The sequence below is a fragment of the Acinetobacter sp. YH12058 genome, assembly GCF_013419805.1.
Taxonomy (GTDB): domain Bacteria; phylum Pseudomonadota; class Gammaproteobacteria; order Pseudomonadales; family Moraxellaceae; genus Acinetobacter; species Acinetobacter towneri.
This window is the reverse complement of sequence record NZ_VOZL01000019.1, coordinates 1-54,178: the sequence shown is the minus strand read 5'-3', so window position 1 is coordinate 54,178 and position 54,178 is coordinate 1. Positions and strand designations below refer to the sequence as shown.

Annotated in this window: 51 protein-coding genes, 1 rRNA gene and 3 pseudogenes; 26 read left to right on the top strand and 29 right to left on the bottom strand. The window is 39.2% G+C overall.

Features of this window, described 5'->3' with window-relative positions; translation table 11 throughout:
* Positions 1-143 precede the first annotated feature (143 nt).
* A complete protein-coding gene (locus FTU09_RS11035) occupies positions 144-539 on the bottom strand; it encodes a hypothetical protein (RefSeq protein WP_178319058.1) in 396 nt (131 codons plus the stop codon).
* A gap of 578 nt (positions 540-1,117) precedes the next feature.
* Between FTU09_RS11035 and FTU09_RS11030 the strand changes: the two genes are divergently transcribed.
* The 6 genes from FTU09_RS11030 (at position 1,118) to FTU09_RS11005 (ending at position 4,279) form a co-directional block, all read left to right on the top strand.
* On the top strand, positions 1,118-1,468 hold the full coding sequence (locus tag FTU09_RS11030) for a helix-turn-helix domain-containing protein (RefSeq protein ID WP_180061123.1): 351 nt from the start codon (positions 1,118-1,120) through the stop codon (positions 1,466-1,468).
* A gap of 3 nt (positions 1,469-1,471) precedes the next feature.
* On the top strand, positions 1,472-2,011 hold the full coding sequence (locus FTU09_RS11025; protein WP_180061124.1) for an ImmA/IrrE family metallo-endopeptidase: 540 nt from the start codon (positions 1,472-1,474) through the stop codon (positions 2,009-2,011).
* Between the two features lie 156 nt (positions 2,012-2,167).
* Entirely contained in the window at positions 2,168-2,320 is a 153-nt protein-coding gene (locus FTU09_RS11020; protein WP_180061125.1) for a hypothetical protein, read from the top strand.
* A 60-nt stretch (positions 2,321-2,380) separates the two neighbouring features.
* Positions 2,381-2,893, top strand: a complete 513-nt coding sequence (locus tag FTU09_RS11015) for a hypothetical protein (protein WP_180061126.1) — start codon at positions 2,381-2,383, stop codon at positions 2,891-2,893.
* A 243-nt stretch (positions 2,894-3,136) separates the two neighbouring features.
* On the top strand, positions 3,137-3,388 hold the full coding sequence (locus FTU09_RS11010; protein ID WP_180061127.1) for a hypothetical protein: 252 nt from the start codon (positions 3,137-3,139) through the stop codon (positions 3,386-3,388).
* A gap of 306 nt (positions 3,389-3,694) precedes the next feature.
* A complete protein-coding gene (locus FTU09_RS11005) occupies positions 3,695-4,279 on the top strand; it encodes a uracil-DNA glycosylase family protein (protein ID WP_180080317.1) in 585 nt (194 codons plus the stop codon).
* Positions 4,280-4,356: 77 nt separating this feature from the next.
* Here FTU09_RS11005 and FTU09_RS11000 read toward each other — a convergent pair whose 3' ends face one another.
* On the bottom strand, positions 4,357-5,880 hold the full coding sequence (locus FTU09_RS11000) for a phospholipase D family protein (protein WP_180080320.1): 1,524 nt from the start codon (positions 5,878-5,880) through the stop codon (positions 4,357-4,359).
* A 237-nt stretch (positions 5,881-6,117) separates the two neighbouring features.
* Between FTU09_RS11000 and FTU09_RS10995 the strand changes: the two genes are divergently transcribed.
* Both FTU09_RS10995 and FTU09_RS10990 read left to right on the top strand, forming a co-directional pair.
* Entirely contained in the window at positions 6,118-7,233 is a 1,116-nt protein-coding gene (locus FTU09_RS10995; RefSeq protein ID WP_004973720.1) for an S-(hydroxymethyl)glutathione dehydrogenase/class III alcohol dehydrogenase, read from the top strand.
* 517 nt (positions 7,234-7,750) lie between these two features.
* Positions 7,751-8,809, top strand: a complete 1,059-nt coding sequence (locus FTU09_RS10990; protein ID WP_104851962.1) for a 3-deoxy-7-phosphoheptulonate synthase — start codon at positions 7,751-7,753, stop codon at positions 8,807-8,809.
* A gap of 123 nt (positions 8,810-8,932) precedes the next feature.
* Here FTU09_RS10990 and FTU09_RS10985 read toward each other — a convergent pair whose 3' ends face one another.
* The 4 genes from FTU09_RS10985 to FTU09_RS10970 all read right to left on the bottom strand — a co-directional run bounded on the left by FTU09_RS10985 (position 8,933) and on the right by FTU09_RS10970 (position 13,979).
* On the bottom strand, positions 8,933-10,123 hold the full coding sequence (locus FTU09_RS10985; protein ID WP_131261381.1) for an MFS transporter: 1,191 nt from the start codon (positions 10,121-10,123) through the stop codon (positions 8,933-8,935).
* 294 nt (positions 10,124-10,417) lie between these two features.
* The gene (gene gcvH / locus FTU09_RS10980) at positions 10,418-10,792 is read right to left on the bottom strand and encodes a glycine cleavage system protein GcvH (RefSeq protein ID WP_096902550.1); all 375 of its coding nucleotides are present in this window, start codon (positions 10,790-10,792) and stop codon (positions 10,418-10,420) included.
* Between the two features lie 71 nt (positions 10,793-10,863).
* Positions 10,864-11,892 carry an AraC family transcriptional regulator gene (locus FTU09_RS10975; protein WP_004973729.1) on the bottom strand — a complete coding sequence of 343 codons (1,029 nt, stop codon included), beginning with the start codon at positions 11,890-11,892 and terminating at the stop codon, positions 10,864-10,866.
* Between the two features lie 227 nt (positions 11,893-12,119).
* Complete coding sequence (locus tag FTU09_RS10970; protein WP_154320748.1) at positions 12,120-13,979, bottom strand: ABC transporter ATP-binding protein; 1,860 nt, start codon at positions 13,977-13,979, stop codon at positions 12,120-12,122.
* A gap of 421 nt (positions 13,980-14,400) precedes the next feature.
* Between FTU09_RS10970 and FTU09_RS10965 the strand changes: the two genes are divergently transcribed.
* Positions 14,401-14,859 (top strand): DUF2147 domain-containing protein, encoded by a 459-nt coding sequence (locus FTU09_RS10965; RefSeq protein ID WP_180080314.1) that lies wholly within the window; start codon positions 14,401-14,403, stop codon positions 14,857-14,859.
* Between the two features lie 190 nt (positions 14,860-15,049).
* On the opposite strand, the gene FTU09_RS10960 is transcribed toward FTU09_RS10965, so the two are convergent.
* On the bottom strand, positions 15,050-16,384 hold the full coding sequence (locus tag FTU09_RS10960; RefSeq protein WP_180080311.1) for an ISNCY family transposase: 1,335 nt from the start codon (positions 16,382-16,384) through the stop codon (positions 15,050-15,052).
* Positions 16,385-16,524: 140 nt separating this feature from the next.
* Between FTU09_RS10960 and FTU09_RS10955 the strand changes: the two are divergent.
* A pseudogene (locus FTU09_RS10955) lies at positions 16,525-16,685 on the top strand (VF530 family DNA-binding protein); the annotation flags it as partial.
* Between the two features lie 323 nt (positions 16,686-17,008).
* Here FTU09_RS10955 and FTU09_RS10950 read toward each other — a convergent pair.
* The 6 genes from FTU09_RS10950 to FTU09_RS10925 are packed head-to-tail and all read right to left on the bottom strand — an operon-like array spanning position 17,009 to position 23,832.
* Positions 17,009-18,067, bottom strand: a complete 1,059-nt coding sequence (locus FTU09_RS10950; RefSeq protein ID WP_004281883.1) for a 2,3-butanediol dehydrogenase — start codon at positions 18,065-18,067, stop codon at positions 17,009-17,011.
* A gap of 21 nt (positions 18,068-18,088) precedes the next feature.
* The gene (locus FTU09_RS10945; protein ID WP_180080308.1) at positions 18,089-18,874 is read right to left on the bottom strand and encodes an acetoin reductase; all 786 of its coding nucleotides are present in this window, start codon (positions 18,872-18,874) and stop codon (positions 18,089-18,091) included.
* An 11-nt stretch (positions 18,875-18,885) separates the two neighbouring features.
* Positions 18,886-20,286 carry a dihydrolipoyl dehydrogenase gene (gene lpdA / locus FTU09_RS10940; RefSeq protein ID WP_104851956.1) on the bottom strand — a complete coding sequence of 467 codons (1,401 nt, stop codon included), beginning with the start codon at positions 20,284-20,286 and terminating at the stop codon, positions 18,886-18,888.
* Between the two features lie 11 nt (positions 20,287-20,297).
* The gene (locus FTU09_RS10935) at positions 20,298-21,833 is read right to left on the bottom strand and encodes a 2-oxo acid dehydrogenase subunit E2 (RefSeq protein ID WP_180040954.1); all 1,536 of its coding nucleotides are present in this window, start codon (positions 21,831-21,833) and stop codon (positions 20,298-20,300) included.
* Between the two features lies 1 nt (position 21,834).
* Positions 21,835-22,854: an alpha-ketoacid dehydrogenase subunit beta gene (locus tag FTU09_RS10930; RefSeq protein WP_136143937.1), complete on the bottom strand. Its 1,020-nt coding sequence runs from the start codon at positions 22,852-22,854 to the stop codon at positions 21,835-21,837.
* A gap of 15 nt (positions 22,855-22,869) precedes the next feature.
* Positions 22,870-23,832 (bottom strand): thiamine pyrophosphate-dependent dehydrogenase E1 component subunit alpha, encoded by a 963-nt coding sequence (locus FTU09_RS10925; protein ID WP_104851953.1) that lies wholly within the window; start codon positions 23,830-23,832, stop codon positions 22,870-22,872.
* A gap of 342 nt (positions 23,833-24,174) precedes the next feature.
* Between FTU09_RS10925 and lipA the strand changes: the two genes are divergently transcribed.
* Both lipA and FTU09_RS10915 read left to right on the top strand, forming a co-directional pair.
* Positions 24,175-25,149: a lipoyl synthase gene (gene lipA / locus FTU09_RS10920; protein ID WP_180062500.1), complete on the top strand. Its 975-nt coding sequence runs from the start codon at positions 24,175-24,177 to the stop codon at positions 25,147-25,149.
* A gap of 259 nt (positions 25,150-25,408) precedes the next feature.
* Entirely contained in the window at positions 25,409-26,500 is a 1,092-nt protein-coding gene (locus FTU09_RS10915; protein ID WP_180062499.1) for a transcriptional regulator, read from the top strand.
* 150 nt (positions 26,501-26,650) lie between these two features.
* On the opposite strand, the gene FTU09_RS10910 is transcribed toward FTU09_RS10915, so the two are convergent.
* The gene (locus tag FTU09_RS10910; protein ID WP_104851951.1) at positions 26,651-27,826 is read right to left on the bottom strand and encodes a Fic family protein; all 1,176 of its coding nucleotides are present in this window, start codon (positions 27,824-27,826) and stop codon (positions 26,651-26,653) included.
* A gap of 203 nt (positions 27,827-28,029) precedes the next feature.
* Between FTU09_RS10910 and FTU09_RS10905 the strand changes: the two are divergent.
* Both FTU09_RS10905 and FTU09_RS10900 read left to right on the top strand, forming a co-directional pair.
* Positions 28,030-28,218, top strand: a pseudogene (locus FTU09_RS10905) (IS110 family transposase); the annotation flags it as partial.
* 73 nt (positions 28,219-28,291) lie between these two features.
* Positions 28,292-28,986, top strand: a pseudogene (locus FTU09_RS10900) (ABC transporter substrate-binding protein); the annotation flags it as partial.
* A 311-nt stretch (positions 28,987-29,297) separates the two neighbouring features.
* Here FTU09_RS10900 and FTU09_RS10895 read toward each other — a convergent pair.
* From FTU09_RS10895 to FTU09_RS10885, 3 genes are all read right to left on the bottom strand, one after another.
* Entirely contained in the window at positions 29,298-29,579 is a 282-nt protein-coding gene (locus FTU09_RS10895; RefSeq protein WP_180080305.1) for a hypothetical protein, read from the bottom strand.
* Positions 29,580-29,633: 54 nt separating this feature from the next.
* Positions 29,634-30,821 (bottom strand): phosphotransferase enzyme family protein, encoded by a 1,188-nt coding sequence (locus FTU09_RS10890; protein ID WP_180080302.1) that lies wholly within the window; start codon positions 30,819-30,821, stop codon positions 29,634-29,636.
* Between the two features lie 92 nt (positions 30,822-30,913).
* On the bottom strand, positions 30,914-31,495 hold the full coding sequence (locus FTU09_RS10885; RefSeq protein WP_004973810.1) for a hypothetical protein: 582 nt from the start codon (positions 31,493-31,495) through the stop codon (positions 30,914-30,916).
* 198 nt (positions 31,496-31,693) lie between these two features.
* Between FTU09_RS10885 and FTU09_RS10880 the strand changes: the two genes are divergently transcribed.
* The 4 genes from FTU09_RS10880 to FTU09_RS10865 all read left to right on the top strand — a co-directional run bounded on the left by FTU09_RS10880 (position 31,694) and on the right by FTU09_RS10865 (position 34,377).
* The gene (locus FTU09_RS10880; RefSeq protein ID WP_096902350.1) at positions 31,694-32,308 is read left to right on the top strand and encodes a LexA family transcriptional regulator; all 615 of its coding nucleotides are present in this window, start codon (positions 31,694-31,696) and stop codon (positions 32,306-32,308) included.
* Between the two features lie 42 nt (positions 32,309-32,350).
* Positions 32,351-33,646, top strand: a complete 1,296-nt coding sequence (locus tag FTU09_RS10875; protein ID WP_180080300.1) for a Y-family DNA polymerase — start codon at positions 32,351-32,353, stop codon at positions 33,644-33,646.
* Positions 33,647-33,757: 111 nt separating this feature from the next.
* Positions 33,758-34,066 (top strand): transcriptional regulator, encoded by a 309-nt coding sequence (locus FTU09_RS10870; protein WP_096902348.1) that lies wholly within the window; start codon positions 33,758-33,760, stop codon positions 34,064-34,066.
* On the top strand, positions 34,063-34,377 hold the full coding sequence (locus tag FTU09_RS10865) for a DNA-binding transcriptional regulator (RefSeq protein ID WP_004973819.1): 315 nt from the start codon (positions 34,063-34,065) through the stop codon (positions 34,375-34,377). Before FTU09_RS10870 ends, FTU09_RS10865 begins: the two co-directional genes overlap by 4 nt.
* 180 nt (positions 34,378-34,557) lie before the next feature.
* Here FTU09_RS10865 and FTU09_RS10860 read toward each other — a convergent pair whose 3' ends face one another.
* On the bottom strand, positions 34,558-36,765 hold the full coding sequence (locus FTU09_RS10860) for an OsmC domain/YcaO domain-containing protein (protein ID WP_179997505.1): 2,208 nt from the start codon (positions 36,763-36,765) through the stop codon (positions 34,558-34,560).
* Positions 36,766-37,059: 294 nt separating this feature from the next.
* Here FTU09_RS10860 and FTU09_RS10855 point away from each other — a divergent pair, with 294 nt between their 5' ends.
* Positions 37,060-37,407 (top strand): carboxymuconolactone decarboxylase family protein, encoded by a 348-nt coding sequence (locus tag FTU09_RS10855; protein WP_004973824.1) that lies wholly within the window; start codon positions 37,060-37,062, stop codon positions 37,405-37,407.
* A 30-nt stretch (positions 37,408-37,437) separates the two neighbouring features.
* On the top strand, positions 37,438-38,067 hold the full coding sequence (locus FTU09_RS10850) for a class I SAM-dependent methyltransferase (RefSeq protein WP_180080297.1): 630 nt from the start codon (positions 37,438-37,440) through the stop codon (positions 38,065-38,067).
* A 109-nt stretch (positions 38,068-38,176) separates the two neighbouring features.
* On the opposite strand, the gene dsbG is transcribed toward FTU09_RS10850, so the two are convergent.
* Genes dsbG through dsbD form a run of 3 tightly spaced genes read right to left on the bottom strand, consistent with a single transcriptional unit; the run spans position 38,177 to position 41,886 of the window.
* Entirely contained in the window at positions 38,177-38,935 is a 759-nt protein-coding gene (gene dsbG / locus FTU09_RS10845) for a thiol:disulfide interchange protein DsbG (protein WP_004973828.1), read from the bottom strand.
* 60 nt (positions 38,936-38,995) lie between these two features.
* Positions 38,996-39,826, bottom strand: coding sequence for a TlpA disulfide reductase family protein (locus tag FTU09_RS10840; protein WP_180080294.1), 831 nt, complete (start codon positions 39,824-39,826; stop codon positions 38,996-38,998).
* Complete coding sequence (gene dsbD, locus FTU09_RS10835; RefSeq protein ID WP_180080291.1) at positions 39,823-41,886, bottom strand: protein-disulfide reductase DsbD; 2,064 nt, start codon at positions 41,884-41,886, stop codon at positions 39,823-39,825. The genes FTU09_RS10840 and dsbD overlap by 4 nt, the downstream gene beginning before the upstream one ends.
* A 170-nt stretch (positions 41,887-42,056) precedes the next feature.
* On the opposite strand from dsbD, the gene FTU09_RS10830 reads away from it, so the two are divergent.
* The 5 genes from FTU09_RS10830 (at position 42,057) to accC (ending at position 47,375) form a co-directional block, all read left to right on the top strand.
* Positions 42,057-42,725 (top strand): response regulator transcription factor, encoded by a 669-nt coding sequence (locus FTU09_RS10830; protein WP_096902342.1) that lies wholly within the window; start codon positions 42,057-42,059, stop codon positions 42,723-42,725.
* Positions 42,722-44,128, top strand: coding sequence for an ATP-binding protein (locus FTU09_RS10825; protein WP_104851943.1), 1,407 nt, complete (start codon positions 42,722-42,724; stop codon positions 44,126-44,128). The genes FTU09_RS10830 and FTU09_RS10825 overlap by 4 nt, the downstream gene beginning before the upstream one ends.
* 967 nt (positions 44,129-45,095) lie before the next feature.
* Positions 45,096-45,551, top strand: coding sequence for a type II 3-dehydroquinate dehydratase (aroQ, locus tag FTU09_RS10820; RefSeq protein ID WP_179994446.1), 456 nt, complete (start codon positions 45,096-45,098; stop codon positions 45,549-45,551).
* A gap of 16 nt (positions 45,552-45,567) precedes the next feature.
* Positions 45,568-45,990, top strand: coding sequence for an acetyl-CoA carboxylase biotin carboxyl carrier protein (accB, locus tag FTU09_RS10815; RefSeq protein ID WP_004973838.1), 423 nt, complete (start codon positions 45,568-45,570; stop codon positions 45,988-45,990).
* Positions 45,991-46,007: 17 nt separating this feature from the next.
* Entirely contained in the window at positions 46,008-47,375 is a 1,368-nt protein-coding gene (gene accC / locus FTU09_RS10810; protein ID WP_004973841.1) for an acetyl-CoA carboxylase biotin carboxylase subunit, read from the top strand.
* Positions 47,376-47,581: 206 nt separating this feature from the next.
* On the opposite strand, the gene FTU09_RS10805 is transcribed toward accC, so the two are convergent.
* The 7 genes from FTU09_RS10805 to FTU09_RS10775 form a co-directional block, all read right to left on the bottom strand.
* A complete protein-coding gene (locus FTU09_RS10805; protein WP_180080288.1) occupies positions 47,582-48,343 on the bottom strand; it encodes an alpha/beta fold hydrolase in 762 nt (253 codons plus the stop codon).
* 163 nt (positions 48,344-48,506) lie between these two features.
* On the bottom strand, positions 48,507-49,373 hold the full coding sequence (locus FTU09_RS10800; RefSeq protein ID WP_004973849.1) for an MBL fold metallo-hydrolase: 867 nt from the start codon (positions 49,371-49,373) through the stop codon (positions 48,507-48,509).
* Between the two features lies 1 nt (position 49,374).
* Positions 49,375-49,791 (bottom strand): DUF6691 family protein, encoded by a 417-nt coding sequence (locus FTU09_RS10795; protein ID WP_004973852.1) that lies wholly within the window; start codon positions 49,789-49,791, stop codon positions 49,375-49,377.
* Complete coding sequence (locus FTU09_RS10790) at positions 49,792-50,208, bottom strand: YeeE/YedE family protein (RefSeq protein WP_004973854.1); 417 nt, start codon at positions 50,206-50,208, stop codon at positions 49,792-49,794.
* 248 nt (positions 50,209-50,456) lie between these two features.
* Positions 50,457-50,630 carry a hypothetical protein gene (locus tag FTU09_RS10785; protein ID WP_004973856.1) on the bottom strand — a complete coding sequence of 58 codons (174 nt, stop codon included), beginning with the start codon at positions 50,628-50,630 and terminating at the stop codon, positions 50,457-50,459.
* Between the two features lie 239 nt (positions 50,631-50,869).
* Complete coding sequence (gene ybaK, locus FTU09_RS10780) at positions 50,870-51,337, bottom strand: Cys-tRNA(Pro) deacylase (RefSeq protein ID WP_004973860.1); 468 nt, start codon at positions 51,335-51,337, stop codon at positions 50,870-50,872.
* Between the two features lie 117 nt (positions 51,338-51,454).
* A complete protein-coding gene (locus FTU09_RS10775) occupies positions 51,455-53,047 on the bottom strand; it encodes a Na/Pi cotransporter family protein (RefSeq protein WP_180009033.1) in 1,593 nt (530 codons plus the stop codon).
* Positions 53,048-53,372: 325 nt separating this feature from the next.
* On the opposite strand from FTU09_RS10775, the gene FTU09_RS10770 reads away from it, so the two are divergent.
* Positions 53,373-53,924 carry a lytic transglycosylase domain-containing protein gene (locus FTU09_RS10770; RefSeq protein WP_180009043.1) on the top strand — a complete coding sequence of 184 codons (552 nt, stop codon included), beginning with the start codon at positions 53,373-53,375 and terminating at the stop codon, positions 53,922-53,924.
* 157 nt (positions 53,925-54,081) lie between these two features.
* Here FTU09_RS10770 and rrf read toward each other — a convergent pair.
* A 5S ribosomal RNA gene (rrf, locus tag FTU09_RS10765) occupies positions 54,082-54,178 on the bottom strand; the annotation flags it as partial.

Below are 54,178 nucleotides of genomic sequence, written 5' to 3'. Positions count from 1 at the left end.
GCAACAGTTTACACCTGCAACTACACACTGAAACCAGGTAACACTGCCTCATATACTACCAACAGAGATGTGCGTGGTTGGTGGGATGGTATTATTTATTAATTTCTTTCTATTAAAAAAGCCCGCTGATTGCGGGCTTCTTTTTAACATTTTACAAGTTTTGTGCTAGCTAATGGCAATATGTACAATCCATTGCGCTCTTTGAAAAGCGTTACATTCATCAATACTGGTTTTTGTTGCTGATCACCATCTTCATCGTAATATGGCGCATACCATCCTGCAGTTGGTAGAGCTTTGTTGTGCATCCAGTCAGCTTCTATAAAAATAGGTTTAAATGTAAAGCTTGATTCCGCATAACTCCCCTCAATAAGCTTTGGAGTAACATTTACAAGGAGCATAAAGTCCCCGTTAGGCTCTTTAGTTTTGCATGTGCGGACGCTATCACCCCAGAGTCCAATATACTCATTTGGAATTGAATTAATTTCTTTTGCCGATGCCCAAGTAGAAAAGAAAAATAAAGCCAAGATAATGAATTTCATAATGTCTATTTATGTGATTAATGATCGCGTGAGAGTATACACCTTGTGGCTTGAATTATTGGAAATCTATAGTAATTCTAGAAGGAATGAACCGTACCGGGTTTGTCGGAGAGTCAATATTCTGAGAGACTATCCCGATGATAAGACCAAGTATCTCTTGGATCATGGCTACAAACCTGCAGATATTGATCGAATGAACCGCATGAAACATAACTCAAATCTACCCAAATAGATAAGAATTAACTTGCGGAAAATGATGTTTAAATTATTGTTGTCTATATTTGGGCTAAACGGTGCTGTAGAAATAGGTTTTGAGATAGGTGAGGAGCAGATCGAAGCAAAACAAAATAAAGAATAAAAAATGCCCGCTGATGCGGGCTTTTATTTTTCAGTACTAATGCCCAAATGTCACCATAGTTGACAAATTTATGATTTAGTCGCGAATGACACAAAATCATTAATCATAAAAATAATTAACCTTTAGGTTGATTTATTTTAAAAATTAGATAATATATTAAAAATACCGTAATGGTATTGCTCATCCAATAAAGGATGGGTTTAGTGATAGGGTTATGAAAATGTCTAAACTAACAGAATTTGGAAAAGCAATTAGGAAGCTTCGGATTGATTATGATAGCAACCTGAATGAACTTGCGACTTCTATTGGTGTTAGTTCAGCTTTCTTATCAGCTGTTGAAACAGGTAAAAAGCCAATAAGTGCTGAATTAATTACAAAAATTACAAATGCTCTAGGACTTACTAAAGATGAAGAAAAGCTGTTAACTCATGCTGCAAGCCAAAGTGTTGAAAACGTAACAATCAAAACGCATGATGCTGAAGAAGCAGAACTTGCCTTAATGTTTGCACGACGTATTCAGGCACAATCGGTCGATCTAGCTGAACTGAGAAAAATTTTAGAGGAGAATTAATATATGACATCTGGTTGTTCAGTGCCTCGAGGGTATAAAGTTCAGCCCTTGAGTGCACAAAGCATCAAGGATAAAGCTCGTACAGTACGGGATAAATTTTTCAATTTAGCACCTACTGATGCCATTGATTTGGTGAAAGTTCTTGAACATACGTTGCATCAATATAAGGTGACATTTGAAGTAAGAGAAATTCACGAGATGCCTGATGTTGAAGGGTGGACAAACCCAGATGCAGCATTAATTATTCTGCGTGAAGATGTCTATGACGCTTTATGTGATTCAACTAATCCAAGGCACAATCGATCACGTTTTACTGCCGCACATGAATTGGGACATTTGTTCCTTCATGAGGGAGTGACTTTTGCTCGAGGCTCATTGCCGACTCATAAGCATTTTGAAGATTCAGAATGGCAAGCTGATACGTTTGCAGCTGAGCTTTTAATGCCCACAGAACAATGTATTGGATTATCAATTGAACAGATTCAAGCTCAGTTTCAAGTTGGTTACTTGGCAGCTAAAAATAAATTTAATTCTTTAAAATGAAAAAACTGATATGTAAGTAATCTTTCATATCAGTTTCGGATAGTACACCCAAGGGCTATTCGGCTAACTCAGATGACTACTGTAAAGCGTAAGGAACTTCATTGTAGATCATTTAAGTTAGCTTTTCAAATCTCCTTGGGAGAGGAGGTGAGCTATGTGCTTAAGAAGTTAGGTACTCAAGAACCGCCGAAAGGCATGAAATGGGTGTTCTGTCGCTATCGTCGTGTACGAGGCAACTCTGGTCGAGTTTTAGATGCCCATAAGTACGGTTATCACGCATGGGCTTTCTTAGTTCGATGCGCAGCATAAATGATCTGGTGCACAAGCATTCGTGCTTGTGTGCTTTCTAATATTAGCAATGGAGTTTTAATGAAATATAGTAATGATGATGAAAAGTACAAAGCAGGAAAAAAGAGAATTAAAAGCAATCTTTTTCTGTTTACACCTGATGGCAATAAAGCTGTTTTAGAGTATATGCGTAATCTAACCCCCCAAGTTTTAGTTGGTGGCGTTTGGATATTATTTGTAGTACGCAGTAACACATTGAATAATTATATTCTGTGGTCTGTTACTTTAGCTATGGCATTTATTTTTTTCTATATTGTTATAGCAAATATTATGAATTTCATTCAACAGATTACTGATCATATGGACAGACAGGTTGAGAATTTATCTGAATATAGAGTTTGTGATAACCCATATAATCTTAAAGTATGGAGTAAGCATTTTTTAAGAACATTAAAATTGGTTGCCCAGAAGAGAAAAATTCTGTTAGTAGAGTTTGTTTTAGCACTCATTTTTTTACTGATACCGACTTTAATTGTTTTGTTCGCATCAGGTAATGCAGCTATTCAACTGCATAAAAGTATGATTGGAGGATAAATATGAACCATTTTATAATCAATCATAAAAAATGCCCTGAATGTGGTGGTCGTATCAAAGGCTATTATTACTACTGCGGACAATGCGGTAACCAAGATGTTGTAAATTGGAAGTTTTCTGGTGCACTCCTAATGATTGCTGGTGCAATATTTTTCTTAGTAATTTATTTTACGACAAAAAACTTTTGCGCGAATCTTCTGTTCTCACAAGTCCCATTTTGCAAATACTTTTAATGAGGCAAAAATGAAAGTTAAAGATTTAATAAAGAAATTAGAAACATATGATCCTGAATTAGAAGTTCTTATATCGAATGAAGAAGAGGAAATTATTGGCTTGAATAACCATGTTCGATTCTTTGATGTGACTCATATTTCTTCTCATCATGCTGAGACACAAAGAAATGATAAGAAGGGGAATGTAGAGTTCACATTTGTAGGCATGCCAACGAAGTATTCAAGAGAGTTTGTTTTTATTGATGTAGTATCGCAATTTTAAGCACATCAGAACGAAGAAAGTGCCTAATTAATGGCGCCTTTTTCATTTTTTTTATGAAAATTCATCCATTTTAGTACCAAATTTTTATAATTTTATTTTGTCATAATGGTCAATGCGTTCTATATTTTCCATAATAGTTTTGCAAAAGTTTTGCAGGAATTTTGCAGGCATTAATTATAAATGCATTAAATGGAATGGATTGTATCGTTGAAAAACCTGTAATTATGCTAAAATTTAAGAAACAGTCTTTTGATATTTAGTCAAAATTATTTTTTAAATCGCATTATAACTTATTGATTTTAAATAATGTCTGAAATAGAAACCCATCCACTCGAACCCTTTTTACCCGCCAATGCTAAGCTGTTAATGTTGGGAAGTTTTCCTCCGCCAAAAAACCGCTGGAAAATGGATTTTTACTATCCGAATTATCAAAATGATATGTGGCGAATTTTGGGCTTATGCTTTTTTCAAGATAAAAACTACTTTTTAGATTTAGAAGCTAAAAATTTTCATCTTCATAAAATTATTGATTTTTTAAACACCACTGGCATTGCTATTTCAGATACGGCGCAGCAGGTGATTCGCTTAAAAGGCAATGCATCAGACAAATTTTTACAGATTGAAAAACCAATGGATATTGCAGCACTTTTAAGCAAGATACCTTTATGTCAAAGCATTATGACCACAGGCGATAAAGCGACTGATACACTCATGTTATCTATGCCTGAATCTGCCGAAAAACCTCAAATTGGGCAGGCGACACATTGCTATTTTGCCAAGCGTGAGCTGCATTTATATCGGATGCCTTCATCTTCACGAGCCTATCCTTTAGCTTTAGAGAAAAAGGCAGAAGCGTATTTTAACTTATTTAAAGAAATAGGCTTACTATAAGTAACTTTAAATAATTGTAGACAGTGATGGCAGAGAAAGAAAAATACGCTTCCATAATTAATGTCTACCTATTGTCATTACATCATCCATTCAATAGGGAATAATGAAACTGTTTTCATCATAAAACGCTGAAACTGTGTGGTTTCAGGATCATGATGATACGTTTGAATACTGCCATCTGCCTGATGATCTAACCAAATAATTTGACCGTTTTCGTCTAATTGCAGTTCATACGCAATTTGTGGCAAATAGCGGTCTAAAGATTGAGAAACATCGTTTTGCAATTGTTCAAACTCTAACACCAAGCCAACTTCGGTATTTAATTTTGCAGAACGAGGATCAAGGTTAAAAGAACCTACAAAGACCATGCCATCTATATCAAAGAATTTGGCATGTAAACTCGAGGCGTTTTTGCCTTTGGCAGGAATTACGTTACCCGTTGCAACTTCATACCAAGTACGCTTTTTTCGTTCAATATAAGGCTTAAATTCATATAAACGAATACCTGATTTAAGTAAATCTACGCGATACTGCTGATAAAATGCATGTACCAAAGGCACATCATTGGCTAAAAATGAATTGGTCAATACACGTATCTGTATTCCTTTTTCAGCCAGTTGAGTGAGTGTTTTAAGACCATCTTCTGTTGGGACAAAATAGGCAGAAACCAGTTCTAAATGTTGTTTGGGCTCACCCATTAACTTTAACATTTGTTTGTAAATCAGTTGCTCGCCTTGAGCTGTACCCCGAATTTTATTCGGAGAATCTGCCACAAAATGCGCACGTACCCACTGTACAGGATGTTGTTCTAATTTGATGCTGACTTCTTCTTGCGCGTTAGCCACACGTTCACGAATTTTATCTTTATATTTGGCATTTAATTCATAGCGATTACGCAATTCTCTCAATTGCAACGCGTTGCCTGTGCCTAATAATTGCTTTACTGAATAGCTTAGTTCGTCATTCCAAAACTCTAAAAACACGGCATTGGCTTGGGGGACAGCACTGCCATAGAATAGAATATCCATATCAGTAAATTGAAAAATTTCACTGGCATCAAAATATTCACGGCTAATATTACGCCCACCTGTCACGGCAATCGCCCCATCGGCAATAATTAGTTTATTGTGCATACGGCGATTGATTTGTTTAAAACGAAACAAATAATCCATCACACGAAAATGCCGATATTTGTACGGATTGAAAATTTTTATTTCAAAATTAGGATGCTGAGCAAGCCGTTTTAAGGTTGGATCAAGTTGCGTACCATTTTGATCATCAATTAATAAACGAACTTTTACACCACGATCTGCTGCTTTGAGCAGTTCAGCCAACATCAACTGACCAATTAAATCATCTTCCCAAATGTAATATTGTAAATCTAAATGGTGCTGTGCTTTTTGAATCAAATATAAACGCGAGGCGATGCTACTAAAGGCATCATTTAGAGAAAGATACGCTGTTAAATTTTGGGATAAATGTGCATCAATTTCCTGACCATTCAGCCAATGATCTACATAATGCTCAACAGGGCTATCTTTGCTCGCTTGATTCATCGGTAAACTGCATCCTGTCAGTAAAATAGCGAAAAAAGCCAACATTCCAAGCCAGTAACAAGGTCTTTGGATCTTCATGATTATTCTTAAGTCATTCTGTATTTATACATGGAGATTATCCTCATGTTAATGCTTGAAACTCTGAATAGAAAGAGGGTATTGTGAGAGTCTGTTGATATTTTATAAATAGCTTGCGAGATATCTCTCTCACATCGCAAACATAGACGAATTGTCAGCAGCCCCTTATCATCTGTTAATGTATTTTTTAGGGATAATTTGCTCATGAAATCACGTGCAGCCGTCGCATTCGGCCCAGGTCAGCCGCTTGAAATTGTTGAAATTGATGTTGCACCGCCGCAGGCTGGAGAAGTCTTGGTCAAAATTACCCACACAGGGGTATGCCATACCGATGCATTTACCTTATCGGGTGAAGATCCTGAAGGTGTTTTCCCTGCAGTTCTTGGCCATGAAGGTGCAGGTATTGTGGTTGAAGTTGGTGAGGGTGTGACCAGTGTTCAACCAGGCGATCATGTGATTCCGCTTTACACAGCAGAATGTGGCGAATGTTTATTCTGTAAATCTGGTAAAACCAACCTATGCGTTTCCGTACGTGCGACACAAGGTAAAGGTTTAATGCCTGATGGCACGACACGTTTTTCTTATAATGGACAACCGATTTATCACTACATGGGCTGTTCAACCTTTAGTGAATATACGGTAGTTGCTGAAGTATCTTTAGCAAAAATTAATCCTGAAGCCAATCATGAGCAAGTTTGCTTATTAGGTTGCGGTGTTACAACTGGTTTAGGTGCAGTTAAAAATACTGCAAAAGTCCAAGAAGGCGATACCGTTGCGGTATTTGGCTTAGGTGGTATTGGTTTAGCAGTTGTGCAAGGTGCGCATAAAGCCAAAGCCAGCCGTATTATCGCCATTGATACCAACCCAGAGAAATTCAAATTGGCAGAACAATTTGGTGCAACCGAATTCTTAAATCCAAAAGATTATGACCGCCCAATTCAGGAAGTCATTGTGGAAAAAACAGGTTGGGGCGTAGATCATTCTTTTGAATGTATTGGAAATACCAATGTGATGCGTTCCGCTTTGGAATGTGCGCATCGTGGTTGGGGACAATCCATTATTATTGGTGTTGCAGGTGCAGGTCAGGAAATTTCAACTCGTCCATTCCAATTGGTGACAGGTCGTACTTGGAAAGGAACTGCGTTTGGTGGTGTAAAAGGTCGTTCGCAATTGCCAGGCATGGTTGAAGAAGCCATGAAGGGTGATATTCAACTCGAACCATTTGTAACGCACACCATGGGGCTAGACCAAATTAATGAAGCCTTTGATTTAATGCATGAGGGTAAATCTATTCGTAGTGTGATTCATTTTGATCAATGATGAGTAACGCGCTTAAATAAAGACCCAACAAAAACCAAGCTTCGGCTTGGTTTTTTTAACCCCTGGATTCGCTAAAACAGCAGCTTAATTTTAATAAATACATCCAATAAAAATTATTTTACAAAAAGGATTGCCAAACGGAACAATACAGCGTATTTTAATTTTAACAGCTCATTTTTTGATGAAAACAAGATGTTAAAGCAACCTTTAATCGCAAACGCTTACTATTACTTTTGGCAGTTTCAATGATTGCCTGAGTCGCGTTCGGGCAAAAGGTTGCCCACCAGTTGATACCTGATCGGCAACCCTGATCAGGTTTTTTTATGTCTGGTGTTTTGAATTTTATAGGTTTTTCGGAGATTTAATCATGTACAACGTTAATTATTCATACTTTAGCAACTTTTATTGGTTTTACTTTAGTCAATCTATGACTCAAACCTTGCAATCCATTAGACCCATAACGCTGAAATAAATGATCGGACTGTAAAAAAGAGAAACAGTCCAAAGGAACAGACCAATGAATGCTTTAAATACTGCTTTACAACAACAGACCAACAATACTGAAATTAGTTTAAGTTTACCGCATCAACTCAAAGCGCAACTCCCACTTTCATCTGCGCTAAAACAACAAATCGCACAACATCGACAGATTATTCAGAACATTTTAGCGGGCACAGACCCTCGCTTATTGGTCATTACAGGACCTTGTTCAATTCATGATCCGCAAGCAGCACTCGAATACGCAGAAAAATTAAAACAATTACAAAGCCAAGTTTCAGATCAAATTTTCTTGGTGATGCGCGCCTATATCGAAAAGCCACGTACTACGGTAGGCTGGAAAGGCTTTTTGTATGACCCAGACTTAGATGGCTCTGCAAACATGCAATTAGGCTTAGAAAAATCACGTGAACTGTATCTACAAATTATAGAAATGGGTTTACCAATTGCTTCTGAAATTTTAAGCCCAATGGCAACAGGATATTTTGATGATGTACTGGCTTGGGGTGCAATTGGCGCACGTACCAGTGAATCACAAATTCACCGTGAAATTTCTAGCGCCATGCCGTATAGCATTGGTTTCAAAAACGGAACTGATGGCTCAATTCAAATTGCATTAGATGCAATTCAATCGGCAAGTCATCCACATCAATTCATGGGAATGAGCCAGTCGGGTTTACCTGCTATTTTGTCATCACAAGGTAATCCACACGCGCATTTAATTTTACGTGGCGCAAATTCAGGGCCAAATTATCAATTGGCAGAAATTGAGAAAATTCAGCACAAAGCCAAAGGGCAGTTGCCTGCATTGATTATTGACTGTAGTCACGGTAACAGCCATAAAGACCCACAACAACAACCGCAAGTCTTGCGTACCATTGTGGCAGAACGTGAACAGACGCAAGTCCGTGGCATCATGTTAGAAAGTCATTTGGTGGATGGAAATCAAAAGATTTCTTGCGAGATGACTTATGGTCAATCTGTTACCGATGGCTGCTTGGGTTGGGATAAGACTGAACAACTGCTTATTGAGGTCGCTGAAAGCTTAAATCGTCAGGTTTTGGCTAAAACTGCATAAAAAATAAAACTCCAGAAACCCAAAAAACCTGAAATTTCAGGTTTTTTGGGTGGGAGAGTATTTAAAAATCAACTCTTCTTAGATTAGTTTTTAAAATAACAATTCTTTTGCTGCTATTAAAAACTAAGCCTGAATATCTGCATTAGGTTGTTTAGCCACAACAAATTTATAGAAAATTAAACTGATTAAGGTCACAACAGCACAGAGCAAATACGCTGCGGTATAGTCATAACCCGCAATAATCCAACCTAGAATTAACGCGCCTAAGGCGATACCAATATCGTAACAACAAAAATACGTAGATGTGGCATGACCAATACGATCTTTAGGGGAGCGTTGAATTGAAATGGTTTGCAGGCAAGGTTGGGCAGACCCGAACCCTACACCAATTAATGCAGCAGCCAACATAAAACCGAATACACTGTGTACCTGACTCAAGACAATTAATCCTAAAGCAAATAATATAATTGCAGGATAAATCACATAACTCGCCCCTTTACGATCATAAATTTTGCCTGTAATTGGGCGCAAAATCATCATCGAAACTGCAAATATCACGAAGAATAAACTCGCATAAGACAGCATATTGCGTGATTCTGCAAAGGTGGAAATAAATGACATAATACTGGCATACGCGAAAGAAACCATCATCGCCATGAGTGATACAGGAATTGCTTTTTTCTCTACAAAATCTTGAAGCCCTAATTTACGTTTAGGTGTTGTTTCAGTTTTTACTTTTTGGGTCGCAATTGGAATCATTAAACAGAAGGCGAAACCTACCCAAACACTGACGGATAGTAAGGTAGAAATACTGGCATAAGAAACACTTTGAATCAGACTTAAACCAATTAAAGGTCCCAATACAATCCCTAAATTTACTGACACCAAAAAATAGCCCATACCTTCACCTTTGCGACTGTCTGGAATAAAGTTATTGGCAATAGGGACGGTAACTGTGGTGACAATGCTGAACCAAATCCCATGTAAAAAACGCAGTACGAGTAGAAACAGTAAACTATCTACAAAAATGTATGCCACGCTACACAGACAAAACATGATTTCAGAAACATATAAGGTTTTCTTTACACCAAATTTTTCAATAATCAAACCGCTAAATGGGCGAATCGCGATTGCAGATAACATAAACAAAGTCATGGCTAAACCTGCCTGTGACAAGCTACCACCCAACTCATTCACAATATAAATAGGCAAAATTGTCGTTTGCGCAAAATAAAATATGAATAAGAACAAGTTATTGAATAAGCAGAGAATAAACGACTTATTCCATAAATGTTCGACATTTATAGCTGACATAACTTAAACCTATATATGGTGAGTGGAGTAGCGTGCAATGTGTACTTTGTTATACAGATGCTTTGTTATTGGAAGTCATCACACAGTAAGATCATGCAAAAAATAATAAACCCATTTATGTGAAAAGTATAGTTATTTAATAAAATTAAAACTAAAATTAGATTTTAATTCTATTTTTTTAATTGTTTTATCAAATAAAGATAATTTTATTTATTTCGCAAATTGCAATGCAAAAAAAATCAGCCGAAGCTGATTTCTTTGAATTTGAGCGATTAAACACTACAAATTTAAGGCTTATAAGCCAGATTCATAGTCCGCACTTGATAAAAGCTGTTCCACATCTGCCATATTGTCTGGCTTGATTTTATAAATCCAGCCTTTGCCATACGGTTCATCATTTACAAAGTCAGGGTCATCGTCTAAATTGCTATTTACTTCAACTACTTCGCCTGAAACAGGGGCGTGAATATCTGAAGCTGTTTTAACAGACTCAACCACACCTGCTTGTTCACCCGCAATTACTTTTTGACCAACTTCAGGTGCTTCTACATAGACCAAATCGCCTAAAGCATCTTGTGCGTGGTCTGAAATGCCTGTGACGACCAAATCACCTTCAATACGCACCCATTCATGTGTTCTTGCATATTTTAATTCCGCTGGGTGATTCATTTGATAACTCCTTAAATTGTATCGAATCTTTTTGCCATGTTTTATACATGCTTTTTGCTAAAAACAAAAGTTTATAAATACGGATCTTTACGCCAATTGCTCGGACTGCGTCCACTCCAGCGTTTAAAAGCACGACTAAAATTTGCCACATCGCTATAACCCAATTCATCGGCAATTTGTTCTAGCGTGTAGTCTGTACGGGAAAGCAGGGAAGTTGCATGCCGATAACGTACTTCATCGACCAAGTTTGAAAATGAAGTACCTTCTGCAGCCAGTTGACGTTTGAGTGTGCGGTCGGACATGTGTAGATAGTCGGCAACATTTTCAATGCTTAAATAATGCTGTTCTGCGTGGGTTAAAATATCACGTACTCGCATAGAAATGCGGCGACGTTCACCTAAAGCAGAAAGTTCGGCTTCACATTGATTAATCGCAATTTGACTGGCAATAGGATCGGCATTAATCATTTTTAAGCCTAGATATTGCTTGTCAAAACTTAAACCTAAATACGGCTGATCAAAACGGAATTGATGATAAGGAAATTTCGAAAAATACTGATCAAAACCTGCAGGTTTAGGAAAGTCAAAATCGACTTCACCTGTAAAGTGTTCGGTACCTGTCATGGCTTTACTCATGGTAATCATGCCAATAATTAAAGCGATGGCAATTTCTGTGCGTAAAGGTTCCATGTGAATATCACACTGCAATTGCAGACTGGCTTTTTCACCAAAAGTTGAGAAAAACAATTGTAAAAAGGGCATACGCAGTTGAATAAAACGATTGGCTAAAATCAACGCATCACTAATTTCATGCGCAGTCATAATCGCATAGCCAATAAAGCCATGAATGGAAATGCGCATTTGCGTACCAAGATGATAACCGAGCGTCGATTCGCCTGTAAGTTTTAAAGCATGTTTAACCAACTCATTGGCAATAGGTGTAGGAATACGACATTCTGGGTCTGCCAACATTTCGCTATTGAGTTGAAATGGTGCAAATAAGGTATCTGCGTTATAACCCCAACGGGATACAACATCCAAAACCAATAAGCCATAAACCCCTGGAACACCTTGTTCCTGACGTGCTGATATTGTTTTCATGCATGTTCCATTGCATTTGCTAATTTTATTTTAATTTGCCTTAGCGACTGTCATCTATGCATATCTTAGTTTGCCAAACGGCGACATAAGAACGTAGATGACATATTGCATCTTGGCATGAAAATTAAAGAAATCCTATGGAAATTGTTAGACAAAACAGGCTTTGACTATATGCGATAAATCTGCATTTCATCAAAGCCTGAGTTACAGCAAAGTTGCTGGAGATGCTAATTTTTATCAGTCGATGGTTTTACGATTTTATCTTGTTCAATTAAAAAACCACCTGTTTGACGCTGCCAAAGTTGTGCATAAATTCCGTTCATAGCCACCAGTTCATCATGCGTACCTTGTTCTGCAATACGTCCTTGATCGAGCACAATTAAACGATCCATTTGTGCAATGGTAGATAGTCTGTGTGCAATCGCGATTACAGTTTTACCTTGCATGAGTTCATCGAGGCTCGATTGAATTGCCGCTTCAACCTCAGAGTCGAGCGCACTGGTGGCTTCATCTAAAATTAAAATAGGTGCATCTTTTAAGAAAACACGGGCAATGGCAATACGTTGACGTTGTCCACCTGAAAGTTTAACACCCCGTTCGCCCACGTAGGCTTCATAGCCTTTTTTGCCACGTAAATCGGTCAATTGTGGAATAAATTCTTCGGCTTTGGCTTTGCGTACAGCTTCAAACATTTCTGCATCAGTCGCGTCAGGACGACCATATTTAATATTTTCAGCCACAGTACGGTGTAATAGCGAAGTATCTTGAGTGACAAGTGCAATATTTTTACGCAAACTGTCTTGGGTTACATCTTCAATATTTTGCCCATCAATCATAATTGAGCCGTGTTTGAGCTCATAAAAATGTAAAAGCAATTGAATGAGGGTCGATTTACCTGCACCCGAACGTCCCACAATACCAATTTTTTCGCCTGCACGAATATGCAGATTAAACTGGTCAATCACGTTTTTACTGTTATAAGCAAAACTGACATCTTTAAACTGAATTTCGCCTTGAGCAACTTGTAATGGCTTCGCATTGACTTTGTCTTGAATCGCAATTGGACGTCCAAGAGTTTTCATACCATCTTGAATGGTGCCGACATTTTCAAACAGGGCAGAGGTCTGCCACATCATAAACTCGGCAATACTGTTGAGTTTAAGAATCATGGCTGTGGTGGCTGCAATAATCCCCAATTCTGCACGACCATTTAACCACAGCCAAATTGCAGTACCTAAAACGCCTACATACAACACCACGCTCAGTAAATTGATGCTGATTTCATATTGAGCGCCCAAACGCATTTGTTTATAAACCGTCACCATAAATTCTTGCATAGATGCTTTGGCGTATTGGCTTTCACGGCCTGCATGCGCAAACAATTTTACGGTTTGGATATTGGTATAAGCATCGGTCACACGTCCTGTCATCACTGCACGTGCATCGGCTTGTTCATTAGATACTTTGCTCAAACGCGGAATAAAATAAGCTGCTGCAAGAATAAATAAAGCCAACCATAGCAATAACGGCAAAATGAGCATTGGAGAAATTGCGCCCAATACCAGACTAATCGTAATAAAGTAAATGAATACATAGGCAAGCATATCGCCCAAAATGACCCAAAACTCACGTACTGCTAAGGCGGTTTGCATGACTTTGGCAGAGAGTCTTCCTGCAAAATCATTATGGAAAAAATCCAGACTTTGTTGCAACATTAAATTGTGGAAACGCCAACGCAAACGCATTGGAAAACCACTGTATAACATTTGATGCTTCACAATTGACTGCGCACTGGCAAAAAAGATATTGGCCAATAAAATACAAAACAGCAAAGTAAGGTTCTGCTGATGTTGCGCAAGGAAAGTATCTGGCTGACTTTGACTAAGCCATGTGACTAAATCGCCAATTTTTGCATATAGCAAAGCTTCAAAGCTGGCAGCGCCTGCAGTACATAAAACCAATAACAATAAATATGGACGTACACCTGAAGCTGCTTGCCAAACAAAGGCAAAAAACGTGGTTGGCAAGGGTTCGGTCAAACCTTTATTTGGATAAGGATCTATAAGTTTCTCGAACCACTTGAGCATACGATGTTACCTTGATGACTAAACCTAAATTTAAAGATAGATAAATTTAAGACAGTAAAAACAAAAACTTAGGATAAAGTTAAGAGCATTCCTGTGAATATTTCGTAACTTATAGTGATACAGCTTGTAGGTCTAGTTTAAGCCATAACACAGCAAATGTTGAAAATAGAAATATAGATGATTAATTTGCATACAAAATCACGTTATAGATTCACTTTTATACATAAAGCTGCAACACATCAAAAATTATCCATCCACAAAAAGCGTATTGGTTCACATTTTTAATGATATTTCATCGAACCAATAGCATATAAACATTTAATTTTAATGAAAAAATTAATTTAAATTCAACATTGATTGCTATAATCACGCCCATTTTTAGCACAACCGTGCTGTAAATTGGTTTTAAGTTGATATTTTTATGATGCGTAATTTTTTAGGTGCAATTGCACTATATTTGGGATTTATTTTTCCTGCTCAAGCCATGCCATTTGATCCATTGATTGGTACATGGAAAGTCATTGATGATCATAAAGGGCATTATGTTGCAGAAATTGTGATTCGTAAGAACTCTAAAACTTCGGAATATAGTGCTGTAATTACTCGAAATTTGTTATCGGTAGGCACAATTCAATTAGAGGTATGCAGTAAATGCCAAGGCAACTTAAAGAATCAGCCCATAAAAGGCATGCAGGCATTAGAAGGCTTAGTGGCAAATTCAAATCCGAAACAATTTTCGCAAGGACAATGGATTAATCCGAAAGATGGTTATGTCTATAAAATTGATGCTCAATTAAATGCGGCGAATAATCAAATGAAAGTATATGGCAAAGCCAAGAGCGCGAATGCGATTAGCACGATGACTTGGAAAAAAATTTAACAGATTGTACGGCGTATTTTTGAAGCTACTTGATTGAAAGATTGAGTAGCTTTTTATCTTTTTGTGAATGATAAGATAAATTGAGACACCGAACACTTAAAATAAACCCATATATATCAATTGCTTAATATATTCATGTTATTCACCAATTAAAATGTCTATGCGATAAACCATTTAAAATGTCCTGTTTTTAACTGCAAGAGTCAAGAACAGGATTTAAATTTCTTTGTTCAATAACAACTTTCTGAGCTTTACGACTCGGCATACTTTTCTTGGCACGGGAACTTTTATTTTGTTTTTCCAACTCTTCATGTTGTTGCTGGATATGGGCCAGAACCGCACCTAATCTTTTATTCTCAACTACTTCATTCTGCTGCAGTCTAGCCAGTTTATTGAAAATACTGTAGTTGATCTTCCGTCCTTCGTGCATGATGGCCACAGTACCATCTGGATACTCTAAAAATGTTATGTATTGCCCAACAAGTTTGTGGTTCAGTGGTGTTGGCTCAAGCATATAAATACACTTGTCATAGCTCAGGGTCAGATTCTTGGTGACCTTACGCGGTTCCTGCCAGGTAAAAATATCATCCAGTTCAAGATCAGATTCGCTTAATGGCCGATGCAAGTTCTTCGAGTTTCTCGCACACTTGGCAAACTTCTGATTGAACTGCTCAATGAAGCAGGGCAGCCAAGCATTGGCCTCGGTAATTGAGCAGATGCCTTCCAAACGCATTTCCTTGATCAGGCGATCCTGCAGAGTTCTGTTGGCGCGTTCCACACGTCCTTTGGCCTGTGGTGAGTTGGCAAAGATAATATCGATGTTTAATTCGTTGAGAATCCTGCCAAATTGCGTGATCTGGCTGTCTTGCTTGGATTTCTGATTGACTCGAAATACTGAGTGTTTATCGCTATAAAAGGCCAAAGGCTTGCCGTATTGCTCAATGTAGGCTCGGGTTGAAAGCATATAATCAAAGGTCGTTTCGGCCTCACAAAAGCGCAGATGCAACAGCTTTCCAGTGGCATCATCAATATAAACCAACAAGCAGCATTTAGCGTCACGTCCTTCAAACCAATCGTGATATAAGCCATCAATCTGGATTAGCTCACCAAAGCAATCGCGGTTATATCGAGGTTGATATGGACGTTTCTGGCGCTTGGATCGCGGAATCCAGAGACCATTTGCAGTCATCCAGCGCCGAAGCGTTTCTACAGGGATATTCAGGTCAAACATGCTGTTGAGCTTCTCATGCGCCAAGGTGGGACCAAAGCCCAGCAGATGTTCAGAAATAATGGAAAGGCACTTTGATTTTAACAAGTCATCATGACGACGATGACCCGGTTGACCACGACTGGCATGTGCCAGACCTGAAACACCGTCTTGATTGAGCTTGTGCAATAATCGAGTAATTTGGCGTGTTGAAAGATTCAGAATTTCTGCAGCACGGACTTGTGTAATACGTTGATCTCGAACATCTTGCAGGACTGCAAGACGTTGTATTTCCTTGTCAGACATAGTGATCAGCATCTCAAGTTTATATCCAGTCCATCATGTTGATGCGCATCATAGACCAGACATTTTTATTTTGGAGTTACAAGACTGATTGCGTATAATGTACATTATGTTAAATAAATAACACCTGTCATTTTGTTCATTATTTCTGATGTGGCTTTGATGGCTTAAGTCGTAAAATTGAAATTAGATGTTTTTGTATAGATCCAAGTATTAAGTCATCATTACGGTTTTACGTACCACACCATTGGCACGTGAAAAAGTTGAAAGCTTATATTTGTATGTCTTACGTCAAAAAGCCAAACAAAAATCGTAGCTATCAAAACTCAGCATAATATTTTATACCAAACAGAAAACTAAACTTATTGAATAGCCAATGATTTTGTAGATACCTTTCAATTAGTGGTAGACTGCCACCACTCTCCTGGCAAAATTTAGTCTATATCCCTATGGTTTATTTAAAAACTTATTTTCTATCTTTACTAGACTGTATGATCAAAATCATACTGGCACTCAACACTGTAAATTTGAGAATGAATCTGTACGTACAGACTCATTCCCTATCTATAAAGATATTAGAAATAGCTACATAGAGTTTATTTCTAGTTTATTCAAATTAGTCGTTCAAATTAGGCTTTACTATGGATGAACAATAATTTTTACAGCCGATTCATTATTATGAATCAACGTTTCAAAGCCTTTAGAAACAAGATCATCTAATGCAATACGTTGGGTAATAAAAGGTTCTAGATTAATCTTACCTTGCTCGACTAAACGGATAGTTTCCTGATGATCATTTACATAAGCAATCGTGCCACGAATATCTAGCTCTTTCATCACCACACTATGTACATTAATTGTGGCAGGATGGCTCCAAATAGAAACGATAACGACTACACCAGTTGGTTTCATTGCTGCAACGAGTGTATCCATGACTTTATTGACACTACTACATTCAAAAGCGACATCTACACCGCGGTCTTCTGTAATTTTCATTACCTCAGCAACTACATCAACCTTAGATGGGTCTAGTACATAATCGGCAACACCCGCTTCTATCGCTTTTTCTTTACGTTTTGCACTCAGTTCAGTAATGATGACCGTGAGACCTTTAGCCTTTAAAATAGCAGATAAAAGTAAGCCTATTGGGCCTGCTCCACCAACCAGTGCGATATCGCCAGCTTTTGCGCCACTTCTGACATAGGCATGATGACCGACAGATAAAGGTTCTATCAATGCTGCTTGGTCTAAAGGAATATCATTTGAAATAGGATGAACCCAACGCCGCTGAACTGCAATTTTTTCAGAAAGACCACCACCGCGTCCGCCTAAACCAATAAAGTTCATATTTTTTGATAAATGATACTTATCATTTGGGCCAGTCGGGACATCATCCGCAATAATATAGGGTTCAACTACGACATGTTGTCCAATTTGGATATCGTCTACACCCTCACCAACTGCATAAACTACGCCTGAAAATTCATGTCCCATTGTTACAGGTGCAGATTCTCCCGAAATTGGATGTGGATGACCACAAGGTGGAATAAAAATAGGGCCTTCCATGAATTCATGTAAATCTGTACCGCAAATACCGCACCATGCAACTTGAATTCCAACTGTGCCTGGAAGTACTTTCGGTTCAGGGATATCTTCAATTCGAATATCCCCTCGATCATAAAAACGAGCTGCTTTCATTGTGTATTCCTTATGTTGATATTAACGGTAAACCATTCCACCATCTGTCAAAATAGACTGACCTGTAATATAGTTTGCATCCTCGCTGGCTAAAAATGCAACTAATGCAGCCACGTCATCTGGGGTTTCAGCACGTCCTAAAGCAATACCATCTACATATTTTTTATACGTTTGACCAATTGGTGCACCTGTAATTTCAGAGAACCGCTGATCTATTTCGACCCACATGTCTGTACCAACAACACCCGGACAATAACTATTTACAGTAATTTCAACACTGGCATATTCTTTAGCCGCAGCTTGCGTCAATGCACGAACTGCAAATTTAGTTGCCGAATAAACACCGAGTAAAGCAAAGCCTTCATGACCTGCTATTGAGCATGCATTAATAATTTTTCCAGCCTGTTGGCGTTGTTTAAATTTATTTGCTGCGGCTTGAATCCCCCAAAGTACACCACCGACATTGATGTTCATAATTTGGTTAAATTCACTCGGCGTTACTTCTGCCAAAGCTTTGACTTGTGCAATACCTGCGTTATTAATCATGATATCAAAACCATTAAGTGTCGATTCTGCATGATTAATAGCGTCAATGATTTGTATTGGATCTGAAATATCCGCAATAAATGTGGTGGCTTTTACGCCAAAGGCTTCAACCTCTTGTTGAACAATATTTAACTTTTCTTGGTGAAGATCGACCAATCCAATATGAATACCTTCTTGTGCTAAACGTAAGGCAATACCGCGTCCAATACCTTGTGCCGCACCCGTAATTAATGCAACTTTATTGTTTAAACCTCTAGGCATGTTGCGACTCCTTAAATATGGATTGCACGTTGCATCGCCGACAAGACCGACTCATGCATCGCCTCAGACAAAGTAGGATGAGGGAAAATGACCTGCGCTAAGCTTTCATCTGTAGCTTCTAGGTATTTCGCGATGGCAAACCCTTGAATGTGTTCGGTGACTTCATGTCCAACCATGTGAGCACCCAACAATTCACCTGTTTCCTGACTAAAAATGGTTTTAACAAATCCTGCGCTATCGCCCAAAGCCAATGCTTTACCATTCGCTTGTAAAGGAAACTTACCCACATTGATATTCAAGCCCGCAGCTTTCGCTTTCTGTTCTGTCAAACCAATACTGGCCACTTGCGGATGGGTAAAGATACAGCCCGGAATTTGTGTACGATCTAAAGCATGTACATGACTTAGGCCTGCAATTTTCTCCACACAAAGAATGGCTTCGTGACTGGCTTTGTGTGCCAAACACGGCGCGCCTGCAACATCGCCAATTGCATAAACGCCCACAACATTGGTTTTACACCATGAATCGACTTTGATAAAACCATTCTCAAGTTCAATGCCCAAAGCTTCTAGGCCAAGATTTTCAGCATTCGGTTTCACGCCAATTGCTGAAAGTACCTTTTCAACGCTAATGATTTGCACACCTGTGGCAGTTTCAATATGACAATGTACTTGAGCCTGATCAGTTTCTATTTTTTTTACGGTCGCTTCGGTTAAAACCCGTATACCCTGCTGTTCAAATTGCTTTTGCACATACTTGGCAACTTCAATGTCTTCGCTAGGGAGAATCTGCTTGGCAATATCAACCAAGGTGACTTGGCAGCCTAAGTCTTGGTATAGGCTTGCAAACTCACTGCCTATAGCACCCGAACCAATGACCAGTAAAGATTTTGGTAATTGTTCTGGAACTAAAGCCTCTTTATAACTCCAGACCTGATGGCCATCTACAGGAATATGAGGCAAATTGGCCGCACGTGCACCTGTTGCGACAATAATATGCGGTGCAGAAATCTGCTGTTTTTGACCATTCGCATCTGTCAGCTCTAATTGCTCTTTGGCAATAAACTGGGCTGCCGCGTTAAAAACAGTGATTTGATTTTTTTTCAATAATTGACCGATACCTTGCACGAGTTGCTCAGAAACCTGTCTGCTATGATGGACCAGTTTTTGAATATCAAAATCAATCGCGTTAAGCGTAAAGCCAAACTGCCCTGCATGTTTGAACTGCTGCGCAAGCACAGCCCCGCTCAATAATGCCTTGGTTGGAATGCATCCCCAATTAAGACATACTCCGCCTAAGTGTTGTTTTTCAACGATTGCCGTTTTTAATCCCAGTTGCGCTGCGCGAATCGCAGCGACATATCCTCCAGGACCAGCACCAATAACCACAAGATCAAATTGTGTATCTGACATGACTATTCCTCCTACACCAAAATTAATGCAGGATTTTCGACAAACTGCTTAAATGCCGATAAGAATTGAGCACCCAACGCACCATCAATGACACGATGATCACAAGACAATGTTGCGGTCACCATTTCACGAACAACAATCTCATCATTTTCAACGACAGCACGTTTCTCTGCTGCACCTAAGGCTAGAATTGCACCTTGAGGCGGGTTAATAATGGCATCAAACTGTTGAATACCAAGCATGCCTAAATTGGAAATACTGAAACTGCCCCCTTGAAACTCATCAGGTGCCAATTTTCCAGTTTTGGCACGTGTCGCCAGATCACGCATATCATTGGAAATTTGCGCCAAAGATTTACGGTTCGCTGCTTTAATAATTGGCGTGATCAGTCCATTTTCGATGGCTACAGCAACCGAAATATCAGCCTGTTCAAACTGTAAAATCTGCTGATTCTCTTCATCAAACTGAACATTAACTTGTGGAACTTTAATCAGTGCAGCAGCAGCAGCTTTAATCAGCATATCGTTAATGGACAGTTTGACTTGCGGTACAGTACTGTTAATTTGCTGACGCAAAACCTGAACCGACTCAACATTTAAGTCTATCGTTAAGCGAAAATGTGGTGCATTGCGTTTTGCCGCTTGTAGCCGTGCAGCGATTGCTTTACGCATACCATTCATAGCTACGGTGGTGAATTTTGCAGACTCTGTTGGATGCGCATACTCAGTATGTTGAGCTTGTACAGGATTTTCCCGTTGATATACAGCTTCAACATCTTCCTTACAGACTCGTCCACGTGAACCTGATGCGCGACAATCATGCAAATTAATGCCCCATTGTTTTGCCAAACGGCGGGCAACAGGTGTCGCTAGAACATAACTGTCATCTGCTTTAGATTTCGCGGCTTTCGTGCTGGCTTGATGACGTACATCTGGCCAAGAACCACCAGCAGCTTGAACTGCGGCCTGAATATCTTGAACACTGATACGGCCTTCACGTCCAGAACCCGTAATCTGAGCCAAGTTTACATTATGCTTTTCAGCCAATTTCAAGGCATGTGGCGTTGCAAAAATATCATCGCTTTGTTGGTAGCCTTGTAACGCAGCAGGAATAGAATATCCGCCCTGAGTCACCGCTTTTGATCCATTACCAACACTGTTCTGTTTAGGAGCAGCTTGTACTTTGGTTTCAACTTGAGCCACATCGACTTTTTCAGGAACCGCTGCTACCGCTTTATTTTCAGTTACAGCAGGTGTTCCCCCTAAAGACTGTGCAAATGCTTCAACTTCTGCATCGGAAACTTGAGCGTCTGCACAAATTGCAATGATTCCACCTACGACAAGGGTATCACCATCTTTAGCAATAATTTTTCGTAGCAAGCCATCGAAAGGCGCTTCTAGAACATTGACGATTTTTGTGGTTTCAATTTCACAAATTTCCTGTCCTTTACTAAATTGCGTACCTTCCTGAATCAGCCATTGGGCAATCGTGCCCTCTTCCATGGACAAACCCCATTTTGGGATTTCTAAGGTTTTAATTTCGCTCATCCTAAGCCTCCAACGTCTTACGTACAGCCTGTTCGATGCGTTCTACACTGGGTAGCCATTCTTTTTCTAATACTGGCGAAAATGGTACGGGTGAGTGTGGTGGAGTGACTAACTCGATTGGTGCTTTAAGATAATGAAAGCCTTTCTGGGCAATAAGCGCAGCCACATCATGTCCGAAACCACAACGTGCTGCTGATTCATCTACAATCACCACACGACCTGTTGAAGCCACTGACTCTAAAATGCCATCTTCATCTAATGGTGAAATGGTTCTAGGGTCAACCACTTCAACCGAAATGCCTTCTTTTGCGAGCTTATCAGCGACTTCATTGGCACGATGCACCATCAAGCTTAAGGCAATAATGGTGATATCTGTGCCTTCACGGGTGTAATTTGCGACACCAAAAGGAATAGTGTAGGACTCATCTGGCACTTCGCCCTTAATGTCATACAATAATTTGTGTTCACAAAAGACCACTGGGTCGTCATCTCGAATGGCTTGAATCAACAACCCTTTCACATCATAGGCACTTGAAGGCACCACCACTTTTAAGCCTGGCACTGAGGCAAACACGTTATATGGCGACTGAGAATGCTGCGCTGCTGCGGAAAAACCTGCACCGATCATGCCTCGTACAACGAGTGGCGCTTTGGCTTTGCCGCCAAACATGTAGCGAAATTTAGCTGCTTGGTTATACAGCATGTCATAACACACGCCGTAAAAATCCATAAACATTAAATCTGCCACAGGTCTTAAACCCGTTGCAGCAGCACCTGCCGCCATACCAATAATCGCTGATTCTGTAATTGGCGTATCAATGACTCGTTCAGAACCAAATTCAGTCCATAAGCCTTTGGTTACACCAAGTACACCGCCAAAACCTTCCAGTTTATTGTCATCGGTATTTTTGCCACCATGCCCACCACGAACATCTTCACCGACCACAATGACACTTGAGTCTCGGCGCATTTCTAATTCAATTGCTTCTTTAATCGCGTTTCGATAACTTTTATTTGGCATTTTTCTACTATTCCTTTAGTAAGAGACGTAAACATCAGTAAGTAACTGAGAGACTTCTGGGTACTTAGCTGCGCGTGCTTTTGCAACGGCATCGTCTACATTGGCTTTAGACTGAGCGTCAATCGCATTGAGCTTGGCTTCGTCAATTTTGTCTTTGACTTTTTCGCGGAATATTTTCAATGGATCTTTATGTTCTTTGACATAATCCAGTTCTTCTTTGGAACGAATAAGTCCCGGATCACCTTCAAAATGTCCATAAAAACGGTTGGTTACTGTTTCAATCACACTCGGGCCTTCACCACGGCGGGCACGTTCAATGGCTTTTTGTGCAACTTCATACACAGCAAAAAAGTCTGTTCCATCTACTTTTTCAGCGGGTAAGCCAAAACCTGCTGCTCGGCCTGCAATGTCTTTACTGCCTACGGCATAATCATGTGCAGTACCTTCACCAAAACCGTTATTTTCAAAAACAAAAATGACAGGAAGCTTTAACACCACAGCCATATTCATTGCTTCAAAAGTTAAGCCCTGATTTGACCCGCCATCACCGGTAAATGACAGACCAATACCACCATTCTTGAGTGTTTTAGCACTTAAAGCTGCCCCAATAGCCAAAGGTGGACCACCACCTACAATACCGTTTGCACCGAGCATGCCTTTATCTAAATCCGCAATGTGCATTGAGCCGCCTTTACCACGACACAAACCATCATCTTTACCAAAAATTTCTAGCATCATGGCGTGAATGTCACAGCCCTTAGCAATACAATGTCCATGTCCACGGTGTGTTGATGTAATGAAGTCCTTATCTGTTAAATTTTCGCAAATCCCTACTGCAACAGCTTCCTCACCGCTATAGAGATGGATGAAACCAGGGATATCACCTGTATTGTTTTCATCGTGAAGTCGATCCTCAAATTCACGAATGTCGCGCATTCTTTTGTATGCTGCTAGCAATTGCTCTTCCGTTAATTGCATATATTTGTTCCTTATTCACTACGCTTAAAAGAAAATCCAAAATTGAATAATTGGATTTTTAAATCGTATATTTATATAAGAATATTTTTACTTAATTTCATATTAGACTAAAAAAATATAATGCATAAAAAGATGAGATAAATATTAAAAACAGAAGGTTATGAAATTAAAAATTTTTGTAAAATTTTACAACAGCTCAATCACATACAAAAACAAACCTTTAACCAACCTTTGTTTTATATGATAAGTTTTTTGCCCTGTTTTAATATTATTAATGCATTTAAAGCAGTTTATTTAATATCAGGGTATATGTTAATTATTTTAAACGACGGAGTGTTTGAAATGGATTTAAATAACACAGTATTAACTGGAAAGAAGCTACGTGGCGCTGAGAAAATGGCGCGTATTCCGATTAAAGTTGTTCCAACGGAAACGACACCGAAAAAGCCAGAATGGATTCGGACTAAAATTAGTCAACCCGAGGAAGTTCAAATCATTAAGGATTTATTACGACAACAGAAACTACATACGGTTTGTGAAGAAGCGGCCTGCCCCAATTTGCCGCAATGCTTTAGCGGAGGGACTGCAACGTTTATGATCATGGGAGATATTTGTACTCGCCGCTGTCCATTCTGTGATGTCGCACATGGTCGTCCTAATATCCTAGATCCTAATGAGCCAAAGCATCTGGCTGAAACAGTCAAGAATCTAAACTTAAAGTATGTCGTGATTACTTCTGTTGATCGAGACGACTTAAAAGATGGTGGTGCACAGCATTTTGCAGATTGCATTCGAGAAATTCGTCAAACCAGTCCAGAGACTCTGATAGAAATTTTGGTTCCTGATTTTCGTGGTCGTGCAGATATTGCCCTGAAGATTCTGAGCCAAAACCCACCCGATGTTTTTAATCATAATATTGAAACCGTTCCACGTCTGTATAAAGCCATGCGACCAGGCGCTAACTATAAGCACTCATTGGATTTACTCAAAAAATTTAAACACTACTGTCCCGACATTCCAACCAAATGCGGTTTGATGGTCGGTTTAGGAGAAGTTGAGGCTGAGGTTATTGCGTTATTAAATGATTTGAAAGATTATCAAATTGATTATGTCACAATCGGCCAATACTTACAGCCATCCAAGTCTCACGCGCCAATTCATCGCTTTGTTACATTACAAGAGTTTAAGCATTATCAAACTCATGGAGAACGCTTGGCGTTTAAAAATATTTGGAGTGCACCATTGGTACGATCAAGTTATTTTGCTGACCGCCAGTATTATGGTGAGGTTGTACCTGCCCCATATATACGTGAATGACTTTTCATTATTTACATGCTTCATTGATAAATATGACAGTTACGTTTATTAACATTTCAGATGGAAATAGTCATTTTCAGCTCATAAGAACACTTTTAAAGTAGCTCAAGGACTGGTAAAGCCAAAAGATCTAACTTAACCAAGCAAAGAAAAAAGCATTTAAAATCGAAGCAAGAAGAAATGACGTAAATGACTATAAATTTTGAAGCTCATTTCTAAAGTTTGAAAATATTACAGTCTCATCATAAAGGAATATGATATGAACCTGTTCAATACACCACCTGCAAAAAAGCTGCAAACGACGCATTTAATTAATCAAACTACTGTGCATGCTGCCCCTGTTTTAGCATTGCCTCAAGAAGATAAAACGTCTTTATTCCGCCGTTCTATTCAGCATAATTATGCAGATTTACTCAAAATAGCAAATGATTCAGATATGGCGATTGGTCTTACAGATCATCACGGGACTCTCTTGTGGACATGGAGTAGTTCAGCGATGCTTTCTTCTGCTGAACAAGTTCATTTTATTGAGGGCGGACATTGGTCTACACAGGCAGTTGGAACCAATGCGATTGGTATGGCGTTAAACAGCCAAATATCAAGTTGCGTCTATTCTCATGAAAACCAAATGGACAGTGTTAGAGATTGGGTTTGTTATGCCGCACCGATTTGGGACCCAACATCGGGACAATTTCACGGCATTATTAACCTTTCTACAAAATATAAAAAACATACGCCTTTAGGGTTGCTCGCAGTTGAACGCTGTGCAGATTTAATACAGCGTGCCATAAAATTTGAGCAGCAAAATTTTTTGTACATTAAAGCGCTAGGTTCACCTTGGGTTCAATTTAATGGGCAAACTTTAAACTTGAGTCACCGTCAAATTGAAATACTTTGCATTTTAGCTTTGAATCCCCATGGAATTGGCTTAGAAGAGTTACACTATGCCCTTTATGGTGAGCGTAGTGTCAGCCTAAAAACCCTAAAGGCTGAGCTTTCACAACTTCGTAGCCTATTACCTCATTCAATTGAAGCTCGCATTTATAGGCTTAGCTGTGAAGTCCAATGTGATTTTTTACGTGCTGAACAATCATTAAATGCAAATCTTATTTCCAGTACATTCTCACTATATAAAGGTAGCTTTCTCTCTAAATCAGAAAGCCCTTTACTCAGCACTTGGAGACATTGTTTTGATGCCCGTTTGAGCCAGTTGATCTATCAAATAAAGGATATCGATCAGTTATTAAGAATTATTGGGCAGACACATGACCGAATTGATGCTGTACAGCGTTTATTAGAGTTATTACCACAGGACAGTATCCACCGTAATTATTTTTCAAATCTGATTTAGATTTGATCTGTTGCTTCAATTCTAAAGTTTTATTGTGAAACAGATTGAAAAGGAAGCTTGATTTTCATACTCCTTTAATGAGAATGTACGATCAAGTCTGAACTAATACAGAATATCGCTTATAAAGCTTATAAATAAGCTTTTAGTTGTTCAAACAAGTGAGACCACCTCTTTTTGAGTAAACTTTTCTTTATCAATTTTCAGCACGTAGCGGGTATTACGCCCACCACCTTCCAGTTTATACAGCACATCGTTTTCCAAAAGCTCGGTTAGGTGACGTGTTGCTGTAGCCTTACTTACTCCAGTGAGCTTTTGATACTGTGAAGCATTAATTCCGAGAGGGAAATCATTCTCTTCGCCATTGAGTAAACGATTTAAAACTTTATTCTGGGCTTCATTGAATTCGATATGAGAATAAGTGCTCCAAAATTTCGCTTTAGTGATCGTTCGATCAAGTCGTAGTAAAGACCTATCGATACTTTTTTCTAAGGTGTTTAAAAACCAGACCAACCACTCATTGATTGTATAAGTATCATTCTGGCATTTCTCAAGGACCTCATAATAACTACTACGATTTTCATGAATGGCCACGGACATAGCATATAAACGGATACTTTGGTGATCCATTTGAGCTAATGCTAAATCTGTAATAACACGCGTAATACGACCATTACCATCTTCAAATGGATGTAATGTCACAAACCAAAAATGAGCAAGTGCAGCTCGCAATAACGGATCAAGCATTACATCTTCTCTAGAACTATTGAACCATTCTATAAATTCATTCATTAGTCCCTGTAAATGCTCTCCACCCTCAGGTGCTTCAAAGTAAACCTTGGTAGTAGTACCATAAAGAGAACCACCAACAACCTGCATTGGTGCCTCGTTATCACGAATTTCTCCTACTTTGATTTTTTGCGCAGCATAATCAAAGCGTTCTATAGTTTGAAAAAGCCAGTTATGCCATTGTAATAAGCGCTCCATTGTTAATGGCGCATTATGATTGCTCACTGCATCCATCATGATATTGGCTAAACCTTCATTTTTATCTTGAATGGGTGCAGGATTTTCTTCTGTTACCCCTAAACGCCGAGCTAATGAGGATTTGAGTGAACGAACATTCAACTTCTCATCTTCAATGAGTGAGGATGCGACTAGATTTGTGAGCAGTGTATCTAATGGTAATGCCTCAGCTTCTGGTGATACTTTGCTCTCTCCGACTAATTGACCTATCTTCTTATGAATTAAACGTAATTTTACTGTGACAAGTGCTTCATCCCATTTAAATTTAGTCCAGTTTGCTTTTTGCCATACCCATTTTTTCATAAGCATTCCCCCCTACTGCATGAGTCTATTGTAACACCTATTCGGCTCATTTAGTGAGGAGCTATTAATTCAGTTATTCAGCTCATTTATGACTATTGACCTAATAAAACCTAGATTGTGAGCCGAATAATTGGCTTAAACAGCTCATATAATGAGCCAAATATACAGGTTATTCGGCTCATTTACTTCTTTTAGCCATTAGGTTGGTTATGTCAGCATTAACAGCGATTAAATATAATCCACACATTGAAGCTTTATATCAACGATTATTAAGCCAGGTTAAAAATAAAATGTGTGCTTTAGGTGCTGCAATGCGCAAGCTTATACATCTGTGTTATGGCGTTTTAAAACATCAGACTGCCTATCAAAGAGATTATTTATTGGTCGAATAATATCAAAACCTGATTGACTACCAAGACGCTATCTCATCTCAGAATATTGAGTCTCCGACAAACCTGGTACGGTTCACTCGGCATCCAGCCAGGGGATGATGAAAAAAGTACCTCAAGGAAACTGGTACTGGCTTTACAACAGGATCATCTCATCAATCTGGCCTATGTCTATAAATATTCGATTCACCATTACTGCTTAAAAGAATGGTTGGCGCTAACCGATCTACAACTGGCCAAGAATATCCAGCTGATGACCTCTCCACCGCCTTCCATGGTAAAAGGAATCGCAGAACAGGTATTTGATGGTTTTTGCGTGGGAGAACCCTGGAATATTCAGGCCAAACTTGAAGGCTATAGTTTTATCGTTGCGGCGAGCCAGAATGTCATTCCAAAAGTTGCCGATAAAGTCTTAGCCATGACCCAGGAATGGGCAGAACAGCATCCATTTACCGTAGAGGCAGTGGTCAAGGCAGTACAAAAAGCGCAGGATGATTTAAAGCAGTGCAGTGATTTATCAGAAGTATGGGACATGCTGGTAGACTATCAGATTATTCAGTTTGAATGTTCCGCCCAGCGGCATGTCTATGACTTTTATAAGATTAAGAATATCATCCGGAATTTTGTTGGGGAAAGTGCCGAACCGAAAGTCGATGATTTTATCTGGCTCCTGCAGCAGATGGATAAATGGGAAAATATTGAAATGACCGCAGCCAAAAAAAACAGATTGCGCAATCCTGTATTTATCAGCAAGAAGTGACCGTTGTTTAAAATATTATCTATTCTCATAAAAAAAGACCCAGAAAAATTTTGGGTCTTTTAGATTTAACGTTTTATTTAGCTGAATGCCTGTTGTAAACCCAGTACGGTTCAGTTAGCATTAACACTTAGGTTGTCAGTGAATTGATGTTGTGTAATAGCCCCCAATTAAAACGGACACTTCTCAATTAAGACCTAGTCAATTGTGGTTGAACTGTGTAATCGCTTGAGATGGAGAATGACGTTCATCCTGCTTTTCAGCAGTTATAGTGATGATTGGCAGTTGAAATATTTCTAAATGTACTCCTGTTCCAGCAGCAGAGCTATGTTGTACATTCAAACCATAAATTAAATTGATCGACAATCGCATCTGCAGTAATAACAGAAATAGAGGCAGGCGCTTTTTGTAAACAATCTGTACGCAAACCCTCAGTCTTTACTGTAAAACTAAAATACGGCGTGGTTTCATTGGCTGTGATGACAATCGTATCGAGTTGTTGAACGCCATTTTCTGCATAAACCAAAGGTGCCCAACACAGCGGTGACAGAATGATGGTTTTTAAAGACGCAGTTAATACATTCTGTTTGAATTTACGATTGTACATACGAAACCTTGCATTAAAATAAGAGGTGATGCTTGAGGCATTTAGCTGTGCAGATTATGACAATTCGCGTTGAATTAATCGAGTAAAAGTCTGGGTAAATTGCTGTCCTTGCTCTGCAAAAAACCAATTTACATGCCCAACAATCCAATCATAATAAGCAGCATCGGCATGTTTCAGGTTTTGGGTAATTCCGACAAAATATTCAAGCTCTGAAAATGCGAAATCCAAATGCACAATTTTTAGCAATTCGGGCAAAATGCTAAAGTCTTGTTGTGGATGTATCTCTGCAAAATACGCCTGTAAAAACGCGCTTAAACCCGCTTCGTCAATATTGATTTGTAATGTATGTTCTAAAGCTAACCAATCTATAAAGTTACGCTCAATCGTGACCGCAAGGTCATAAAGCGCTGAATTTCGATCTGATAAACCAAAATCAATTACCGCTGTAATATTGGCATCGGCACTTTGCGCAGACCAAAACAGATTGGAAGCATGCAAATCATTATGCGTCCAAATTTTAGTGGTCTGCTGCAATATATGCTTAATTTTATGATGCGTCTGAGATACACGCTCTAAAAAAACGGCGTCTAAGTTTTTATCGGCAAAATAACGGCTCAATTCAGGGCTATTTTGAATACGTTGCTGAATAGCCGTTACAATATTTTCACTTTCTAAAAGCTGCTGATTTGATACTAAATAACGCGCCGATCTGCCATGTAACTCAGGAAAATCCTGCATGGCGACATGCAATTTGGCAAGCAAACTTCCCACTTTTGCAGCATGTTCTGTATAGAAAAACGGCGTCCAAGATTGCTGATCGACATATAAGTCAAAACCTGCTGCTTTTTCGTAGACTTCATAAGTCCAGTCGCCCATTTCTAAAGCGGTCAGTCCGCAATTCGAGGCAATTAATGTCGCAACAGGAATGTTTTTACTGGCTAAATGTCGCAAAAAAGCATGCTCTTGCAAAATATCTTGCGCATTACGAAATGAACGATGACTGCGTTTAATGAAATACGAGCGACTTCCTATTTTATCTGTACTGACTGCATCCTGCGTGACTTCAATCACTGCGGCAGATGAAAATGGGCGCGGACTGCACCACAAAATTTGAATATTCCCTTGCAAACATGGGTAATACGGTTGCAGGTTGTGTAATTCTGAGACAGTCAGATGTGCCCAATCTTTATGTTCCCAGTCATTCCCCATGCCATGACCTAAATCATGTGTGATTGTGGTCATTTTAGATATTCCTTAACTTGATCAGTATTGTGTAATCGTATATTCCCCATCATCCATCTCAAACAACCATTTTTTAGATGAATATTATCTATTTAATTAACTGTTTTGGCTTGTCGTAAACGTAAATTGACTTCATCTACAATCTGATCTAAACCCGTGTCATAAGCGGCTTCACTCACAAAAGACACCATATTTTGCGTAACTTGCGGTAAATTGTAATCTGCATACCATGACAATGAATTCACTTCTATTTCACGTTCACCCTGCAAAATCACGAATCTTTTTTGCATCCAAGCCTGCAAATTTTCACCCGTATAGGCATCATAAAAAATAATATCGGTCAGATAAAAATCTTTCATCATGTAGGAGTAAGCCACGCTATTTTCTTCTGGCTCATAATTAAAAAAAGGTGTGGTGGTCAGATGAAACTCAACCAGAAAATGACGTTTTAAACGATGATTTTGATATTCCGCTTTGACTTTAATCGGGCAACTGATTTGCGCAAAATCAATTTCATGTTCAGTATTTTGCTTAAAATATTCAGCCAAAGACCAGACCTGATGTTTAATGAAATCCTGCATTAAAAACTCAGGTTCAAGTTGTGAATTGATTAATCCCAACAGTAAAGATTCAACTTCTTCTTTCGTTAAATAAATGTCTTCAACAATATGCATGCCAATCTCTAAATATGCTGCTGCGATAGAAAAATCCTAACGGAAAGGCTTGTGTTTGTATAGCTATGCAATCGTAGAGTGTGATCTATATCTAGCAATCAATTATCCACGTAGATTGAATCTTAATCATGTTTTCAGCTATGCTATCAACACATCAAATTTCACTTCAAACACGCCTCGTTGCGTAGGAGTAATCTCATGTCTAAGAAGTTACCTATTTACTTCTCTGACGCTGCTTGGGCGTCATTACAAAAAATCATGGGCAGCGATGGTAAACCCAGCCCTAGCCTGAATGCCCTGCTTGAACAAATTGAATTGCTGAATCAGCATGATTTTCAAGCGCTTGCTAAAAGAAAAACGCTGCATCTTCCCGTAACAATAGAATCCATTCCTGCAGGTTTTCCTTCGCCTGCTCAAGACTATATTGATAAAAATATTGATCTGAATGAATATCTCATTTCCAATGAAAATGCGACCTTTTTAAATGTGGTACGCACCACCTCTATGGTGAATGCTGGGCTTGAATACGGCGATATTGTACTGGTAGATCGCAGCAAAGAAGCCAAACACCGCAGTATTGTGGTCGCATTAATTGACCAAAAAGACCTGACTATTAAACGCCTGATGATTACAGCCAAAATGTCCAAAAGTGAATTGGCCGAACATTTTGGTGAAGACTATGACCCTGCCACTTTGCCTGAAGCTTGGCTTAAAGCAGAAAGTCCCGACTACGACAGCATTTACCTGAAAGATGGGCAAACTTTTGAAGTGTTTGCCGTGGTCACGTGGAATTTAAAAAACCTGATGGTTTAAACCCACAATAACGCATAAAAAAGTCAAATAAGCAGAATATACATGAAACCTTTAAAGCAAATTTTTGCGCTCATTGACATCAATAATTGTTATGTGAGCTGTGAGCGGCTGTTTCAACCACATTTGAATCATCGTCCTGTAGTAGTGCTCTCCAATAACGATGGTTGCGTGGTATCACGTTCCGAGGAAGCCAAACAACTTGGCATTAAAATGGCTGTGCCCTTTTACCAAGTTCAAGAATTGATTCAACAACACGATGTTGCTGTCTTTTCAAGTAATTATGCGCTCTATGCAGAAATGTCCAGACGTTTTAATAATATTATTCAAGAATTTGTCAGTGCCAAAGATGTTGAAATTTATTCGATTGATGAAACTTTTATTGAGTTGAGTTCATATTCTCAGCGCGATTTAAACGCACTTGCACAGGAAATTAAAACAACCTTGTGGAAATGGCTGGCTCTTCCTGTTTGTGTTGGTATTGGTCAAAGTAAAACTGAAGCCAAACTAGCCAATCATCTTGCTAAGCGAAACCGCTATTTCAACGGCGTATGTAATTTACTGGATATGGATTTATGCAGCAAAGAAGCCTTGTTTCAACACATTGATGCCGCTGAAGTCTGGGGTGTGGGACGCAAAAACGCTAAAAAATTACAATCATTGGGTATCCGTTCTGTATTTGATCTAGCAACAAGCAATCCAGACCAAATGGAGCGCCAATTTTCTATTTTGATGAAAAAAACCATTCTTGAACTCACAGGTACAGCATGTATTGAACTGGAGCACAATACCGTAAGTAAGCAGCAAATCATCAGCTCACGTTCTTTTGGGCAGCGTGTAACAGATATTCATGCGCTTTCAGAAGCTTTGAGCGATTATTTACAATCTGCTGTGCAAAGGCTCAGAGCTGAAAAAAGTTTATGTGGTTGTATGATCATATTTGCGCAATCTAACCGTTTTGATCCGCGCCAAGTTTTTTACAATCAATCGGTCACTATTGCTTTCAATGAGCCAACAGATTCTGCTTTGCTCATGAACAAAGCCATGATGAAGCATGTGACAACGCTATTTCAGGAAGGGATTGCCTTTAAAAAATGTGGTGTGATTTTAACGGGACTTGAACCCAAACAAAGCTATATTCACGACCTGCTTACAGATACTGACGCCATTGAAAAACAGGAACAATTACAGCAAGTGTTGGATACCGTGAAAAATAAATTTGGTGTGCAAAAACTCGCCATTGGAGCATGTAAATTGCAAGATCGAACTTGGGCGATGCAGCGCAGCCATTTAAGCCCGAATTATTTTAGCTGGGAAGGTTTATTGGCGCTTGGTGATTAGCAGTTATTTGATTGGGCTAAAAAAGCTCACAATATGAGACCTAATTTAATGCTTAAAAGTACTACAAAGTAGTATACAATTAAACACTACAAAGTAGTATAAAGGTGTTTGATGTATACCATCTGTGAGACTACTTTTTTTACCAATGAATATCCCTACTATTGGACTGAAGAACAATACAATGACTTTAAAATTTTCATTGCCGAGAACCCTACAGCAGGAGATGTAGAACCTGGTACTGGCGGCGTTCGTAAAATTCGATGGGGTGGAAAGAGTAAAGGTAAACAAGGTGGTGTTCGTGTAATTTATTACAACCGTTTAGCAAATGGCGAAATTTGGTTATTGACCTTATATAGTAAAGACACAATTACCCAACTTGAGAAAAAGACACTTAGACAATTAGCGGAGTTACTGAAATGAGTCGTTTATTAAGTGACAAAGAATTGGAAGCTCGAGAAGCAAAACGAGACTTAAATGTTGAATTATTAGAAGGCGTTAAACAAATGCTTGCTAATAACGCAGCAAGAAAAACTGTGATCAATGAAACAGATGTTGCTTTAGCACGAAGAAAGTCTGAACTCACTCAAGATCAATTTGCTAAAATTTTAGGTATCTCTAAACGTACATTGGAATCTTGGGAGCAAGGTGTTAGAAGACCTTCAGGAGCAGCTCAATCACTGATTAAATTGTTTATTTTAGATCCTCAATTTGTTCGTGACCATCTCGCTTAAATGAAATAGCCCTCAACAACGAGGGTTATTATTTTGCCTTTCCTATAGCAACAGCAAATCTTAGATAGCATTTGAAATGCAACACCATGTTGTTGCCATAATACCTGACTCGGACTTTTAAAGCCGAGTCTTTTTCTTGGACGGTGATTCAAATCAGAACAGCGTTCTACTTCTGCAAGATTAGTCTTTATTCAGCCCAACAAACTTGGCACGTGCTTTATGCAGTTTTTTGTAGCTGTCGATTAAACGTAAATGACGATCTAAACCTTCAAGCTGCATATTGGTTTCGGTTAGACCATAGAAACGTACTGTGCCTTCAACAGAACCCATGACTGCATCCATACGTTCATTGCCAAACATACGGCGGAAATTGACAGCATAATCGGCAATATCCATTTCATCATCTAAAATAACTTCAAGCACGACATTCATACATTGATAGAACAAGCCACGTTCTACGGTATTGGTGTTGTATTGTAAGAATGCTTCGACTAAATCTTTAGCTTCTTCAAACTGTTCTAATGCCAAATAAATCAACAATTTTAATTCGAGGATGGTGAGCTGCCCCCAAACGGTATTGTCATCAAATTCAATGCCAATTAAGGTTTTGATTTCGGTATAGTCATCTAGCTCACATTCTTCCAAACGCTCAACTAAAGCTTCAAGTTGCTCATCATCCAAACGGTGCAGATTTAAAATGTCTTCACGGTACAGCAAAGCTTTATTGGTATTATCCCAAATCAGGTCTTCTACCAAATACACTTCTGAATAATCAGGGACTAAAATTCGGCAAGCAATCGCACCTAAATGTTCATAAATCGCCATATAAGATTCTTTGCCCATTTCTTCTAAAATCGCAAATAAAGCCTCAGCTTCTTCGACATTGCTATATTGACCATTGTTGGTGAAATCCCACTCTACAAATTCATGGTCTGCCTGCGCACTAAAGAAACGCCAAGACACCACACCACTAGAATCAATAAAGTGTTCAACATAGTTATTCGGCTCAGTTACCGCATTCGTGCTAAAGGTCGGCTGTGGTAAATCATTTAAACCTTCAAAACTACGCCCTTGCAATAGTTCAGTTAAGCTGCGCTCTAAAGCGACTTTAAAGTTTGGATGTGCACCAAACGAAGCAAAAACACCGCCTGTACGCGGGTTCATTAAGGTCACACACATGACAGGGAATTGACCGCCTAAAGACGCATCTTTCACCAATACTGGGAAACCTTGTTCTTCTAAAGCCTGAATACCTGCCACAATACTTGGATATTTTGCCAAAACTTCTTGTGGTACATCAGGCAGGCTCATTTCTTCCTGAATAATTTCACGCTTCACTGCACGTTCAAAAATTTCAGATAAACACTGCACTTGAGCTTCTGCAAGCGTGTTACCTGCACTCATCCCGTTACTTAAATATAAGTTTTCAATTAAATTTGATGGGAAATATACCGTTTCACCATCGGATTGACGCACAAATGGCAATGAACAAATACCACGTTCAGTATTGCCTGAGTTGGTGTCATATAAATGTGTGCCCAGCAACTCATCTTCAGGATCATAAATTTCTAAGCAATATTCATCTAAAATTTCTTTAGGCAATTCACCATTTGGGCCAGGCTTAAACCATTTTTCATTTGGATAATGCACAAATTCGGCATTGGCAATCTCTTCACCCCAGAACTGATCGTTATAGAAGAAGTTACAGTTCAAACGTTCAATGAATTCACCCAAAGCAGATGCTAATGCACTTTCTTTGGTTGCGCCTTTACCATTGGTAAAACACATTGGCGATTGCGCATCACGAATATGTAATGACCAGACATTTGGCACGATATTACGCCATGAGGCAATCTCAATTTTCATGCCCAAACCTGCCAAAATACCCGACATATTGGCAATAGTTTCTTCAAGCGGTAAATCTTTACCAGCAATAAAAGTCGCTTGAGATGAAGTCAAGTTCGGCATCAGCAAAGCTTGTGCATCGGCATCAATGCTTTCGACTTGCTCAATCACAAACTCAGGGCCTGTTTGCACGACTTTCTTTACGGTACAACGGTCAATAGAACGTAAAATCCCCTGACGGTCTTTTTCAGAAATATCTGCAGGCAATTCCACCTGAATTTTAAAAATCTGTTTATAACGGTTTTCAGGATCGACAATATTGTTTTGAGATAAGCGGATATTATCGGTTGGAATATCACGTGATTGGCAATAAACCTTCACGAAATACGCAGCACACAATGCAGATGACGCAAGGAAATAATCAAATGGGCCTGGCGCAGAACCATCGCCTTTATAACGGATGGGCTGATCGGCAATGACGGTAAAATCGTCAAATTTAGCTTCAAGACGCAAGTTGTCTAAATAATTGACTTTAATTTCCATGCAGACACCTATTGTATGTGCCTACTCAGACACAAAATTATAAAATATTGATTTATAAGCCGAATCAAGAGGGAGAATAAGACTTAAAAAATGAGGTTTGAAGTCATCGCAACTATTTAACAGCGACTCCAGAATATGCGGCAACATTATAAAGTGATTTGGGTGAATTGATAATGCTATAAATACAGATTTACTGAATTTAAGCAAAGTTGCTAATTAATATATGCAAACATAATATATTTAAATGTATGGTATATTGTCTTTAGGTTCTAATCTGCTTGATGGTGAAACAACATGAAATATACCGAACTCACTGCTGAAATTTCGTCTAATATCAAATCCATTAAAGAACAATCTCCCGATTTACTTAAAAGCTTTAATGCCCTATCACAAGTTGCGATGAAAGACGGCGTAATTGATGCCAAAACCAAAGAGTTTATTGCGCTTGCAATTGGTGTGGCACAACGCTGTGATGGTTGTATCGGTTTTCACGTCAGAACTTTGGTCAAAATGGGCATGACTTTTGAAGAATTGAATGAAATTTTAGGTATTGCTGTTTATATGGGCGGTGGCCCATCACTCATGTATGCCGCAAACGCCGTGGCAGCATTTAAAGAGTTTTCTCCATCTACAGCCGAATAACAGCATCAAATTATTTACCGAGTCGAAACTATGTTAAATATCCATAATGAATGGGATGAACGCTACAGCCAACATGACCATATTTATGGTGAACAAGCCAATGCGTTCATTCAGGACATTACGCAAAAACTGTCTATTCACGGCAAAATTTTGGGCTTGGCCGAAGGTGAAGGTCGTAACTTGTTATATTTGGCCGCTTTGGCACAAGCCAATGGGCAAGCATTTGAAGCAGATTTGTGGGACTACTCGCAAGTTGCTTTAGATAAGGCCCAAGGCTATGCACAGCAACGTGGTTTAAGTCTAAATACACGAAAGCAAGATTTAAGTCAGGTGAATTGGCCAGCGAATCAATATGACAACGTGATTTGCGTATTTGGTCACTTTAACCCTGAAACACAGCAAAAAGTGTTAAATGGCGTGCGCGAAACTTTGGTCAACGGCGGTTTATTTGTTGGTGAGCTGTATTCTACTCGTCAGCTAGAATATAAAACGGGCGGCCCACGTGCAGTAGAAATGCTGTACGATCCTATCGAGTTTTTAAGCCATTTTAAACACGATCATCTGATTCATTTCTTTGTGGGCGATGTAGAACGCTCAGAAGGCAAACTGCATCAGGGCAAATCCCACGTCATTCAATTTGCGATTCGTATTCAGAAATAAAAGACTGAATCTTTTACATCAAAAAGCTTGCTCCAATGCAATTAGAGCAAGCTTTTTTGCGCTTTAGATTTGAATATTCAGTTAGATATTTGCTCGGAAATTTTTAAAATCACTCAAACACATCTTTCATAGATTTTGGCATTCCTTGTACCGACTGTAATTCGCCCTGTTTATTTTTCCAAAGCACAACAGGTGTGGCAAAGAACTCGTATTTATCCATCAGTGCCTGATTCTGTTCTAAGGTTTTTTCTACATGTACAGGCACAGTTTTTTGCTCGATCAGCTTTTTTTGTCCGTATTGACGATGGAACGCATTAAAGGTCTGCTGTGGGTTTTTCGCCATTAATAAAGTCGCGGCCTGCCCTTTGCTTTCAGGTCGGATCACCGCCACAATAATATGTCTTAACTGAACTTTGCCAGATTCTACCCACGGACGTGCCTGCTTCCAAAAGGTATGGCAATACGGACAATTCGGGTCTGAAAACACGTAGACAATTTTTTCAGCACTGGTTTGCCCATCCTGAATCCAAGTAGCGTGTTCCAGACTTTGCCACACATCTTCAAGTACCGACTTTTTCACATAACGGTCTAAAGCATCGACGGTTAAATTATTGCCTTGTGCATCAAACAAAGTGCCTACAATATAGTATTTCTGATCATTGGAAATAAACACTGTCGCAGGACTTTGTTCAATATGCCCTGCCCAACCTGTCATTTGTGCAGGTGCTTGAATTTGTTGCACAAACTTAAAACCTTCTTTTTCAATGTGCTGTTTGAGGTTGTCCTGTGCTTGCAGCATACTCACACTACTGGCAAGACTCATACCTATCGCCAGTTTCAGCATGTTATTTTTGATGTTTGATGTCATATTGATTGTCCTTAATTTTGGCTTCACGGCGGGTTTTCTTTCAAATCGTTAAGAGCGCGTTTATGGATTCGCTTGTATTTTTTTCAGATAATGCTGCAGCATCGGCTTGGTCAATTCACCCATGTGATGATCGACCAATTCTCCTTGTGCATTAAAAAACAAAGTACTTGGCAAACCGAACATATTGAAGTGTTGTCCTAAACGAGCTGCAGGGTCTAATAACACGTGTTCAAACTGAAATCGATGTTTCTGTAAATAGGCTTGAATCTCTGCTGCAAATTCGCCTTGATTGGCAAATACAAAATTGACCTCAGGGAAATCTTGCTGTGCTTGTTGCATAACAGGCATTTCACGATGACAAACTGGACAACAAGTCGCCCAGAGATTAATCACCGTGGGCTGCCCTGAAAATTGAGCTAAATCTTGAGGTTGTTGCGCTAGGTTGTGCAATACTAGATTGGGATAGGCATGCTGCGTCTGCAAAGGTTGGATAAGACTCCAACCTACAACTTGTACTGTAATAAAGAGCGCAACTGCCCATGCCAGAACAACACGTTGAATAGCGCGATTTTTCCAGACAAACCACGCCACACCTGCCATAACTGCGGCAATCAGATGAAAGCCTTTGTCCTGAATTTTTAAAATATCAATCGGGTTGGCAAAGTACAGCTCATAATGCTGCAACACAAAAACTGCCCGCCCAACTAAAGCACCAATCCACAGCGCATTCCATAATGCATCCTGATAACCTGTCCAAGTCTGTGCATTCCATGTATAACGACGCTGAAAAAATTTACCCATTGCAAAGACGACAATCAGTCCTAGCAATAAAAACACCAATGGCCATGGAATCATCAACATGCCTAACTGCAAGACTGCGGATTGAATCATGGCGCAGCCTCTTGCAGTTGATGAATATTTTGAATCAATTGCGCTGCGTTATAAGCACCTGTTAGACGCAATTCACGTTGTTCCCGTTGTGGATCTGCCAAAAATAACAACGTTGGCGGCCCTAAAATCTGCCATTTTTTCAATAAGGCATCTTGTGAAGGATGCTGTTCGGTTAAGTCGAGTTTAATCCGCACCACATGCTTTAAAGCATCTTGCACATCGGTACGAGGAATCACATCACGCTCAATCGGCTGACACGCCACACACCAATCGGCATAGACATCAATCACAATCTTTTGATGAGCATGTGCGGACAAAGCTGCATTCAACTCTTGTTCTGTGCGTACTTTGATCCATGGCTGTAATTGGTCTGCTTGTACCTGCGCATTGACACTGGCAATACTCTGATTGACATGCCAAATTCCACTACTGGCGATTACTGCCGCCAAAGCCAATAACGAAAAACGCTGTGGACGATGTAACACGTGGCGCAAAATTGCAATTAAATATGCAGCGAAGGCAAATAACACCACAGCAAAAGCAACATAGTACCAAGTCACAGAAAATAGCGGACGAGCAAAATACAAAGCCATTGCCAACATGATAAAACCAAAGCTAAATTTTAGCCGTTCCATCCACAAACCTGGCTTTGGCAAATATTTCGCGCCAAACACGCTGGCAATAAGTAAAGGAATTCCCATACCTAAACCGAGCAGGAACAAATATAAACCACCCAATGCTGCTTGATCCAAATGTGAGACGTACAGCAATGCTCCCGCTAAAGGCGCACTCATACATGGCCCGACAATCAGTGCAGAAATCACCCCCATAACGCCCGCACCCAATAAAGTACCGCCTTTTTGATATTGCTGAATACGATCTAAACGCTGTAACACTGCTTGTGGTAATGAGAACTGATACAGTCCAAACAGGTTTAAAGCAAAGAGCACAAACAACATAGCAAAAACTGCAATCACTACGGGATTTTGGAACCAACGCTGTACGCTATAACCAATGTGTGACGCAACAACGCCCATCAAGCCATAGACTAGCGCCATACTGACGATAAAGGTGATCGCAATTGCTGCCGCTTTATAGCCTGTATTGCGCTGCACCAAAATGCCAGAAAGAATTGGAATCAGCGGCAATGAACACGGTAAAAAAGCCAGTAATACCCCAAAACCTAAAAAGATAAACGCATTCAGTAACAACCCTTGCCCAGACAATAAATTCAGGAAAAATTGATCATTGTTCCATTGCTGATTCAGACTCGTACTACTGGCTGTTTCCGTATTGCTTGAATTGGCTGATGCAGCGAATGTATTGTCTGTCAATGCCGTATCTGTATTTTCAATCTCTAAGGAATTTGCTAAATCAACGTTTTCTACTGATTCAGGGGTAAGTTTAGGATCAGCTTGTGTTACAGCAACCGCATTTTCAGCAAGCTGTGCTTTGTTTTCTAGCGTTTGCTGTTCAAGTTTGAGTTCTTTTGTCGTTACAGTATTTGCAGTTGTCGTAACTTGTTTTTGTGTACTAGAACCATTGGCTTGATGCTTATCTGCATCATTTAAGTTAGTGTTTAAAGCAGCCTGATTATTCTGATTGAGTTGCTGAAGTAAATTACCTTTGCCCGCACTTAAATTATGCTGTGGCAATAAACCATCGGCATCGGTTTGAATCATTTTACGCTGTACGGGATAACACAAACCATCTTCAGCGCAGCCTTGCCAAGTAATTTGATATTGCTGATTAGGCTTCACCTGAATCTGTGTTGTCACTTGCCCATAATGCACACGTGTCAGCCCGAAAGTCGGATCATCTTTTTCCTGCCCTGCAGGCAATTTAAAAGCAAGCGGCTTTTGAGCCTGACTGACTTTGAATTGATCGTGATATAAATAGTAATGCGGTGCGACATCCCATTTCAGTTCAACCGTTTGTTCAGACAATGACGTCGCCTGAAACTTAAAAGCTTGATCGGACGCTAAAAATTCATTGGCAGCATTGACCCACACCGCACACAGACTCAACACAAAATAAGCAATGACGCGAATAAAAATCATGTATTTATACTAAAAATTAAAAAACTGACTGTATTATCGGTAAGTGTAGATTAAGAGAACATTAATAAAGATTTTTCTTTGTAAACTTGAGCATTGTAGGTGCCTAATCTAAATTTGTGGCGTGATCGAGATGTGTCATATATTGGGCTGACTGTGGTATAGGAGCAAATATGTTCGTCGTTTTGGTGGAAGATGATCCTTATATTGCCCAAAGTATTGTGGCAGCACTCGAATTTTTAAGTATTTCAGTCGAACACGTGAATAACGCGCGCAATGCCGATTACTTCATACGTCATAGTGCGGTAGATCTGTGCCTGCTCGATTTAGGTCTGCCTGACCAAGATGGTTTACAGTTACTCGAAAACTGGCGTAAAGATGCCATTCATATTCCAGTATTGGTATTAACCGCGCGGAATCATACTCAAGACTGCGTACAGGCGCTCAACTTAGGAGCAGATGACTACCTAACTAAACCTTTTGAATTAAATGAACTGATTGCCCGTGTATATGCATTAAGCCGCCGTCATCGTGGTTATTCATCGAACCAACTGCAAAGTGGTCAGTTACACATGAACCTCGATACACAAGAAGTCAGTTGGCATTCACAAAACATTCAGCTTTCACGCCGTGAATATAGCCTATTGGAAACCTTTTTACGGCATCCGAACCAAATCTTAAAAAATGAAGAACTGATAGATAAAGTGTATGGCTTTCAAGACAGTATCGAAAGCAATGCCTTAAATGTGCATATCTACCATTTACGGCATAAAATCCACCCCGATTTTATTCAAACGGTGCGTGGTGTCGGCTACATCTTTAAACCTGAGCTGCTGACATGAAAAACTACAGTCTGAAATGGCGTTTGGTATCGACCATCAGCTGTGCATTTATTTTGCTGTGGGTGATTGTCTTTGCATGGCTCTACCATGACTTGGAACAACGCTTACAAAATACGCTGGATGAACGACTTTCTACCTCAGCCCGTATGGTCGCCCGCCTGATTCAGCAACTGCCCCTAGAACAACTCACAGAAAGTTTGCATGCCGAATCAGAAAATGCCTTGCTACATAGTTTAATTGCTTGTGAAGTCTCTATTTTCCGTGCCGATGTTTCATTACCACAGCATGTGATTGCACGCACTCAAGGCGCACCGAAAAATTTAAAAAACCAACAAGTCGGTTTCAGCACATGGACAGAAAATGGACTGCAATGGCGTAGTTATGTACTGCGTGAAGGTGAAGTTCAGGTGGTGGTGGCTGAAAAAATTCAGTTACGGCAAAACCTACTTAAACAAATTTTACAGTCGGTACTGATTCCTTTACTGCTTACTTTGATTATTTGTATTTTGCTAATTTTGTGGATTATCCGTCTGGAGTTTTTACCGCTCGATCACATCACCCGCCACTTAATTCAGAAAAAACAATCTTTAGATGAAGCTTCTCGTTATTTAATTGAACTGAGATCACAAAAAATTCCTAAAGAAATTCAGCCTTTTGTCGATAACTTATTGATGCTGATTGAACGCCTACATAAAAGTCTGGAACACGAAAAAAACTTTAGTGCATTTGCTGCGCATGAACTGCGCACGCCGTTAACGGCTATTAAAACGCATGTGCAACTGAGCCAATTGATGTTGAATCAAACCGCATCTGCCCAAGATACAGCCAAAGTCATCGACAATTTAAAACACGCAGAACGCAGCATCCAACGTTATCAACAACTTTTGGAACAACTGTTATTGCTCAGTCAAACTGAAGCAGGTATTCAAGCGGCACATAGCCATGCAGATATGCGTAGCGTATTAGAAACAGTCTTGTCGGAACTGACTGTGGAATATCCCAATTTATCAGCGAAATTACAGATTGATTGGGCGAGTTTGGTAGCACAACACATTAATATTCCAGCGCCTGCGTTGCACATGGTACTGAAAAACTTGATTCAAAATGCTTATTTGCATGCAGAGGATGCGCCAAACATTCAAATTTATATGCAAGACCTGCAATTGATCATTGCAGACCAAGGCAAAAGCCTGAATGAAGATGATTTTACCATTCTGACTCAGCGTTTTTGGCGTAAATCTGCGCATAAACAAGGCTATGGCTTAGGTCTAACTCTAGTCAAAGTATTATTAGAGCAATATGGCTACCTACTTCAATTTCAGGCTAACCAACCGCAAGGTTTAAAAGTGATTGTCAGTTTTGATGCAGCACCTTCTGCAACAGAGAAACAACAGACGGATTAAGCTTTTCTGAGCTTTAACAGCAAATAAAGCAAGATTCAGAACAAGATCACTTAACTTTTGCCAATACCGAACATATTGCTCTACTTTACGATAACGCCATTTTTAAGGTGATTTTTGAAATAAAAGGTCAATGCGTTCTAAAATTTTATCTATGATGTAGATGCTGCGGGCTATTGAGTAGAAGAACATTGGCTAGAAAAAAATTGCTGAAACTTTCATCACCGTTTTTTTGTTCGATACCACGTCATATTTTTAAATGAGGTAGATATCCGTGCAGATCGTGCATGTGCTTGGTCTTGTGATCAATCTACAACTTAATTAAAGTGTACATAAAACCAACAGCACCCCACTCAAAATATAATACGCAGCGTAGGAGCATCTATTCCAGACTAAAATATAGATAAATATATCAATCAAAGCATTCCATTTAAGCTCATGTTTTATTTAAATAAAGTTGAATTTTTAAAATATCTTATTATCGAAATGATCTTTCTATCGAATCCATAACCACTTGAACGATGATCACAAAACGTATTAGATGATCCACTGCAGTTTGTGTGGTCATCTACTTTGAATGAACTGAAAAAATGGAATCGCCATTTTTTATAAACAGCAACGAAATATCATGCTATAAAGAAATGCGATATTGATGTTGGTTGTTTTCTGGCTTTGACATTCCGAATCAAACCAGTTCAAGTCACTCGCTTGATCAGTCGTTACAGAAAACAAATGAATAGATTTGGTCAGTTGTTTTAGAATATAAAAATCAGCAAAAAAAACTAAAAATGTAATTTTTTAACATTGCGAATTCCCTGCAAAGTTTTCATTATAGAGCCTCATTTTGGCACACGCTTTCTACGTCAAATTAAACAAATTACAAAAAAAATGTGGAATTTTATGCCATAATTAGCAAACTTTGCAGACATCTTGCAAAGTATTATTGCAATTATTTATTGGAGCAAGCGGAATGATTTCGACCATTTTGGTTATTCATGGACCGAATCTAAATTTGCTAGGAAAGCGTGAACCCGAAGTTTATGGTTACCTCACTCTTGAGGATATAAATCAACAGCTCATTTCACAAGCGCAAAAAGCATCAATTTCTATAGATACTTTCCAAAGTAATTGGGAAGGCGCAATTGTAGACCGAATTCATCAAGCCGCGTTAGATGGCACACAATATATCATTATTAACCCTGCTGCATTAACGCATACCTCTGTTGCGGTACGTGATGCCTTGTTAGGGGTCGCTATTCCATTTCTTGAAGTCCATTTGTCGAATGTGCATGCACGTGAGGCGTTTAGACATCATTCATATTTATCAGACAAAGCCATTGGTGTGATTTGCGGTTTAGGCGCAAAAGGCTATGCCGCAGCACTCGACTTTGTTCTTGAAAAAATTCAACCTACTACACAATCTTAAACTAGGAATACTGTCCATGGATATTCGTAAAATCAAGAAACTCATCGACTTGATGATTGAATCTGACTTACAAGCGATTGAAGTTAAAGAAGGCGATCAGTCGATTGCATTAACTCGTCGCAGTCCAGTAGTAGCGGCAGCAGTTCCTGCAATGCCTGCACCTTCTGCAGAAGTACCATCTGCACCTAAATCTTCACCACGTGGTGCTGTTGAAACTTCTCCAATGGTTGGCGTGTTCTATGCAGCACCAAGCCCAGGTGAAGCACCATTTATTAAAGTGGGTCAAACTGTTTCTGCTGGTGAAACGCTTGGCATTATCGAAGCAATGAAAATCATGAACCCAATTGAAGCAACTCAAAGTGGCGTGATTGAAGAAATTCTAGTTAAAAATGGCGAAGTGATTCAATTTGGTCAACCACTCTTCCGCTACCGCGCTTAAGACCTCGGGGATTCACAATGTTGCAAAAAGTTTTAATTGCAAACCGTGGTGAGATTGCCCTGCGCATCACCCGAGCTTGCAAAACTTTAGGGATCAAAACCGTGGGTATCTATTCAGATGCCGATAAAGACCTGATGCACTTACGCTTTTGTGATGAAGCCGTGTGTATTGGTCCGGGTGCGAGCAGTGAAAGTTACCTGAATATTCCTGCAATTATTACTGCAGCAGAAATTACAGGTGCAGATGCCATTCACCCTGGTTATGGTTTCCTTGCTGAAAATGCCGAATTTGCTGAAATTGTAGAAAGTTCAGGTTTCATTTTCATTGGTCCACGCCCTGAGCATATTCGCTTAATGGGTAACAAAGTTTCTGCAATTACTGCAATGCGTAAAGCTGGCGTACCAACTGTACCAGGTTCAGCACACGCCGTTACACCGCACAATGCTTTAGCTGAAGCCAAAGAAATTGGTTTCCCGCTCATTGTAAAAGCTGCTGCTGGTGGTGGTGGTCGTGGTATGCGTATTGTAGAGCGCGTAGACACCTTGCTTGAATCAGTTCAAGCAGCTCAACGTGATGCAGAAATGTGGTTTGGTGATGACACGGTCTATATGGAGCGTTTCTTACAAAAGCCACGCCACGTAGAAGTACAAGTATTGGCTGATGGTAATGGTCACGCGATTCACCTTTATGACCGCGACTGTTCATTACAACGCCGTCACCAAAAAGTGCTTGAAGAAGCGCCAGCACCTAACTTACCAGAACAAGCACGTGCCGATATTTTAGAAGCGTGTGTTAATGCATGTAAGTTAATGCAATACCGTGGTGCAGGTACTTTCGAATTCTTATTTGAAGATGACGAATACTTCTTCATTGAAATGAATACCCGTGTTCAAGTTGAGCACCCTGTAACTGAAATGGTGACAGGCATTGACATCATTGAACAACAATTGCGTATTGCTGCAGGTCTAGGTTTAGACATTGAGCAAGATCAGGTTGAAATTCGTGGTCACGCAATCGAATGTCGTATTAACGCAGAAGACCCAACCACCTTCGTACCTTCACCGGGTAAAATTGAACACTTCTATGCCCCAGGTGGTGCAGGTGTTCGTGTAGATTCACACATCTACGAAGGTTATAGCATTCCGCCGTATTACGACTCAATGATTGCTAAACTGATTGTGCATGGTAAAGATCGTGAAACCAGTATTGCGCGTATGCGTCAAGCCTTGGATGAAACTATCTTAACAGGAATTAAAACCAACATTCCTTTGCACAAAGACTTAATTCTGCAAGATAAAAACTTCTGCAAACAAGCAATGGATATTCACTATCTTGAAAAGCATTTGCTAAAGCAACTTGCAGGCAATGAAGAAGAAAAAGCATAAGCAATTTAAGGTTGCTTAAGTTTAAAATGAAGAGCTGATGATTCAACATCAGCTCTTTTTTATTGTTGAGAATAAAAGCTAAACCGTTCATCTATGCAGATCAGTGTGAAGAAAAAAACAATACTCCAAATGAAGTATTGGTTTAAAATTGACTTAAAAACTGAGATCATTTTAGATCATCGAATGATGCAAAATACTAGACAAGATTAATCTAAAAACTCAGTCATGAATGCCAATACCTCTGCTGTTTTTTCGGCATGCAACCAATGCCCTGCATGAGCGACTGTTTCAACTTTTGCGTGAGGAAACTGTGCTTGAATAGCGGCATAATGCTCAGGCGCTTCAATGTAAGGCGAATTACCACCACGAATAAACAAAGTATCTACATTACTCTGCACCGTCTGCCATGACAAAATTTCGGCATAATGTTCATGTAGCGCATTTAAGTTAAATAACCATTGCCCTTTGCTAAATGACTTCATCAAAAATTGCACAACCATTTCTTCTTGAAGATGCTCACGCATAATTTCCATTGCCGCTTGGCGACTTTCAACTTGTGCATCTTGCACAGCAAACAAGGCTGTAAAAATTTGATCGTGACGATTTTCAGGATAAGCAAAAGGACAAATATCCAATAAAACCAATTGCTGTAAACGCCCAGCAGCCAGAGGAGCTAAAGTCATTGCAACCTTACCGCCCATTGAATGCCCAACCATAGAAAACTGTTTGATATTCAAGCTGTTCAACGTTTCTAAAACATCTTGTGCCATTGCTGCATAATTCATGTCATCACAATGCGCAGACTTACCATGATTGCGCACATCTAATTGAATTACGGTGCGCTGTTCTTGAAATGCACGTGCGAGCATGCCTAAATTACTCAAACTACCAAATAAACCATGAATAAAAACCAAAGGTGGCAATGTAGATTCAGGCTGATTTTGCGTGATTTGATAATTTAACAACATAAAATAGACTCTAAACTTGAATTCAAATGATTGATCTATTTAATGAGTTTTGAGTTTATAAATCAAATTTTATATGTGCTTTTTACGGTGAAACTTATAATATTGCTTAGGCTATTTGTGTGAGCCTAAGCAATAACATACAAGATGAACTTTTCTTAAAATTTTATTTAAAATAATTCAAAGGCAACTTTAAATAACGAATGCCGTTGGCCTCAGGTTGTGGGAACTTACCTGCGTCCATATTGATTTGAATTGATGGCAGAATCAATTTAGGCATCGTTAAAGTAGCATCACGCTGAGTTCTCATCTCAATAAATTCAGCTTTGCTTACCCCTGTATGAATATGAATATTCTGCTCTTTTTGAGTTTTGAGCAGTGTTTCATGTTCATATTGTTCACGTGATTCTGGTAGATAATCATGGCATAAGAACACTCGTGTTTCTTCAGGCAATGCGTATAGCGTTTGCACAGAATCGTACAACTGCCCTGCACTGCCTTTCGGGAAATCACAACGTGCCGTACCATAATCAGGCATAAACAAAGTATCACCTACAAATACAGCATCACCGATCACATAGCTTAAACAAGCAGGCGTATGCCCCGGTGTAGGGATGTTATAGGCTTGTAATTCACCAATCGTAAAAGTTTCATGATCGTCAAACAGATAATCAAATGATTGATGTGAATTGAAATACTTGATATCCAAGTTATAGATAGCACTAAATGTTTCTTGCACAATCGAAATTTTATGGCTCATGGCAATTTTACCACCCAACTGCTCTTTTAAATATTGAGAAGCTGTCAGGTGATCGGCATGCACATGCGTTTCTAAAATCCATTCAACCGTTAATTCATTTTTTTGGATGTAAGCAATGATTTCATCGGCATGAATTGTTGAAGTAGTCGCAGATGCAGGGTCATAATCCAACACGCTGTCAATAATGGCACATTGACGCGTTACAGGATCACTTACCACATAACTGAATGTATTAGTATTTTCATCAAAAAAATGCTGAATATCTGCGTGCATCTTATGCTCCTGCAACCTTACGATGAATGAGAATCCCCACCAACATTGCAACAATGAAATAGATTGCTTGATAATAACCTAAACCAATCAAGGTTAGACTTGGCGCTGGACAAATTCCTGCAACGCCCCAACCGATACCAAAAATAAAACTACCTGTGATCAGTTTAGAGTCAATTTGAGTTTGTTTAGGCAAATCAATTGGTTCATTTAAAATGGTTTTTGGTTCAGCTTGGCGCATAATTCTTTGGAATGGAATAAAGGCAACCGCAATTGCACCCATCATAACAAATGCCAGACTTGCATCCCATGTACCGAAAAGATCGAGGAAGTTTAAAACTTTTTCAGGATTCGACATACCAGAAAGAATCAATCCAGCTGAAAAAATACCACCGAAAACAAAGGCTAAGAAATTTTTCATTTAGAATGCTCCTGTGATATGGCGGATAACATAAACGGTAATAAAGCCAGCTAACATAAAGGTAGCTGTTGCTGCAATGGAGCGCTTAGATAAACGACTCATGCCACAAATACCATGTCCACTGGTACAACCCGAACCCAAACGAGTACCGAAACCAACCAACAATCCCGCCACAATCATCATCAATGGGCTTGCATTCAATTCAACTTTAGGTTGAGCCACGATGCCATAGAAAAAAGGCACAATGAAAATACCTAACACAAACCACAATGCAGGCGTTTTGAACAGCGTTTGCGGATTTAATACTTGAGCCAGTAAACCACTAATGCCTGCAATACGACCATGAACATATAAATAGCCCACGACTGCAAGACCAAGCAATCCACCACCGATTAATGCCAGCAGATAATCATGCATTTTGAACACCCAAAACAATATATGTTTTTATAATATATTATTGTAACTATTATTCAACTATTCTCTTGTAAGTTTTGTAAACTTCATCTGACTATTCGTCTATGTTTGCGATGTGAGAGAGATTTCGCAAGTTTTTGGCTGATATTAAGTCATAAGGCAGAAAATTTAGTCATTCTAAATGACTGCCTCATAACGTAATAAAGATATATCAAAATAGACAGCAACGACAAAAGTTGAGGGCATTAGACTCATTTGTGAGCAAGCGCAATAAGTTCTTTTTTATGCCGACGAATTACACGTTTAGCAGCATCTAACATAATGCGATTGGTAGTCTCATCATCACCAAAGTCAATAGGTTTAGCTGGACACATTGGACGAGCTTTTCGATCTTCGATTGTGTAGTCTTTAAGACGCTTACCCATACTGCACCTCTCAGAATTTCTTAACTTTCACTAATATAACATAAAATTTAGTTTGTTAAAAAATCATCAATACGAGTTTTTAATTACCCTATTTATTGCTTAAAGATAACTTTTTTTGTTATTAAATGGTCGCTTGGAACAAGAATCACTGAGATGAAACGAATAGGAATAGTTGCTACATTCATACAAGAACAAGCATCTGTGTGCTTTGGACTCAAAACAATATAAAGTTCAACATATCATGCATCTACAATATCTACAAAATTAGCATTTAAAACTTTTGCCAAATCGCTTGGTGTTAAACCAATATCTAATCCCCGCTTCCCTCCACTCACATACATAGTTGCAAGCTGTTGAGCGGATGCATCAATCACTGTTTTCAGTTGTTTCTTCTGCCCAATTGGACTAATGCCCCCAACCAAATAACCTGTCAAACGCTCAGCATCTTTAGGATCAGCCATGTGTACTTTTTTACACTGAAAAGCAGCCGCAACTTTTTTAAGATTTAATTGGTAATGGACAGGTAAAATCGCCACAAAATAATGCTTATCATCACTGACCAATAAAGTTTTAAATACTTCTGTGACATCTAAGCCTAACTTCTCCGCAGCTTCTAAACCAAAACTTTTAGCATTATGATCATGTTCATATTCATGCATAGAAAATTGAATTTTCTTGGCTTTTAAAAGTTTAGCTGCTGGAGTCATTGAAAAAATACTGTAAAAAACGATGCTCAAATTATACGCTTGATTGAGATTAAAAGTGAATTCGCTTAGGCCATTTTTAAATATAAAAGTAACTATCGAAAAAATAGCCTAAAATCATCAACTCGGTTTACGCGAATTTTCAACCAACACGTTAGCTAAGCGTTGTGCATGCGCAATCACGCGGTCCAACCAGCGTTGTGCCGCCAACAACTCTAAACCTGTCGCAGCATTGAGCTGATTCACAGCAGTATATTGCAACACTTTTTCACGGTTTTCGGCACGTTGATCTTCTGTCCATTTTTTCAAATTAGATAATTCCGTATTTAGACTTAGCACGTGTTTATGCACATCAAAATCATCCATTTCCTTTAGATGTTCATCAAGAATTTGTACAAAATCTAAGCCAACTTGATAAATTGCAGGTTGCGTGCGTATTTCTTTTGCTAAAGTAATATTTTCCAAATCACTTCGTAAAACACGTAAATACACCATCAAACGAAGCATCGCCATTAAACGCTGTTGATCGGCTTCATTTTCTGAAATCGACATTTCTTCCAAATAGCGTTGGACTTGAATGAGTACTTCATCTAGCTGTAATAAACGTACTTTTGAAGGTAATCTTCCCTCTTGGATAGCCAGTTTCAGCATCACCAAAACGTCATACAAACTATGGTAAATCACCTTTGATGCAGCATGAATAGCCAAGGCGGGCACAGATAAACTCGCTTGATCGAGATAACATAAAACCGATTGAGTTTGATCTGGGATAATTTTCATAATCAGTTTTTCGAACTGACGGATAAAAGGCAAAATAATCAAAGTACCAGAAATACTGAATGCTGTATGAAATGCAGCAACAATCACCACATTGTCCCATGTTGCCATAAGACGTTGATTTTGTGTTAGCTCAAGAAATAACGGTTTTAAAATAATAAAAGCAAAAATGGCTGAAATGATGTTAAAAATCACATGAACCGCTGCAGTACGTTTGGCATTTGCAGTTGAACCAATTGCAGCAATAATGGCTGTCGCCACCGTACCAATATTCTGTCCAATCACCAAACCTAAAGCCTGTTGCAAATCAATCGCACCACTGGCCAATGCTGCTAAGGTCGCGGTAATTGCAGCACTTGAAGATTGCAACAGAATGGTCATGATAATACCGACCAAAACCAAACTGAGTTGGGCAATCAAAGATCTACTTGAAAATACTGATAAATCGACACGTTCAGCAAAACCTGACATGGCAACTTGCAACATATCAATGCCAAGGAAAATCAGACTAAAACCTGCCAATGTCATTCCAAATAATGCAACTCGCCCCTGACTAAATAATTTGAGCATTGCACCCAAACCCAGCAAAGGTAATGCAAAACTGGTGATGGAAAATTTAACACCTAAAAATGCCACCATCCAACCCGTACTGGTTGTGCCAATATTCGCGCCAATAATGACACCAATTGCCTGAGCAAAAGTAAGAATACCCGCACTGACAAAACCAATTGTGGCTAAAGTTGTTGCCATAGAAGACTGTACAATTAAAGTTAAACCGATGCCTGAAAGCACAGCTTTAATGGGTGAACCTGTGAACTTAGACAACCAAATACGCAAGGTTTCCCCTGCCATATCTTTTAAGCTGTCCGTCATCATGGTCATACCAATCAAAAATAGGCCAATACCACCACATAATTGTACAAAGACTTCTAACACACTTACTCCCTGTGCAATAAGCAATTTTCAAAGTGCTAAAAAGCCGATATTGTACGTACTTTTATCTTAAAATTGCAGTTTATTTGTTCTATTCCAATAGTTTATATTAAATAAAAAACTTGTCATCAATTTGACATATTATTAAAACCTAAGGATAGATCAGACTCCATTGGTTTATCCAATCATTCGATAAAACAAAACGAAACCTCTGTATTATGCTGACACGATACAATTCAAATCTTCAGTTCACTTGACTGAACCAATCGCTCACCTCAAAATCAGTATATATACTCACATACGCCAAAATGACAGATATAGTTTTAATATGATTTTTAATGCATTTAGAAAATATCCATCTATAAAAATATTCAGTATTGGTTGTACTGTTTTAACGTTAGCAGCCTGCTCTCCACTAGGAGGTGGCTCTCTTGCAAAACGCTCAGCTAAACTTTCTACAGGGATCCAAAAGGCTTATGCTGTGCATCCTAATACAGCAAATCGTGTAGCACCAATCATTGTACAAAGTGCAGAACAACATAATGTTGATCCTCTGCTTGTCGCTGCAGTTATTAGACAAGAATCGAATTATCGTGCCTATGCTGTTTCACCTTCAGGTGCAGTTGGGTTCACACAAATTATTCCACGTTATTGGCAGCAGACTTGTCCTGGCGATTTATTCCATGAACATACCAATATCAACTGTGGTACATTTATTTTAAATCATTATAAAAATCAGTCGGGTAAATGGCCTAAAGCTTTGGCCTATTACAATGTGGGACCTACTGGCTACAATAGTAATCGAAAAATGAAAAAGCAAGGTAAACGCTACGCGAAACAAGTAAAACAGCACCAAAAAAACTTAAAAGATGCACTTTAATTTTGACTTACTAGCTTAATAAAGTAGCCAATACCCGTTGAATTAAAGCCATCCTCAGATGGTTTTATTTTCCTTTCTCTTTCTACTTTTCTTCTTAATATTTTCTTTCCCACATAAAAAACACCCTCAACGCTAGTTGAGGGTGTTTAGAATAATGAGCTGGCGATGACTTACTCTCACATGGGTAACCCCACACTACCATCAGCGCGAAGAGGTTTCACTTCTGAGTTCGGGAAGGGATCAGGTGGTTCACT

Excerpts from the sequence above, each read along its gene's own strand:
- FTU09_RS11035 (WP_178319058.1), bottom strand. The coding sequence starts at position 539 with ATGAAATTCATTATCTTGGCTTTATTTTTCTTTTCTACTTGGGCATCG.
- FTU09_RS11030 (WP_180061123.1), top strand. The coding sequence starts at position 1,118 with ATGTCTAAACTAACAGAATTTGGAAAAGCAATTAGGAAGCTTCGGATT.
- FTU09_RS11025 (WP_180061124.1), top strand. The coding sequence starts at position 1,472 with ATGACATCTGGTTGTTCAGTGCCTCGAGGGTATAAAGTTCAGCCCTTG.
- FTU09_RS11015 (WP_180061126.1), top strand. The coding sequence starts at position 2,381 with ATGAAATATAGTAATGATGATGAAAAGTACAAAGCAGGAAAAAAGAGA.
- FTU09_RS11010 (WP_180061127.1), top strand. The coding sequence starts at position 3,137 with ATGAAAGTTAAAGATTTAATAAAGAAATTAGAAACATATGATCCTGAA.
- FTU09_RS11005 (WP_180080317.1), top strand. The coding sequence starts at position 3,695 with ATGTCTGAAATAGAAACCCATCCACTCGAACCCTTTTTACCCGCCAAT.
- FTU09_RS11000 (WP_180080320.1), bottom strand. The coding sequence starts at position 5,880 with ATGTTGGCTTTTTTCGCTATTTTACTGACAGGATGCAGTTTACCGATG.
- FTU09_RS10995 (WP_004973720.1), top strand. The coding sequence starts at position 6,118 with ATGAAATCACGTGCAGCCGTCGCATTCGGCCCAGGTCAGCCGCTTGAA.
- FTU09_RS10990 (WP_104851962.1), top strand. The coding sequence starts at position 7,751 with ATGAATGCTTTAAATACTGCTTTACAACAACAGACCAACAATACTGAA.
- FTU09_RS10985 (WP_131261381.1), bottom strand. The coding sequence starts at position 10,123 with ATGTCAGCTATAAATGTCGAACATTTATGGAATAAGTCGTTTATTCTC.
- gcvH (WP_096902550.1), bottom strand. The coding sequence starts at position 10,792 with ATGAATCACCCAGCGGAATTAAAATATGCAAGAACACATGAATGGGTG.
- FTU09_RS10975 (WP_004973729.1), bottom strand. The coding sequence starts at position 11,892 with ATGAAAACAATATCAGCACGTCAGGAACAAGGTGTTCCAGGGGTTTAT.
- FTU09_RS10970 (WP_154320748.1), bottom strand. The coding sequence starts at position 13,979 with ATGCTCAAGTGGTTCGAGAAACTTATAGATCCTTATCCAAATAAAGGT.
- FTU09_RS10965 (WP_180080314.1), top strand. The coding sequence starts at position 14,401 with ATGATGCGTAATTTTTTAGGTGCAATTGCACTATATTTGGGATTTATT.
- FTU09_RS10960 (WP_180080311.1), bottom strand. The coding sequence starts at position 16,384 with ATGCTGATCACTATGTCTGACAAGGAAATACAACGTCTTGCAGTCCTG.
- FTU09_RS10950 (WP_004281883.1), bottom strand. The coding sequence starts at position 18,067 with ATGAAAGCAGCTCGTTTTTATGATCGAGGGGATATTCGAATTGAAGAT.
- FTU09_RS10945 (WP_180080308.1), bottom strand. The coding sequence starts at position 18,874 with ATGCCTAGAGGTTTAAACAATAAAGTTGCATTAATTACGGGTGCGGCA.
- lpdA (WP_104851956.1), bottom strand. The coding sequence starts at position 20,286 with ATGTCAGATACACAATTTGATCTTGTGGTTATTGGTGCTGGTCCTGGA.
- FTU09_RS10935 (WP_180040954.1), bottom strand. The coding sequence starts at position 21,833 with ATGAGCGAAATTAAAACCTTAGAAATCCCAAAATGGGGTTTGTCCATG.
- FTU09_RS10930 (WP_136143937.1), bottom strand. The coding sequence starts at position 22,854 with ATGCCAAATAAAAGTTATCGAAACGCGATTAAAGAAGCAATTGAATTA.
- FTU09_RS10925 (WP_104851953.1), bottom strand. The coding sequence starts at position 23,832 with ATGCAATTAACGGAAGAGCAATTGCTAGCAGCATACAAAAGAATGCGC.
- lipA (WP_180062500.1), top strand. The coding sequence starts at position 24,175 with ATGGATTTAAATAACACAGTATTAACTGGAAAGAAGCTACGTGGCGCT.
- FTU09_RS10915 (WP_180062499.1), top strand. The coding sequence starts at position 25,409 with ATGAACCTGTTCAATACACCACCTGCAAAAAAGCTGCAAACGACGCAT.
- FTU09_RS10910 (WP_104851951.1), bottom strand. The coding sequence starts at position 27,826 with ATGAAAAAATGGGTATGGCAAAAAGCAAACTGGACTAAATTTAAATGG.
- FTU09_RS10895 (WP_180080305.1), bottom strand. The coding sequence starts at position 29,579 with ATGTACAATCGTAAATTCAAACAGAATGTATTAACTGCGTCTTTAAAA.
- FTU09_RS10890 (WP_180080302.1), bottom strand. The coding sequence starts at position 30,821 with ATGACCACAATCACACATGATTTAGGTCATGGCATGGGGAATGACTGG.
- FTU09_RS10885 (WP_004973810.1), bottom strand. The coding sequence starts at position 31,495 with ATGCATATTGTTGAAGACATTTATTTAACGAAAGAAGAAGTTGAATCT.
- FTU09_RS10880 (WP_096902350.1), top strand. The coding sequence starts at position 31,694 with ATGTCTAAGAAGTTACCTATTTACTTCTCTGACGCTGCTTGGGCGTCA.
- FTU09_RS10875 (WP_180080300.1), top strand. The coding sequence starts at position 32,351 with ATGAAACCTTTAAAGCAAATTTTTGCGCTCATTGACATCAATAATTGT.
- FTU09_RS10870 (WP_096902348.1), top strand. The coding sequence starts at position 33,758 with ATGTATACCATCTGTGAGACTACTTTTTTTACCAATGAATATCCCTAC.
- FTU09_RS10865 (WP_004973819.1), top strand. The coding sequence starts at position 34,063 with ATGAGTCGTTTATTAAGTGACAAAGAATTGGAAGCTCGAGAAGCAAAA.
- FTU09_RS10860 (WP_179997505.1), bottom strand. The coding sequence starts at position 36,765 with ATGGAAATTAAAGTCAATTATTTAGACAACTTGCGTCTTGAAGCTAAA.
- FTU09_RS10855 (WP_004973824.1), top strand. The coding sequence starts at position 37,060 with ATGAAATATACCGAACTCACTGCTGAAATTTCGTCTAATATCAAATCC.
- FTU09_RS10850 (WP_180080297.1), top strand. The coding sequence starts at position 37,438 with ATGTTAAATATCCATAATGAATGGGATGAACGCTACAGCCAACATGAC.
- dsbG (WP_004973828.1), bottom strand. The coding sequence starts at position 38,935 with ATGACATCAAACATCAAAAATAACATGCTGAAACTGGCGATAGGTATG.
- FTU09_RS10840 (WP_180080294.1), bottom strand. The coding sequence starts at position 39,826 with ATGATTCAATCCGCAGTCTTGCAGTTAGGCATGTTGATGATTCCATGG.
- dsbD (WP_180080291.1), bottom strand. The coding sequence starts at position 41,886 with ATGATTTTTATTCGCGTCATTGCTTATTTTGTGTTGAGTCTGTGTGCG.
- FTU09_RS10830 (WP_096902342.1), top strand. The coding sequence starts at position 42,057 with ATGTTCGTCGTTTTGGTGGAAGATGATCCTTATATTGCCCAAAGTATT.
- FTU09_RS10825 (WP_104851943.1), top strand. The coding sequence starts at position 42,722 with ATGAAAAACTACAGTCTGAAATGGCGTTTGGTATCGACCATCAGCTGT.
- aroQ (WP_179994446.1), top strand. The coding sequence starts at position 45,096 with ATGATTTCGACCATTTTGGTTATTCATGGACCGAATCTAAATTTGCTA.
- accB (WP_004973838.1), top strand. The coding sequence starts at position 45,568 with ATGGATATTCGTAAAATCAAGAAACTCATCGACTTGATGATTGAATCT.
- accC (WP_004973841.1), top strand. The coding sequence starts at position 46,008 with ATGTTGCAAAAAGTTTTAATTGCAAACCGTGGTGAGATTGCCCTGCGC.
- FTU09_RS10805 (WP_180080288.1), bottom strand. The coding sequence starts at position 48,343 with ATGTTGTTAAATTATCAAATCACGCAAAATCAGCCTGAATCTACATTG.
- FTU09_RS10800 (WP_004973849.1), bottom strand. The coding sequence starts at position 49,373 with ATGCACGCAGATATTCAGCATTTTTTTGATGAAAATACTAATACATTC.
- FTU09_RS10795 (WP_004973852.1), bottom strand. The coding sequence starts at position 49,791 with ATGAAAAATTTCTTAGCCTTTGTTTTCGGTGGTATTTTTTCAGCTGGA.
- FTU09_RS10790 (WP_004973854.1), bottom strand. The coding sequence starts at position 50,208 with ATGCATGATTATCTGCTGGCATTAATCGGTGGTGGATTGCTTGGTCTT.
- FTU09_RS10785 (WP_004973856.1), bottom strand. The coding sequence starts at position 50,630 with ATGGGTAAGCGTCTTAAAGACTACACAATCGAAGATCGAAAAGCTCGT.
- ybaK (WP_004973860.1), bottom strand. The coding sequence starts at position 51,337 with ATGACTCCAGCAGCTAAACTTTTAAAAGCCAAGAAAATTCAATTTTCT.
- FTU09_RS10770 (WP_180009043.1), top strand. The coding sequence starts at position 53,373 with ATGATTTTTAATGCATTTAGAAAATATCCATCTATAAAAATATTCAGT.